The organism is Sphingomonas cynarae (assembly GCF_039537815.1).
Taxonomy (GTDB): domain Bacteria; phylum Pseudomonadota; class Alphaproteobacteria; order Sphingomonadales; family Sphingomonadaceae; genus Sphingomonas; species Sphingomonas cynarae.
Window position 1 is genome coordinate 447,729 of record NZ_BAABBF010000003.1, and the last position, 57,671, is coordinate 505,399.

Here is a 57,671-nt window from a genome sequence, read left to right on the forward strand (position 1 = left end):
TCACCGCGCCCGCGGCGTCGGCAAGGGCGTGGGCGAGTTCGATGTCGGAAGCGGTCACAGGCATGGGGATGGCCTATCGCGCCCGTCCCCGCCGCGCTACATCCTTCGCAACCAGTTGAGAGGATTACCCGTCATGCGTCGTTTCCCCCGTTCCGCCATCCTGATCGCCGCCGCCGCGATCGCCGCGACCCCGGCGGGTGCGGCCCTGAAGCTGGGTGCCAAGGCTCCCGACTTTGCGACGCGTGGCGCGATCGCGGGCAAGGTGATGCCGGTGTCGTTGCGCGAATCGCTCCGCAAGGGACCGGTCGTGCTGTATTTCTTCCCGGCGGCGTTCACCGGCGGCTGCAACGCCGAAGCGCATGCCTTCGCCGAGGCGATCCCGCAGTTCAAGGCGGCGGGCGCGACCGTGATCGGCATGTCCGCCGACGACGTCGACACGCTCGCCCGTTTCTCGGCGGAAAAATGCGCGGGCCAGTTCGCGGTGGCCAGCGCGGGGCCGGCGGTGGTCAAGGGCTATGACGTCGCCCTGCCCCGCGCCGTGCAGGGGCGCAGCGTCACCACCCGGACCAGCTACGTCATCGGGCGCGATGGCCGCATCGCCTATGTCCATGACGACATGAACCCTGCCGACCATGTCGCGCAGACCCTGGCGGCGGTGCGCAAGCTGGCGCGCTGATGCATCGGCGGCCGGCCTGCCGATACCGCGACAGGCCGGCGCGCAGATACATCCATAACGGGTCGATATTCGTGCCGTAACGGGAACAGTCACCGGTCGCTAACGATTTGCCGCTACCCATGACGACTGAATACGGGGAGCATGGCGATGGGAGATGCCAGTATGGTCTGGCGAACGCGCAACGAGGGACTCTTCCTTCGAATCGGCGCGTTCCTGGCGGAAAATCGGTTGGACCCCGATCCGGAACATTACCGGCTGGCTTACGCCATCCTACATGATCCATCAGGTGAGCCGGCACGGGAGGCCGTCCGCCTGACCAAGGACGGGGTGCGCCTTGGCCGCGAGGAACTGGAGGCGTTGGTGGCCAAGGCGATATCCGTCGCCGATGCCACCATGCCTCACTGGCAGGACGGTCAGGCCGATTCCATGTCTGACCATCAGGTGCAGGATCTGGTCGCCGCCACCCAGGCACAGGTCGACGGCGTCGCCGACATCGTGCGCACGATGCGGCGCGACAACAACGGATTCGGTCGCGATCTGGCCAAAAGCGCCGCCGAGATCGATTCGAGCCCGCCGAGCGCGTTCGACCGTCTGTCCAACATCACCGGCGGGATGATCGCCCGTGTCCAGGAAGCCGAACGACGCCTCGCCCGCGCGACCGACGAAACCGAGCAACTCCGCCTGAAACTGTCGGAGGCGCATGCCATCGCGCGGCGTGATCCGTTGACCGGGCTGCCCAACCGCCTTGCCCTGTCCGAAGCCTTTGCCGCCCGGGAAGACGCCGTATATTGCCTGGCGCTGTGCGACGTCGACCGGTTCAAGCGGATCAACGACCAGCATGGCCACGGCGTCGGCGATCGCGTGCTCAGCATGATCGGCCACTCGCTTACCGAACATTGCGCCGGCCATCTCGTCACGCGCTATGGCGGCGAAGAGTTCGCGGTGCTGCTGAAGGGGCTGAACGTCGCGGAAGCGGCACGGCTACTCGACCGGGCACGCGCCTCGATCGCTGCCCGACGCCTGCGTAACCGGGAAACCGACGAACCGATCGGCGCCGTCACCTTCTCGGTCGGCGTCACCACGATCCGCGCCGACGAGACCACCGAGGCAGCTACCGAACGGGCGGACAAGCTGCTTTATACCGCCAAGGCGCAGGGCAGGGACCGGGTCTGCGCGCGCTGAGGCGATCCGGAACGATTTCTGGCGGATTCTACCGGACCAGCTGGTGAAATCCGCCACCGGCTAGAATGGACGCTATCGAAAACGCTGCAATATCAACAATCTGATAAACTGGCACGGCAAATGCAAAGCATGGGATATCGGTGCCGATCGGCGGCACCGGATGTCACGGAGAACCACTATGTCGACCACCATCCAGTCCGCTCGCCAGTTCCTCTGCACTTCGGTCGCCGCGCTGGTCTTCGCGACGATCGCGATCTGCACCGCCGTTCCCGTCCTGCCCATCGCGTGATCGCGACACCCTGCACGACGGAACGCCCAGCCATGAAACAGAGCATTCTTCTCGGCCTGATCGGCTTCATCTCCACCGTGATCGTCATCGCCGGCACCGGCCCGGCGATGATGGCATGACCCGCCCCTGATGTCGGCCAGTTGATCCGGTCAGGCGCGCCTCACGCCACCACGCCTGCAACTCCTACCGGTCCCACCGGCGCTTCCTCCATCCGCGAATAGGTGCCGACCAGCAGGCCGGCGGCCAGCACATGCCCCGTCATCGCCGCGACCAGCGCGCTGCGGCCGGGACTGGCACCGGGATCGGGCGCCGCCCCGTCCAGCGCGAACAACTGGAACGCATAACGGTGCTCGCCATGCCCGCTCGGCGGATCGGGCGGCAGCCAGCCTTCGCGGGCATAGCTGTTACGGCCGACATCGCGAGCGCCGTCACCATCGCCATCCGCCATGATCGCCCCTTCCGCGAGCGACCCCGCCTCGGCCGCCAGCCCCCATATGACGGCATGGACCAACGGTTGCGGCGTCGGCGAATCGGCATCCTCGACGATCAGCGCCAGCCATGCGGTGGCCGCCGGCAGATCGCGCCACAACAGTGGCGGCGACACGCCTTGGCCGTCTGCGGTGAAGCGCTCCGGCAACCGTGCTCCGTCCGCGAAGGCGGGACTGGTCAATGCGATTTCGCCGAAGGGGCCGAGCGACTGCTGCGCGATCGTCAGCTTGTCGGTGCCGGCCCGCACCCCGCGCAGCGCCTTGCCCAGCCATTGCGGTACATGTTCGAGCATCGCCTTCTCCTTTGCTTGGACAAAACGCGTCGGCGCGGCGTTGTTCCGCGATCAGGCTGCGGGGCAGGTACCGGGGCGGCGGGCGGTACCGGCACGCGTGGTCCAGCGGCTGGCGTCACCCATCGCCCGTGTGTCGTGATAACAGAAGGCGGCACCATTGGCATCGCCATTGACGGCGACCAGGATCGTCCAGTTGCGCGCGTCGCACTGTTCCTTCTCGCAACCATGCATCCCGATCTTCGACCCGTCGGCGAAGATTCGCTGCTGCTCGGTATCACGACCGATGATGCGGCGGCGTAGGTCAGCTTCGGGCACCGCCTCGATCAGGGCATTGGCGACCTCGGTACGGTCGAAGAAGGAAACGCCATCGACCGCATCGCGGGGATGATGCCCGACATAGGCGGTCAGCGGCACCGTGTTCGCCTGCCCCGCGACCGGCGCGGGCGCCTGCGTCACCGGCGGCACGAATTCGGGTGGCGCGAGCGTAGCCGGATCATCGTCCCGCTTGCCACAACCGGCAATGGTCAGGGCGATAAACAACAATGCCATGAGCCGACCGCGCATCGACGTTTTCCCTTCACCTTTCCCCACCTTGCGGGGGAACGTCCGACCGCCACGATGGGTTGCCCGTATCGGAGATTGCCGATGATCCACGACCTGTCCCGCTTCATCACCGCGCAAACTGCCAGCTACGAAGCCGCCCTGGCGGAACTGCGCGCCGGCCGAAAACGGAGCCACTGGATGTGGTGGATCTTTCCGCAGTTTGCGGGGCTCGGTCGCAGCGATATCGCCCGCCATTATGCGATCGTCTCGGTGGACGAGGCATCCGCTTATCTGGCGCATCCGCTGCTGGGGCCGCGCCTGCTGGCCTGTACGCAGGCGGTGGCAGCGGCGCCGGGCGATGCCGAGGACATCATGGGCACCGTCGATGCGCTTAAACTCCGATCGTCTATGACGTTGTTTGCCGCGGTGGCCGATGATCCGACACCTTATCAAAAGGTGTTGGAGCGGTTCTTCGACGGCGAACCGGATATGGCGACATTGCGCCTGACGGGACGATCGCCCGCCACCCCATAAGGGCGGCGGGCGATATCCGGTTTACGCCTCGGTCAGTTCCGCGCGGGCATTCAGCTTCGATTCGGCCAGTTTGGTCAGCTTGTCGTCGGTGGCCTTTTCCTCCGCCAGCGTCTCGCTCAACAGGCGGACGCTCTGCGCCTGACCGACCTGTCCGGCCCAGGCGATCAGCGTGCCGTAGCGGGTGATCTCGTAATGCTCGACTGCCTGTGCGGAAGCGGTCAGCGCCGCATCCAGCACTGCCTTGTCGGCGATTTCGCCGGCGACCTCGTTGGCCTCCTTGATGATGCCGTCGATCGCGGGGCATGTGACGCCCTTGGGCTTCAGCCCTTCCAGTTCGAACACCTGCTCCAGCCGCACGATCTGGCCTTCGGTTTCGCGCAGATGCGTTTCGAAGCCCATGCGCAGTTCGGCATCGGTCGCCTTTTCGATCATCTTCGGCAATGCCTTGGTGATCTGCTGCTCGGCATAATAGACGTCCTGAAGCTGGTGGACGTACAGGTCACGCAGCGTCTCGATATCCTTGGTGAACAATCCCATGATAGTGTCCCGTCGCTGATGATGAAGTTGGTCACCACGCGCGTTCGACCGTCGCGTGGTGTGCAGTATCAACGACTTGCCGGCCGCTAGGTTGCGATCGCCATCACGGATCAGCCGATCGTCGCGACGACTCGCCGCAACCGGCAGCCGATCAGAGCCGGAACGATTTTATTTCTTCCCCCGGGCCGTCGTCGACAACGGGAAGCCCACGAAAGAAAAATCGAATTGCCTCCGATAGTCTCGATCGTCGAGAAAAAAGAGACAGTATTGGGTTCGTAAATTTTACTTAAGCACAACGCCGCATTTTCCCTGGGAACCTATCGGGGATTAAAGCGTGCAGGGACGAACAGACAGCAAGAGGAACGTCGCGATGCGACGCTTGCTGTCGGCGCTTGTCCTGCTGGCGGGGATCGGTGGTGGCCTGCCGCTGCCCGCGCAGACCCGCCCGGGCACCGTCATCACCAACACCGCGGCGGTCGCCTTCACGCTTGACGGGGAGGATCGCCGCATCCCGTCGAACAGCGTCACGCTGACCGTCGCCGAACGGCTGGACATCGCCCTGGCATCGGGTGGCGCGACGCCGACGCTGGTGGCGCCATCTACGCCGCTCGCCGTGCAGCTGACCAATAGCGGCACCGGCAGCGAAGCCTTTGCGATCAAGGCGAAGGCGACCGTGGCGGGTGTGACCGTGGCGGGCATTGCGATCGACGTCGATGGCAACGGACGCTTCGATCCCGCGATCGATACCATGCTCGCCGGAACCACGCCGCCGCTGGCGCCGGGCGAGACGCTGCGCCTGCTGGTCCTGATCGCACCGGTGCCGGGTGTCGGCGCGGCGGATGGCGTGGTGACGGTCACCGCCCGCGCCGCCACCGGTTCGGGAACGCCGGCCAATGCGTTCGCCGGCACCGGCGATGCCGGCGGCGATGCGGTGATCGGCGCGACCGGCGCGACCGCCACCATCGACCTGCCCTTCGTCGCGATGTCGCCGGATATGCCGACCGATGACCCGGTCGATGCGCCGACCCTGGTCAAGACGCAGACGGTGCGCGCCACGGACGGATCGGCGCAGGCGACCAGCGGCGCGATCGTCACCTATACGCTGGTCGCCCGCTTCCCCGGCGCGACGCGCGATGCGCGGATCGACGATCCGGTCCCCGCCGGCACCCGCTACGTCCCCGGCAGTCTGACGCTGGACGATGCGGTGCTGACCGATGCCGCAGGCGACGATGCCGGCGGCATGGAGGGGGACACGATCGCCGTGACCCTGGGCGACGTCCCCCCCGCCGCCATCCGTACCGTCCGGTTCCAGGTCCGCCTGCCATGATCCCCCTCACCCCAAGGACTGTCTGCATGATTCCGTTCGTCAGCCTGGCGGCCATCGCCGTGGCCGCCGCGGCCGCCGCGCCGCTTCACCTGGAAACCCGTATCCTCGCCGAACAGCCGGTGGCGACGGCGGGCGCGGCACCGGTGCTGGCGCCTGCACGCCGGACGCTGCCCGGCGATCCGCTGGTCGTGGAGCTGGCCTATCGCAACACCGGCGCGGCGGCGATCACCGGGCTGGTGCTGGCCAATCCGATGCCGCGCGGGCTGGCCTATCGGGGGCCGCAGCCATCCTCCCCCGCCCCCGAACTATCGGTCGACGGCAATCGCTTCGGCACGCTCGGCACGCTGACCGTGGCGCTGCCCGGCGGCGGTACCCGGCCCGCGACCGCCGACGATGTCACCCATGTCCGCTGGCGGCTGTCCGCCGCGCTGCCGGCCGGTGGTGCCGGCCGCCTCGCCTTCCGGGCCGTCGTCCGATGAACCTTTCCACCAAGGCCCATAAGGAGAACTCGATCATGTCCCCCCCCGCCCTGCGATACCTGCTGTCGGGGGGCACCGCGATCGCCGCCCTTGCCGCCGCGACGCCGACCCTTGCCCAGACCGCAGCCGTCACGCCCGCCGGCACCATCGTCAGCAACACGGCACAGGCCACCTACACCGTCAACGGCAACGCCCAGACCACGCCGTCGAACACCGCGACCTTCGTGGTCGACCGGAAGGTGAACCTGGCGGTGGTCGCTGCGCAGAGCGCCACCACCTCGGTCAATTTCGGCGACACCAGCGTCATCACCACCTTCCGCGTCACCAACAATACCAACGCGACGCAGGATTTCCTGCTGACGCTGGCGCAACTGATGCCGGTCGGGCTGCTGACGGGCGCGGACAATTTCGATCTCGACAATGTCCGCATCGTCGTCGACGTCGATGGCGACGGGTTGTACGATCCGGCGGTCGATACCGCGACCTTCATCGACGAACTGGAAACCGACAAGACCCGCGCCGTCTTCGTGATCGGCGACATCCCGTCGAACAATCCCGCCGCCACCGGCGCGCAGATCGGGTTGCAGGCGATCGCCGCCACCGGCGGCGCGCGCGGAACGCAGGGGACGCCACTGATCCCGACCCCGCTCAACACCGTGAACCAGGATGCGGAGATCGACGTGGTCTTCGCCGACAACGACAATGACGGACTGCTCGGCTACGACGCCGCGCGCAACGGCCGCGCCTGGGCCTATGCCAGCTTCGCGGTGACGACCACCAATGTCAGCCTGACGGTGACGAAGTCGGCGTCGGTCGTGTCCGACGGCATCAGCACGCTCAATCCCAAGGCGCTGCCGGGCGCCATCGTGCAATATTGCCTGACCGTGCAGAATGCGACGCCGTCCACCGCCGCCGCCAACGTCAACCTGACCGATATCGTGCCCGCGAATACCACCTACATCCCCGGGTCGCTGTCGGTCGGCGGGATCGGCGCGAACGGGGTGTGCCTGCTGAACGGCGTCAGCATCGCCGACAACGGATCGGGCACGGGCGCCTATCGCGGTTCCTATGATGCGGGCACCCGCACCGTGACCGCGACGATCGCCTCCGTACCGGGTGGAACGTCGGTCGCCGCCAGCTTCCGTGTGACGATCGACTGACCTTTTAAACTCAGACTATTGGAGAATGCCCAGTCCGGCGCGTGCCCCCGCGCGCCGGAACGGCCCCCTGCATGTCCGTCATCCACCGCCTCGTGCGCCTCATCGCGCTGTATATCACCTGCTTCGCCGTCACGGCGGCGGGGCAGACGACGCGCGTGGAGAACACCGCGACGCTGCGTTTCACCGAAAACGACGGCACCACCCGCACGATCGCGTCGAACACCGTCACGCTCGATGCGATCCGCGCGAAGCAGCCCACGACGCTGCGTTTCTACCGACCACCGCCGACCTACGAGATGACCGGCATGGAATGCCGGACGACGCCGAGCCTGTCCTTCACCCCCGCCCCGATCGATCAGACGACGCTCGCCGCGTCGCAGGAGGTGAAGACGCTCGACGTGTACAGCGACATGCTGCTGGTGATCGAGAACCGTGCCGGCAACCACGATGCCGGGCTGCGCGAGACGACGGTCATCACGGCCGGCGTCGGCAATACCGTGATCAAGGTGCCGCTGCGTGAAACCGGCGGCGATACCGGCGTCTTCGCCGGCGGCGTGCCCGCGACGGCGACCGGCAAGCACCCCGAACTGCGCGCCTGCGACGGCCGTGCCCAGCGCGGCGTGCGCATCACCCTGTCGTTCGACGAAGACGCGGAAAGCCTTTCCTCCGCCCAGTCGCTGCTGATCGATCCCGCCGGTTTCGTTTTCGATTCGCGCACCGGCGCACTGATCGACGGGGCCACCGTGTCGCTGGTCGATGCCAATGGCCAGCCAGCGACAGTGTTCGGCGACGACGGGGTCAGCCGCTATCCCTCGACCATGGTCAGCGGCACCGCGATCACCGATGCCGGCGGCACCTTCTATCCCGCCCAGCCTGGGCGTTACCGGTTTCCGCTGACGCTGCCGGGCGTCTATTACCTGCGCATCCAGCCGCCGGGGGATTACACCGCCCCCTCCATCGTGCCGCTCGCGACCCTGCAACGCCTGACCGATCCCGGCGGCCAGCCGTTCATCCTGAACGACGCCAGTTTCGGGCGGGCGCTGACGCTGTCGACCCCCGATCCCTTCTATGCCGATATCCCGCTCGACCGGCCCGACGAGGCGAAACTGTTGCTGACCAAGACCGCCTCGGTTCGCGATGCGGTGCCCGGCGATGTCGTGCAGTATCGCCTGCGGCTGGCCAATCGCGGCGACCGCGTGGCGCAGGCGGTGCGGATCACCGATCACCTGCCGCCCGGCCTGCGCTATCGTCGCGGTTCGACCCGCGGCACTGCGGAGCCGGAGATGGCGGCGGACGGCCGCTCGCTCGTCTTCCCGCTCGCGCCGCTGCGCGCGGGGGCAACCACCGAAATCAGCTATGTCGTCTCGATCGCCCCCGGTGCGCCGATGGGCGAGGCGGTAAACCGCGCGCAGGCGGACGGTGACGGGCTGACCAGCAACGATGCCGCCGCCTCCGTCCGGTTGCAGCCGTTGCCCTTCACCGACGCGCTGACCGTGATCGGCCGCGTGACCGAGGGCGATTGCCGCGATCCGGTCGACAAGCGCAAGGGCATCGCGGGCGTGCGGCTGATGCTGGAGGATGGCAGTTTCGCGGTCACCGATCGCGACGGTCTCTACCATCTCGAAGGCGTGCCGGCGGGACGCCACGTCCTACAGCTCGATACGGCCAGCATCCCCGCCAGCCATGCGGCGGTAGCCTGCGACGCCGATACCCGGCAGGCGGGCAGTGCGATCTCGCGCTTCGTCGAGGGTCAGGGCGGCCTGCTCAAGCGCGTCGATTTCCAGTTGAAGCCGACCGGGCGGAATGCTGCCACCGCCGATGCGCTGCCGATCGTGGCCGAGGGCGATGCCCTCGCCGCCGGCAACCGCGACTGGCTGGCCGGCGCGCAGCCGGGTACCGACTGGCTGTTCCCCGCGATCGGCCACAATCCCCGCTCGCCCGCGCAACGGGTGGTGGTGAAGCACGCCCCCGGCCAGCGCGTCACGCTGACGATCGATGGCGTCGCGGTCGATCCCCTCGCCTTCGACGGCACCGAACAGGGCACCGGCGTCGCCGTGTCCCGCTGGACCGGCATCCCTCTGCACGAGGGCGACAACCGCCTCGTCGCGACGGTGCGGGGGGCGGACGGCGGCGTCGCCACCGTGCTGACGCGCGATGTCCATTATGCCGGCGCCGGCGTGGTCGCGACCTTCGATCCCGCGCACAGCCGGCTGGTCGCGGACGGCCTGTCCCGGCCGTTGCTCGCGGTCCGCGTCGTCGACCGCGACGGTCGCCCGGTCCGCGCCGGCACCCCCGTGCCCTTCCGCGTCGACCAGCCCTATCGCGCCGCGCCGACCGTGACGGGCGAAAGCGCCCGCGCCCGCACCGGCACCGACCGCGCGGAGATGACCGCGCAGGTCGTCGGCGACGACGGCATCGCCTTCCTCACGCTCGCGCCGACGACGCAGGCCGGCGCAGTCCATGCCGTCGTCACGCTGACCGACGACCGCCGCGTCCAGCGCAGCGAGATCCGCACCTGGCTCGCCGCGCCTGCCCGCGACTGGATGGTGGTCGGGTTCGGTGCCGGCTCGCTCGGCTACGATACGTTGCGCACCAGAGCGAGCGCCCTGCCCCGCGGTGCGCGCGGCGCGCTGGTCACCGACGGGCAACTCGCGCTGTATGCCAGCGGCCGCATCCGGGGATCGTGGCTGCTCACCATGGCCTATGACAGCGACCGTCGCGACGATCCGCAGCGCGGTATCGCCGACACGATCGATCCCGATCGCTACTACACCGTCTATGGCGACAGCGCGGCGCAGGGGTATGACGCGGCGAGCCGGCGCAAGCTGTACCTGCGGCTGGAGCGGCGTGAGGCCTATGCCCTGTTCGGCGACATCCGCACCGGCTTCACCGACACGCAGCTGACGCGGTACAGCCGCACGCTGACCGGGGCCAAGGCGGCATATGAAGGCCGTACCCTGCGTGCCACCGGCTTCGCCGCACGGGTCGACACGCGGTATGCCCGCGACGAAATCCAGGGCAACGGCCTGACCGGTCCGTACCGGCTGGCGCAGCGCGGTATCGTGCCCAACACCGATCGCCTGCATCTGGAGGTGCGCGACCGCTTCCACTCCGAACGTATCCTGTCCACCGTGCCGCTGACCCGGCACATCGATTACGAGATCGACATCCGCCTCGGCACCGTTCGCTTCCGCGATCCCGTGCTCAGTCGCGATGCCGGGCTGAACCCGCAGTTCATCGTCGCCGAATATGAAGTGGAGGCGACCCGCGCCAACCGCCGCGCCGCCGGCGGGCGGATCGCCGGCCGCACCGCCGATGGCCGGGTCGAGATCGGCGCCACCCTGATCCGCGACGAGACGGTGGGCAAGGCGACGGTCGGCGGCGCCGATCTGCGCGCGCGCCTCGGCAATGCCACCGAACTGCGCGGCGAATTCGCCGGCGGCGGCCGGCGCGGACTGGCCGATGGCCTGGCCTGGCTGGCCGAGGCGGAGCATCATGGCGCGGGGGTCGACCTGCTCCTCTATGGCCGGCAGCAGGACGTGGCCTTCGGCGTCGGCCAGCAGAATCTGGTCGAGGCGGGGACGCGCAAGCTGGGGATCGACACGCGCCTGCGCCTTGCCCCCCGGCTCGATCTGACCGCGACCGGCTGGTACCAGACGCAGTTGATCGGCACCGGCGAACGGATCGCGGGCGATGCGCGGCTGGAATATCGCCGCGCCGCCGGCACCCTGTTCGCGGGCGCGCAGATCGCGCGCGACCGGGGGCTGGACGGCCGCGACCGCGACAGCCTGCTCCTGACGCTGGGCGGCACGCACGCGATCACCGACCGGCTCACCCTGTCCGGCCAGACCCAGATCGCCCCCGGCGGCCGGAAGGAAAGCGTCGATTTCCCCGCCCGCCAGCAGGTGACCGCATCGTGGCGCGCGACCGACGCGGTGCGCCTGATCGCCGGATACGAGCGGGCGGACGGCGCCGATTTCGCGACCAACACCGTGCAGGCGGGGTTCGACCTGACGCCGTGGCGCGGCGGCAAGCTGACCAGCACGCTGAACGATCAGGCGACCGGGGTCGCCGGGCGCCGCACCTATGCGCAATACGGCCTCGCCCAGTCGGTGCCGCTCGGCGGCGGCTGGAGCGTGGAGGCGACGGTCGATGCCGCCGACACCGTGCGTGGCCGGATACCCGTGGCGGGCGGGATCAATGCCTTCCAGCCGGCGGCGTCGGGTGGCTATCTGTCGGCCACGCAGGTGAACGGCGACTATCGCGCGATGACGCTGGGCGTGGCGTGGCGCGCCGCCCGCTGGGCATGGAACGCCCGCATCGAACAGCGCGACGCGACGGCGGAGGACCGGTTCGGCTTCACCGCCAACCTGCTGCGCACGCTGGGCGGCGGCGGCACGGTCGCGGGCGGGGTGCGGACGTGGCGCGTCACCGACCGGGCCGGCGCCCGCGCGATGCAGTCCGATGCCGACCTCGCGCTCGCGCTGCGCCCGTTCGACAGCCGCTGGTCGATCCTCGAACGGCTGGAACTGCACCGCGAACGCGCCGACGCCGCCTTCACCGGCACGCAGATGACCGACCGGATCGTCAACAACCTCGCGCTCAACTATCGTACCGGGCCGGAAGGCGCGGGGCACGGCATGGAAACGACGCTGCATCACGGTATCCGCTACATTCGCGGAAAGTTCACCGGCGATGCGTATGACGGGCTGATCGACGTGACGGGGTTCGAGCTGCGTCACGATATCGGCCGTCGGTTCGATGTCGGCGTGCAGGCGTCCGTCCAGCACGCCTGGAGCGGACGCGACGCCTGGGCGTGGAGCGGCGGACCATCGGTCGGCGCGTCGCCGGCGGGCAATCTGTGGCTGACCGCCGGCTACAACGTCGCCGGCTACCGCGACCGCGATGCCGGCGCCGATCGCTACACGCGCAAGGGACCCTATGTGACGCTCAGGATCAAGGTGGATCAGAACAGTGCCCGCACCGCCATCGATGCGGCGCGGGCGTTGCTGGGGATCGGGCGATGAAGGCGGCATGGTGGATCGCCGCCCCGTTGCTGGCGGCCACGGCGGCAGGGGCGGCGGACCTGACGATCACCAAGACATCGACGCTGGTGTCCGACGATCTCAGTCTGCTCAATCCGCGCGCGCTGCCCGGCGCGGTGGTGGATTATGCGATCACCGTCCGCAATCCCAACCCGATCACCACCGTCGTGGGCACGGAAGTGATCGCCGACACCATCCCCCCCAACGTCTCGCTACGGGTCGCCGACTATGGCCTCCCCGGCAGCGGCCCGGTGGAGTTCGCGGACGGCAACCTGCTGGGACTGGGGCTGCTCGGTACCGGCCTGTCGATGCGCTGGACGGCGCTGAACAGCACGACCGACGGCATCGAATTCTCGAACGGTACCGGCTGGACCTATGTCCCCGTTCCCGATGCCGCCGGTTACGACCCCCGCGTCCGCGCGATCCGCATCACGCTGACCGGCGCGCATACCACCGGCACCAGTTACCGCCTGCGCTTCCGCACCCGGATCAACTGATAAGATTGCTGTTTTCCGCCATTGCGAGCGCAGCGAAGCAATCCAGCGCCCGGTGCGCGACGCCCTGGATTGCTTCGCTGCGCTCGCAATGGCGGAGTGAGGGCGGCGAATGTTACCCCGATTCATCCCGAATTGCGCAGCGCGGTGGCGATCGCGTTGATCGACAGCAGGATACCCTCGTTGATCCGCGCATCTTCCTCGCCCGCGCGGTGGCGCTTCATCAGTTCGATCTGGAGCAGGTTGAGCGGTTCGATATAGGGCAATCGCAACCGGATCGACTTTTCCAGCGCCGGGCTTTTGTCCAACAATCGGGATTGGTCGGTAACGCGCAATAATCCGTCATGGGTCTGATCCCAACCGGAACGGATGGTGTCGAAGAACGGGCGCAGCGGGTCGTCGACCAGCGCGGCATAGCGCGCGGCGATCGCCATGTCCGATTTCGCCAGCACCATCTCCATGTTCGCCAGCGTCGCGGCGAACAACGGCCAGCCCTCCGCCATCTCGGCGAGCAGGCCCTGATCGGGATACTCGACAATCGCCTGCCCCACCCCGTACCAGCCGGGCAGCATGACCCGTGCCTGTGCCCAGCTGAACACCCACGGGATCGCGCGCAGATCCTCGATCCGGTCGGATTTGGTGCGGCTGGCCGGGCGGCTGCCGATCTTCAGGTTCGCGATTTCCGCGATCGGCGTCATCTGCCGGAAGAAGGTGCGGAACGCATCGTCGCCGTAGACGAGTTCGCGATACTCGCGGAATGCGGTGGCCGACAGCGCGTCCATCGCCGCGCCGAACGCCGCGCTTTCCGTCGCCGACACGCGCGGCGGCTCCAGGCTGGCGAGCACCGTTGCCGCGGCCATCGCCTCCAGATTGGTCGCGGCGCTTTCGCGGGTACCGTATTTGGCGGCGATCATCTCACCCTGTTCGGTGATGCGGATGCGCCCCTGCACCGTGCCCGCCGGCTGCGCGCGGATCGCCGCGAAGGCGGACCCGCCACCGCGCCCCACCGCGCCGCCGCGCCCGTGGAACAACTGCATCCCCACGCCCGCCGTCTCGAACACCGGGGTCAGCGCGGTCGATCCCTTCGACAGTCCCCAGGTCGAGGTCAGGTAGCCGCCGTCCTTGTTGCTGTCGGAATAACCGATCATCACTTCCTGATGGCCGCGCGCCTGTGCGATCACCGCGTTCTCGGGCATCGCCAGCCACTCGCGCATGATCGCGGGCGCGGCATCCAGATCCTCGATCGTCTCGAACAGCGGCACCGCCATGATCGCCGCCTCGGGCGTATCGCCGGGGCGGTACAGGCCGGCTTCCTTCAGCAGCAGGTTCACCTCCAGCAGGTCGGAGACGGACTTGGCCATCGACACGATATAGACGCGGATTGCCGCCGTCCCGAACCGCCGGTGCGCCGCCGCCGCCGCCTCGACGATCGCCAGTTCGGACGCGGTCTCGTCCGAATAGGGCTGGAACCGGCTGGTCAGCGGCCGGGCATTCGCCAGTTCGGCACGGAGCAGCGCGACGCGCGCCGCCTCGTCGAGCGACAGGTAATCGTCCTCGACCCCGGCGACCTTCAGCAGTTCGGCGACGACGCGTTCATGAACGGCGGAGTTCTGCCGCAAATCGAGCGTGGCGAGATGGAAGCCGAAGATGTCGACCGCCCGGATCAGCCGCGCCAGCGCCCCGCTCGACGCCAGCGCGCCGCCCCCGGCCCCGGCGGTCGCCGCCAGTCCGCGCGCGATCGTGACCAGATCGGCGCGGAACGCCGCCGGATCGGCATAGGGTTCGCCGTGCAGCCGTCCGGGGCGCGGCGCCGGCTTGCCGCTGAGGGCCAGATGCGTCGCGGCGAGCCGGGCGTAGATACCGGACAGGGCACGACGGAACGGCTCGTCGCGGCGACTGCCGGCCGCGTCCCCGCTCGCGTCGGCCAGCGCCTCGACCGTGTCACTCACCGCCGCACGGTGCGACGAGATCGACAGTTCGGCACCCAGCGCATGGACGGTATCCAGATAATGGCCGATTACCGCCTCCGCCGCCCGGCCCAGCGCCAGCGTCAGCGAGGCGGCGGTGACGTTGGGGTTGCCGTCGCGGTCGCCGCCGATCCAGCTACCCGGCCGCAGGAACCCTGGACAACGCCGGCCCAGCACCCGGTCCCAGCGCTGGTATAGCGCGGGGATGGTCGGCAGGAACACGTCGCGCAGGTACGACAGCGCCGTCTCCACCTCGTCCGCCACGCCCAGCCGGTCGCGGCGCAGCGCCCGCGTCTGCCACAGCAGCGCGATCTGGCGGCGGATCGCCTCCTCGACCGCATCCCCATCCGGCGTTTCCGCCAGCCCGGCATCGCGCATCGCCATCAGTTCGGCGATGCGGTTGCGATGGTCGATCATGCTTTTCCGGCGCACCTCGGTCGGATGCGCGGTCAGCACCGGCGCGACGAGGCCCTGTTCCAGCAGCGCGACGACCCGGTCGCGGTCGATCCCCCCGTCCGCCAGCCGTTCCAGCACCGCGGCCATGTCCGCGCCTTCCTCGACCGCGATCCCCTGCCGGTCCTCCGCCAGGTTGGCGAGCATCGAGAACAGCATGAAGCCGCGCACGAATTCCAGCGTATCGTCCAGATCGAGCCGTTCGAGTTGCAGGTCGATCGCGGTCTCGTCCGCCAGCCCGCGATGCCGTTCCACGGAGGCGCGCCGGATCGTTTCGGTCGCGGCGAACAGCGTCTCCCCGCCATAATCGCGAATCACGTCGCCCAGCAGCGTACCGAGGAAGCGGATGTCGGGATCGTTCGCGATCGGGGGAAGTCTGGTCATGCCGTATTGCTGCGCTGCGGCAGGTTGGAGGTCAAGCCGGGACGACAGGTAATCCGATCGCGCACGCCTGCCTTTGCCTGCGCCCTATTGCTCGCGCCCTATTGCTCGCGCTTGTACGGCTCCGTCTTGTCGATCGCCGCGGATGCGTCGGGGTCGTTGCGCGCGGCCTCGCGCTCGTCGGAGGTGATCGTGCCGTCGTGATTGGCATCGACCCGGTCGAACCAGCCGAGCATTCCTTCCGAAAATTCGATCGCGGAGATGCGGCCGTCCTTGTCGCGGTCCAGCCGGCTCAGGCGGGAATTGCGGCTGGGCAGTTCGGTCTTGTCGATGAATTCGTCGGCGTCGCGATCCAGCGCGCGGAACCGGCGTGTCATCGCGCTGCCGAAATCGAGGCGGGAGGTGACGGAGGGGGGCGTGAACGACGCCGCCTTCGCATCCGCCGCCGCCCTCTTTTCGTCATCGCTCGGTCCGCAGCCGGCCACCGCCAGCCCCGCCGCGACGGCCCCCGCCGCCATCCATCCCGCACCCGTCAATCGCATCATGATCCCCTGTCGGCCAGATACCGGCCACCCGTCGGTTCAGGGGGGTACCGGTCGTTACGCATCCAGCTCAACGTCCCAATACAGCCAGTCGTGCCATGTCTGGTGCAGGTAATTCGGCGGAAACGACCGGCCATGCTCCTGCAGGTGCCAGTTGGTCGGCCGGATCGGCTCGACGTGCAGCGGCATCGACGCCTGTCGCGGGGTGCGCCCGCCCTTCTTCAGGTTGCACGGCGCGCAGGCGGTGACGACATTCTCCCACGTCGTCCGTCCGCCCTGCGCGCGCGGCACGACATGGTCGAACGTCAGATCGCGGCCATGCCCGCAATACTGGCAGGCGAACCGGTCGCGCAGGAACAGGTTGAACCGGGTGAAGGCGGGGAATTGCGACGGCCGCACGAACTGTTTCAGCGCGATCACCGAGGGCAGCTTCAGCGACAGGCTGGCGCTATGTACCTCGCGCTCGTAATGAGCCACCACATCGACGCGGTCGAGGAACATCGCCTTGACCGCGGTCTGCCACGGCCACAGGCTGAGCGGATAGTAGGACAGCGGCGTATAGTCCGCATTCAGCACCAACGTCGGGCAACTGTCCGGATGTCGGATCAGGTCGGGATGAAACACGAGCCCTCCCAAGCAATACCAATCAAGTCCGGGGGCGCTGTCGCCGACGGGCGTGACAGGGGTATGACAGCACGCCGACCGATTCCGGGTCAAGGGGTTCGTGATGAACCGCCCCCGACATCCGCCCCGCTCCCCGTCCGCCCCCCCGGCTGCGTCACCCGTTTCGCGCCCAGCCCGACCGGGCGACTCCATCTCGGCCATGCCGTCTCCGCAATCCGCGCGCACGATATGGCGGTGGCGCGGGGTGGCCGTTTCCTGCTGCGGATCGAGGATATCGATGGCACCCGCAGCCGGGCCGAGCATGTCGGGGCGATCCTCGCTGATCTCGCATGGCTGGGCCTCGCCTGGGAGGGACCGGTATTCCAGTCGCAGCGGCTGGCCCTGTACGACGATGCGCTGGCGACGCTGACGGCGCGGGGGCTGCTCTACCCCTGTTTCTGCACGCGCGCCGATATCGCCGCGGCCACCCTGTCAGCCCCGCACGACACCACCCCGCCTTATCCTGGTACCTGCCGCCACCTGCCCGCCGCCGAGGTCGCGGCGCGGCTCGACCGGCCGCATTGCTGGCGGCTCGACATGGCCGCCGCCGTCGCTGTCGCCGGTCCGCTCGAGTGGCACGATGTCAGCGCGGGCCGCGTCGCCGCCGATCCGCTGTCCCATGGCGACGTGATCCTCGCGCGCAAGGATGCGCCGGCCAGCTATCACTTGGCCGTCACGGTCGACGATGCCGCGCAGGGCGTGACCGATATCGTGCGGGGCGCCGACCTGTTCGACGCGACGCATGTCCACCGTCTGCTCCAGGCGCTGCTGGCCCTGCCCACCCCCGCCTATCACCACCACCCCCTGCTGATGGGCCCGGACGGTCGCCGCCTTGCCAAGCGCGATGGTGCGCCGACGCTGGCCGCCATGCGCGAAGATGGCAAAGATGGCCGCGCGCTGGCCGATCGGCTGCGCCGGGACATCCTGTCCTATGGCTTTTCGGATGCGAACACCTAGATTGACGTGATGAATACGTTCCTCGTCATTCTGCTGATCGCCGCGATGATCGCGACGGTCGTGGCACTGGTCCGCGGGATCATCGCCTTCCTTCAGGAATCGAGCGCAGCGGTGAAAGGCGGCGGCCCCAGCCAGGCGTCGCTCAAATCGAACCGGATGATGCAGCAGCGTATCTTCTTTCAGGCCGGCGCGATCCTGATCGTCGTGCTGATCCTGTTCGCCGCCGGCCGGACCTGATCCGAACCTTGGTCAAGCTCAACAAGATCTACACCCGCACCGGCGACGACGGCTCCACCGGGCTGGTCGACGGGTCGCGGATCGCCAAGTCCGATCCCCTGATCGCCGCGATCGGTGACGTGGACGAAGCGAACAGCGCGATCGGCGTCGCGCTCGTGACGGTACCGGCAGGGGCGGTGCGCGACGAACTTGGCCGTATCCAGAATGACCTGTTCGATCTTGGTGCCGATCTCGCTACGCCGCTGTCGATCGCAGGGGCCTTGCGGATCGTGCCAGAACAGACCGCACGGCTGGAAGCGGCGATCGATACGCTGACCCATGCGATCCCGCCGCTCACCAGCTTCATCCTGCCCGGCGGCAGTCCGGGTGCGGCAGGCGTGCATCTGGCACGGGCGATCGTGCGCCGTGCCGAGCGCTCGGTCGCGGCGGTGCCCGCGGTCAGCCCGGTGGCGGCAACGTATATCAATCGGCTGTCGGATTACCTGTTCGTCGCGGCGCGGGCGCTGAACCAAAACGGGGCCGACGACGTTCTGTGGATCCCGGGAGGAACGCGCTGAGCCGATCGGCCGGTGCCGGAACGAGGCATAGGCATGGCGACGGCGGCAAGAGCATTCGACACATCGGCATTGGCCGATCGATACCGCGCGGTTCGGGCGCTCAGCATAGCCTTGGTCGAACCACTGTCCGATGCCGATGCGACCGTGCAGTCGATGCCCGACGCATCACCTGCCAAATGGCATCTGGCGCATACGACGTGGTTCTTCGAAACCTTCGTGTTGCGCGATCATCTCCCCGACTATGCCCTGCATGATCCGCGCTGGCCCTTCCTGTTCAACAGCTATTACGAGGCCGAGGGCCGCCGTCATGCTCGCGACCGCCGCGGCATGATTACCCGTCCGACGCTGGACGAGGTGCGGGCTTACCGTGCGCATGTCGATGCCGCACTGACGGCTGCTTTGCCTTCGCTGCCCGTCGCCGCGCAGGAACTGGTGGCATTGGGATGCCATCACGAAGAACAGCATCAGGAACTGCTTATTACCGACGTGTTGCATCTGCTGTCGGAAAATCCGCTGGAACCCGCGCTGTGGCCGGCGGCACGCAAGGTACCGGTGGCGATGCCAAACCCGATTCGCTGGGTCGAAGGGTCGAACGGAATCGTACAGATCGGCCACGATGGCACCGGTTTCGCGTTCGATTGCGAGGGCCCCCGCCACCCGGCGTTGCTTACCCCCCATGCCTTGGCCGACCGCACCGTGACCAATGGCGAATGGGCATCGTTCATCGCGGATGGCGGCTATCGCGAGGCGCGTTGGTGGCTGGCGGATGGCTGGAACTGGGTGAAGACGAACGCGATCGCCGCTCCGCTTTATTGGGAGGAAACCGATGCCGGCTGGACCCGGTTCGGCCTCGACGGGCGACGTCCGGTCGATCCCGCTGCCCCGGTCACGCATGTCAGCTTCTACGAGGCGGACGCCTATGCCACTTGGGCGGGGGCACGCCTGCCGACCGAAATGGAATGGGAAGCCGCCGCCGCGATGCACGATGCCACCGGCGGCAACCAGATGGATACCGCCGGTCCGGTAGAACCACGCCCCGCCACCGACGACGCCGGCGGCCTGTTCGGCGATGTCTGGGAATGGACCGGCAGCGCCTACCGCCCCTATCCCGGCTTCCAGACGGCGGAAGGTGCGGTCGGCGAATATAACGGCAAGTTCATGAGCGGGCAGTTCGTGCTGCGTGGTGGAAGTTGCGCGACCCCGCGCGGCCATGCGCGCGCGAGCTACCGCAACTTCTTCTATCCGCATCAGCGCTGGCAGTTCACCGGCGTCCGCCTCGCAAAGGACCTGCCCGCATGTTGAAGCCGGAAGCCGAGGACGGCCAACGCAGCCTTGCCGACCCTGCCTTTCGCGCCGATGTCCTGGCCGGTCTCGCCCGCCGCCCCCGCGCGATCCCCGCACGCTGGTTCTATGATCGGCAAGGGTCGGAACTGTTCGAGCAGATCACCGACCTGCCGGAATATTATCCGACGCGGACCGAGATCGGCATTCTCGAAAAGCTGTGCCCTACCTTGTGCGAGCATGTCGGGCAGGGGCGCGCGGTAGTCGAGTTCGGTTCCGGCTCTTCGGCCAAGACACCGATCCTGCTCCGCTCCGTCGTACCATCCGCCTATGTGCCGATCGATATCTCGGGGGATTTCCTGCGGGCATCCTCGAAGACATTGTCGGCGGCCTTTCCCGATCTGCTGGTGCTGCCGTTCGAGGCGGATTTCATGCGCCCGCTCACGCTTCCCCGAACGATCGCCGATGCCCCCAAGCTGGGCTTCTTTCCCGGCTCCACGATCGGCAACATGACGCCGCTGATGGCGACGGACCTGTTGCGAGCGATGCGCGCGTCGCTGGGTGAGGGCGCGATGCTGCTGATCGGGATGGACCGGATCAAGGGCGCAGATATCCTCGTCCCCGCCTATGACGATGCCGCCGGAGTGACGGCGGCGTTCAACATGAACCTGCTGGCACGGATCAATCGCGAACTGGACGCGGCGATCCCGCTCGACGCGTTCCGCCATGTCGCGCGTTGGAACGACGACCGCGCCCGGATCGAGATGCATCTGGAAGCGGTGCGCGACATCAAGTTCACGATCGATGGCCAAACCTTTGCGATGACCGCAGGCGAGACGATTCATACCGAAAACAGTCATAAGTACGGCGCCCGCGATGCCCGTATCCTGCTGCGCGCCGGCGGCTGGACGCCGGTGGCAGAATGGACCGATCCCGACGGCCTGTTCGCGGTGTATCTGGCGGAGGCGCAGGCCGAGCGACCGGCCCCATAGTAGCCGTTATTTCCCTTGCGAACGCCAGCGCCTGATCGTCCGCGTGATGATGGCGTCCTCGCCGCCGACATCGCGCCAAAGGGCCGAAAAGACCGGATCGTCGGAGGCGGGTCGCTTGCCCTCCTCCAGCGCATCGAACGCGACGCGGATCGGGACTGCCACGCCCTCGCCACACACAATCGCCTCGCGATTGCGTAACGCCGGGATCGTATCGAGAAACCCGCGCGCACCTTCAGGCATCGCCGCGCGTACGAAGGCCTGATCGCGATCGTTGTTGAGCCGCATCGCGATGATCGTGCCGCATTGCGATAGTACGCCCTCCGCCAGATCGGAGGGCCGCTGCGTGACAAGGCCCAGCGAGACGCCATATTTGCGCCCTTCCTTGGCGATCCGCCCCAGGATGCGGCCGACGGCGCTGTCCGTCTCGCGCCCCGCCGGAATGTACCGGTGCGCCTCCTCACAGACCAGCAGGATCGGCCGTTGCGCCTCACCCCGTGCCCAGATTGCATAATCGAACGTCATTCGGCTGAGCACCGCCACCACCACGGCGGTGATGTCCGATGGTACGCCCGATACGTCGACAATCGAGATCGGCTTGCCCTCCCCCGGCATCCGGAACACCCGCCGCAGGAATTCCGCCATCGTATCGGCGACCAGCATCCCGGAGAACATGAAACCGTAGCGCGGATCGGCCCTGATCTCGTCGATCTTCGTCCGCAGCCGCAGATAGGGCCCGGTATCGCCCGCCCGGTCCATCTTGCCCATTTCCAGCCCGATCAGGTTGGTCAGGTCCGACAGCAGGTACGGCACGGGTGCATCCACCGTCAGCCGTGTGATCTCCTGCCCCAGCCGGCTCTTGGCCTTGGCGGCGAGCAGGCATTTGGCGAGGATGTCTGCATCGATCTGCCGCGCCGAGCCGGAAGTCGTCAGGAACACCTCGCAATGCTCCTCGAAATTCATCAGCCAGTAAGGCATCTGCAGGTTCGACACGTCGAACACCGCGCCGGTGCCCGCAAAGGCGGCACCATATTCGCCGTGCGGATCGATCATGACGATATGCCCCTGCGGCGCGAGGGCGCAGATGCGGTGCAGGATCAGGGCAGTCGCGGTCGACTTGCCGGTACCGGTCGATCCCACCAGCGCGAAATGCTTACCCAGCATCGCATCGACATACAGGGCGGCGCGCACATCGGCGGTGGGATGGACGGTGCCGATGCCGATCGTGGCGCGATCGTCGGCAGCATAGATTTGCGCCAGGTCCGCGGTCGTGACTGGATAGGCCACGCATCCCGGCATCGGATAACGGGTCACGCCCCGACGAAAGCGTTGGAGCAGGCCGGTTGCCGGTTCCCCGTCGCCCTCGCCCAAGAAATCGATCTCCGCCATGATGGCGTCATCGCCGGATGCCAGCGACCGGATATTGGCGATCAGCCATTGGCCGCCGACCCGCAGCTTGATCTGGCTACCTACCTGCCCGGCCGCCGCCGCGACGGGATCGGAGGACAGCGCCGCCGCCGCTACCGCCGCCCGTTCCAGCATTACCCGGCTGCCTGCGCCCGCCACCGCAGTGATGTGGCCGATCGGTGCGGCATCGGTCGGTATCGCGCGGAGAAACTCGTCGACCCGGGGCAGTTCTGACATGGGATGATCTCATCGATACGCCGTTGGCCACCGCCATAGCCGACAAGGCGTAAACAACGGATGATGGTAGGTAGTTCTGCGTCTTATACACGGCGCGCGACCCAGCCGGCGAACCAGCCCAGCGATACCGACAGCAACACCGCCGTCAGTCCGTACAGTATCGACGATCGCTCCGCCGCCCGCGCCACGAACCGTTCGAACCCAGACTTGCGGATATCGATGTCGCGCACCGCCGCCGCCAGCACGCGGCCGTCGCGGATCAGAAACGTCTCCGCCGTGAAGCGGCCCACCGGCACGCGTGCGGGGATCGTGACGCGGGCACGGTAGAGGACGCCATCGGTGATCTCCACCGCGCGTGGCGTCTCGATATACAGGCCGCTGCGGGCCTTCAGCTCCACCAACCCGCGACCGAACCTTGCCTGCTCCTCTGCCGGCGCGGTCGACACCGGCGACAGTTGCAGGCTGTCGAGCCCCAGTTCGTAGATCGCGCGCGTCCGTTCATCGACCAGTTCGCCGATTGGGCGAGACGAGGCGATGGCATAGAAGGACGGCGCCGACCGGTATCGTGTGCGCGCGGCGTTGACCCAGATGCCGGCGACCTTTTCCTTCTCCCGCACCAGGATCGACTGGGTCGGCCCCTTCACCACGACGACGATGTCTGCGGGTCGCTCCCCCGCGGGCACCCGCCCGCCGGGATAGAGGATCGCGCCGAACAGCAACAGATCGGCACCCGTGAAGCTGTAGACGATCTCGATCGACCGTTGTGACACGTCCGGCACCAGCACCGGCTTGGCCTGCGCCAGCAGCAGCGGGGCCATCAGGACGAGGGACAGCGCGGGTGCGGTGGCCGCCCTCACGATATCGTCACCGTGAAGATTTCCTCGGGCCGCCATACCAGCCCCAGCAGGATGCGGACTCCCACCGCCAGCACCATCAATGCGAGCGCAAGGCGAAGATATTCAGGCTTCACCTTGGTCGCCAGCCGTGCCCCCACCTGCGCACCGACCACCGATCCGATCAGCAACAGCCCCGCCAGCACGATATCGACCGCACGGGTGGTGGTGGCATGGACCATTGTGGCGACGGCGGTGACGAACAGGGTCTGGAACAGACTGGTTCCCACCACCACGCCGGTTGCCATCCCGATCAGATAGATCATCGCCGGCACGAGGATGAAGCCGCCACCGATGCCCAGCAGGATCGTCAGCATCCCGGTCACGAACCCCAGCAGCAATGGGGCCAGCGGCGAGATGTACAAACCCGATCCATAGAAACGGGTCCGGAACGGCAAAGCCGCGACCAGCGGATGGTGCCGTCGCTTGGCGGCGCGTGGCGGCTGGCCGCGCCGCGCCAGTCCGATCGCGACCAGCGACTCCTTTGCCATCAGGCCGCCAATCGATCCCAGCATCAGGACATAGATGATCGCGATGACGGTATCGATCTGCCCCAGTTGCTGAAGCCACCGGAATATCCATGCCCCCGCAAAGGTGCCGAGCACCCCGCCCGCGACGAGCACCCCGCCCATCTTGAAATCGACCCCGCCACGCCGGACATGCGCGAAGACGCCGGATACGCTGGCGCCGGTCACCTGACTGGCGGAGGAAGCGGCGGCAACCGTGGGCGGGATGCCGTAGACGATCAGCAGCGGCGTCGTGAGGAAGCCCCCCCCGACCCCGAACATTCCCGACAGCAATCCGACCCCGCCGCCCAGCAGCACGATCACCAGCGCATTGACCGACAGGTTGGCGACGGGAAGATACAGATCCACAACAGCGGCTTCTAGGTCGGATCGGCGGGCAAGAGAAGGTGCGGCTTGCTCCTACCGCGAGCCCGTAACATAAAGGTGATAGCGAAAGCGCCGTCTTCCTCGGTGATGTCGCCATGAAGCACCATGTCGTTCGCAGGGGCGAAAGCCTGTCCGCCACGGGATGCGCCGGCAGGACCGTGCCCGTTCCCACCGTAAGACCCGCTGCCTCCGCCTCCGCCCCGTCCGCTCCATCAGGCGGCCCCGGCGATGCCGTCGCCGGCGAAGTGACCGAGGCGCAGCTGCGGGCGATCATGCCGGAGGCGGGCGGGCAGATCGGGCGGTTCATCTGGCCGCTGAACACCGCGATGCGCGTGCATGGCATCAACACCAACGAACGCCGTGCCGCCTTCCTGGCGCAGATCAGCGTGGAAAGCGGCCAACTGCGCAACGTCGAAGAAAATCTGAACTATTCACCGCCGCGCCTGCGCGTCGTGTGGCCACGACGGTTCCCCACCGCCGAGGCGGCGGCACCTTATGCCCGCAATCCGGAGGCGCTGGGCGATCATGTCTATGCCGACCGGCTGGGCAATGGCGACGAACGCAGCGGCAACGGCTATCGCTATCGCTATCGCTATCGCGGTCGTGGCCTGCTGCAGACGACGGGCCGCTACAATTACCGCGTCGCCCGGTTCGAGAACGATCCCAATGCGCTGGCCCGACCGGTGACCGCCGACAGCGCCGACCTGTTCTGGACGACCACCGATCTCAACTGGCGGACGGCAACCGTCCTCGATTGAGAGGAGTTCAACACGGTGTCCCGTACGGTCAATGGCGGCAACCACGGAAGCGGGGAACGATGGCAGGCATATCGACGGGCGTTGCGGGCATTGCAGCCGGCATCGGAGGACTGATAGCCTTGGCCGCGGCCGGTACGGCGATGCCATCCGCCCAGCGGCCCCGCGCCGTGACGCAACCCGTTGCCTTGTGCCAGCCGGGCGAAACACCGCTGTTCGCGTGCGCGATCGGACCGAAGCAGGTCGCGGTGTGCGGGCGGAACGCCACTGCGGTCTATCGCTTCGGCCGGCCCGGTCGGGTCGAACTGACCTCCGCGGCGCTGACGATGGCGATGCGCGGGTTCGCAGGCGGCGGCGAGACGCAGATCACCGCCGTCAACAAGGATTACCGTTACACCGTCTTCGATCGGACCAGCCGGACCGGGTTCGGCGAGGGGGGCCGCCACGATACCGCGATGAGCAGCGGATTGCTGATCCAGCGCGCCGGCCGGACCGTCGCCGCCAAGGCGTGCAGCCGCGACGCGACGGTTTCCGCGAAGGCGCAGGCCATCATCAAGCCGGGACCCTATGTGCCGCATTGAAGCACCGGTCGCGGCCTAGAAATCGCTGCCGATCGACAGCGCCGGTCCCGATCCCGGTGCGGCACGGCCGGCGATGCGGTATCGCCAGTCGAGCGTCAGGCGCATGGTGCGATCCGATACGGGGATCGCCACCGCCAATGTCGGCCCGATATCTAGCCGGGCGGCTCCGCGCTGCGCCCCGCCCCAGGTGCCGGCACCCAGATCAATCCGCATGCGCCCGATGGTCGCGGCAGGACGGGTGACGCGGAGCGCCCCATCCGCGAAGGGTTCGATACGGTCGCGGCGGATCGCACCGGCCTGCGCATAGGCTTCGAGACGGAAATGCCCACCGATTGCAACGGGATCGATCCCGCCCACCAGCAGCACGGCCGGGCCGCCCCGCCCGCCGTCCAGCGCGATGCGATGTTCGGCGATCAGGTGGACGGGGCCCCCCCCCCGGTTGCCAGTCGATGCCGAGCGCCAGTTCGGCCCCCGGCCCGGCCGCTGGTGTCGTTACCCGCGCCGCCAGCGCCACCCGCCGCTCTTCGCCCAGTGCATAGGTGAGGCGTACGCCTCCTTGCGAACCGCCAATCTGCCCGCCGGGCTGAACCCCGGTGCCGCCGCTGCGCGCAATGCCCCAGACGCTGCCAGCCCATCGTGACGGCGCGGCCGCCAGCGGCGGCGGTGCGAGCGGCGGCGACTGGACGGGATCGATCGGACGCGACGGTGGCGGTGCCGTCGATGGAATGATCACGGGCAGCGGCGTGGTTGGCGTCACAGACGGCGGCGCGGGTCGGGCTGGCATGGCCCGTTGGGCCGTGGCCACCTTGGTCGTGCGAGCGGGCACCTGCGCGAAAAACGCCTGCGCCTGCGCACGCGGCACCACCGCGTCGATCAACGTCGGCACCGAGTCGATCGTCGGCCACAACAGCGCGATGCGCAGCGTCGTCCATCCTCCCAGCGTAACCGCCAGGAACCGTAGCGGCCGGCCACCCTTCACGGTACAGCGGCGTCCGCGTCCGGGAAATGGTGCGCGGTCTTGTCCCAGGTTAGCGCAGTTCCGCGCAGCATTCCCGCATAGCGCCACATCGCCCGCGCGGCGGCGAGCAACAGCACGACGTTGCCGACCACGATCCGCGGTACCGACCACAGTGCCTGTCGCCAACCCGCGGCCTGCCCCGTGAAAGCCGCACGCATCCCCATCCGCCATGCCAGCAGCGCGGCATTAACTGGCAGCAGCATCCGCACCGGATCGGCCAGTGCCGTAGCGGTCGCCTCCCCCGTCCAGCCGTGCAACGTCGCCGACGCCAGCCACGCAAAGATCGCACCATAGGCGCTCAATAGCACCAGCACCGCAATCGGGGCACGCCGATCCCGTGCGCGCATCCAGTGGTCGATCACCGCCAGCGGTCGCGCCCAGCCGGTGCGGTCCCAGCCAGCGAGCGCGATGCCGGTGATCCACCGTGCCTTTTGTCGCACTGCTGCTGTCAACGTTGCGGGGAAATAGGCACGCACCGCGACGGGCTGGTCGTGATCGTCCATCACCCGTGCAAAGACGCCACGCCCGCCCAGTTCGGCAATGCGCAGACCGAGTTCGTAATCCTCGACCAGACTGGCCGGATCGAACGGGTCGCCGCCCCGCATCGCCGCCAGCCGTGCAACGATCCATGGCGCCACCGCGCAACCGGTGCCCGCCAGCGGCATCCCCGCCCCGACAAAGGTACGGACCGGCAGCTGCTTTTGATGGGCCTCCGCGAACTCATCAAGATAATGGCCGGATATGAACGGCGATCCTGGCTTCACCAGCGGCATCACCGGTAGCTGCACCACCGCATGATCGCCGATCAGCGCGTCGAAGACGGTCAGTTCGTCGGGGTGGACCATATCCTCGGCATCGTGCAGCGCGATCGCACGGGTCGACGCCACCGCGCTGGTTGCCACCAGATCATGCCACAATGTGTTCAGGCATGCCGCCTTGGTCGTCGGCCCCGGCGTATCGCCGATCACCGCCCGCACTCTACTATCGCGCGATGCGACCGCCATCACCGCCGCGATCGTACCCGGATCGTTGGGATAGAGCCCGACATGGATGCGATAATCGGGATGACGATAACGGTCGAGCGCACGGACAAGCATCGGGCCGATCACCGCCTGCTCGTCCCACGCCGGCACGAACACCACGATCCGCCCCGCACGTTCCGGTCGCAGCATGGTGACCGTCCACCCCGGTTCGCGGCGATGCCAAAGCTTGCGCACGACAAACAACAGGTCGACCAGCAGATCGTCCAGACCACCGATCAGCAGCCCGATCGCGGCGAACAGCATCGCCTCGCGCAGCACCGCATCGATCGCCGTCTGTACCGCCCCCATCACCGCAACCCCCGATTCGGCAATACACCCGAAATGGATGTTTACCGAACCGGAAGCAATCAGCCGGGGTTCAGGACGTCGTCCCGAAGTGAAGCAGGTGGGATGTCAGAACCAGGTGCGGACACCCAGAACCCCGGCGATCCCCCCCGTCGTCGAAGCGCCGCCGGCACGGGTATAACGGGCGGTGGCACCATAGCGGCGTTCCCACGAGAAACCGACATAGGGGGCAAATTCGCGTCTGATCTCGTAACGCAGGCGCAGGCCGATTTCAGCGCTCGACAACCCGGCGCCGATCCCGCTGGCAGGCACGTCCTGTGCGGCAAGGTTCATTTCGACGCGGGGCTGCAGGATCGCGCGCTGGGTCAGGCGTTGGTCGTACCAGGCCTCCACGCGCGCCAGCACGTCGCCCCGGTTCGAGACGAACACTGCCCCCTCGACGTCGAACCAATAGGGCGCGAGCCCTTCGATGCCGATCGTCGCATAGGTGCGCCGCGCGCCGGCACCGATATCCTGCCGGACCCCCGCCTGCAGGTTCCAATAGGGGTCGATCGCGCGAGCATATAGCGCCTGCACCTCCGCCGCCTCGACCCGGCGGCCGAACCCGCCTTCACCCTCGGTCTTCACCACCAGCCGATCGATATCGCCGCCGAACCAGCCTTCGCCATCCCAGCGATAGCCGTCGCGACCGTTTCGCACTTGCACCTCGGCAAGGTTGAAGATGATCTGGCCGAACCGCATGCCACCATGCTCCTGCCGCATCGCGCGGTTCGCCGCGTCCATCGCTGCGGGGGCGTGGAAGCGCGAAGCTGCCAGATCGACAGGCGGCGCGGGCGGGGGAGCATCACCGGCGAGTTGATCGGTGCCAGCTGGCATACCGTTCTTCGCGGCAGGTGCGGCGGGGATACAGTGGCCCATCGCGGCATGCTCCGGCGGACACGGATCGACTGACGCGGGTATCGCGATACCCGACATGGCGGCATGATCGGGCACCACCCCGGCCGACGGTGCAGGCGTCGGCGACGCGAGGGTGCAGTGCCCCATAGCCGCATGTTCGGGCGAACATGCCTCCGCCGCGGGCGTCGCCATCATCATACCGGACTTAGTGGGGACCACGGGTTTCGTCCGGCGCGGCGTGGTCGGAGCCTTCTTCACGGCCCGTCGGACAGGCTTCTTCGGCTGGGGCGCACGGATGGGCATCGTCATTCCCGGCATCGCCATGCCGTGCATGTCGTGCATCTGCGCGGCGGCGGGCGTCGCCAGCGCGATCGAGAGAATTAACGCTTTCATGCTTCCGCCCCCTCTTCGCTATCGGGGCGAACGGTGACGACCTGCATCATCCCGGCATGCATGTGATAGAGCAGATGACAATGGAACGCCCAGTCGCCGACCGCATCGGCGGTCAAATCGAAGGTCGCAGTGCCGCCAGGGGCGACGTTGATCGTATGCTTGCGGGGGGAGTGATCGCCATGCCCCGTCACCAGTTCGAAGAAATGGCCGTGGAGATGGATCGGGTGCGCCATCATCGTGTCGTTGACCAGCGTCACGCGTACCCGCTCGCCCTGCCGGAACGGAATCGGCGCGGTCACCTCGTTCAGCTTCACGCCGTCGAACGCCCACATATAGCGTTCCATGTTGCCGGTCAGGTGGATGCGTAGCTGGCGGTACGGCGCGCGCAAATCCGGGTTGCGATCGAGCGCCACCAGATCGCGATAGACCAGCACCCGGTGCCCGGCATCGGCAAGCCCCTGCGGCGCCTCTCCCGTCCGATCGACCGGCATGGGCGCGACCGTTTGCACCGTCGGTGTTCTGGGCAGGCCGGGGGCATTGGCGAAGTCGCGCATCGAATGATTCATGCCCGCAGCCATCGGCGGACCGCCGGGGGTACAATGTCCCATTGCGGCGTGTTCGGGCGGACAGTCGGTAGCGGCGGCCGTACCGTGATCCATACCCACCATACCGCCCATGCCCATGTCCTTCATGGTCGCGAGCGGGCGGCGGCGCAGCGCAGGCACCGACGCCACCATCCCGATTCGTGGCGCCAGCGTCGCCCTCGTCAGTCCCGATCGGTCCCATGCCTCCGCCACCAGCGTATAGGCATCGGGGCCGGTGGGTTCGACCAGCACGTCATAGGTTTCGGCGACCGCGATCTGGAATTCGTCGACCGCGACGGGCCTCACATTCTGGCCGTCGGCCTGCACGATCGTGAGTTTCAGCCCCGGAATACGGACATTGAAGATCGTCATCGCCGAAGCATTCACGATCCGCAGTCGTACCCGCTCACCCGGCGTGAACAATGCGGTCCAGTTGTCGGTGGGGCCGTGCCCGTTGACCAGATAGGTGTAGGTCGCGCCGGTCACGTCGGACACGTCGGTCGGGTCCATCCGCATCCCGCCCCACATCCGGCGTTCTCCCGCCGACTGGCCCCTGCCTGCCAGTAACCCGCCCAGCGTCTGCTTCTGGTAGTTGAAGTAGCCGCCCTGCAATTTGAGCTTGCGGAAGATGGCATGGGGATGAAGCGGGCTGTGGTCCGACAGCACGATCACATGCTCCCGGTCCGACTCCACCGGATCGGGGCCAGCGGGATCGATCACGATAGGGCCGTAATGCCCCATCTGCTCCTGCAGGCCCGAATGACTGTGATACCAGTATGTCCCCGCCTGGATCACCGGAAATTCGTAGGTAAAGGTCGTACGCGCGGGGATACCCGGAAAGCTGATTCCCGGCACACCGTCCATCTGGAACGGCACCAGCAAGCCATGCCAGTGGATCGATGTTTCCTCATCGAGGGTGTTGGTCACCGCCAGCCGGACATTCTGGCCCTGTTTCAGCCGGATCAGCGGGCCGGGCACGGTGCCGTTGATCCCGATCGCGTGCTGCTGTCGACCATCGATCGTCATCATCCGATGCCCGACCGTCAGCGCGATATCGGTGCCCGATACGGTCGGGAGCGGTACCGCCAGCCCGACGGATACCGGCTGTGCCCAGGCCGGCAGCCACGGCAGCGCCAGCGCGCCACCACCCAGCGTAGCGTCGCGCAGGAAACGGCGTCGGGTCGGTCTGGTCATGCAGGTCCTTGGGCCAAGCGGGGCGATGTCAGTTAGTCATACGCGACGGGAGTGGCGCCCCCTCATGCCCGTCCTTCATCGGTTGCCAGCACAGCGCGGGCACGACGGATGCGCAGTTCGACCGCCTTGGTCGTGATACCCAGCGCGTCGGCCGCCTCGGCATGGCTCAGATCGTCGACCCCGCACAATAGCAGCGGCTCACGCAACGCGGCGGGCAGCCGTGCGATACCGGCGAGCGTCCTGGCCAGATCGTCGCGGTTGATCGCCCGCGATTCCGCATCGGCGGCGGGATCGACGACGCGCTCGGCCGCCTCGATCGGCAGCACCCGTGTCAGGAAGCGACGCACCTGCCGCCGCCGGTGCCAGTCCCGACATTTGTTGATCGCGATCCGCGCCAGCCAGGCGCGCAGCGAACGAGCCGGATCGTACCGGGCCAGCGCGGCATGGGCTGACACGAAACTTTCCTGCACCAGATCGAGCGCCTCGTCGGGTTCGCCGGTCTGCGCGACGATCAGCCGGTACAGCCATCGCTTGTGCCGCCGCATCAGGGTGGCGAACGCAGGCTGCCGCGCGGTAGGAGCCCCCCTCAGGTGCAGCGCGACCAGTGCGGCGTCATCCAGCGCATCGGAGTCAAGCGCGTCCGGATCAACGTTCACGGCGCCGGGGTCAGCGCCCACACCACGACCCGGTCGAACGCCGCCGTCTGGTCGGGACGCATCAGCCGACGCATGGCGAAGACATGCGCCAGCGTCGCTTTCTGCAACGCGCCCATCGTGCGATGCGATCGATCGACCGCCGCGGCGACGGCGGGGCCATTGTCATGCTCCCGCTCGATCGCAGCGGCGAGGCGGGCATTGTCGGCGCGCAACTGCGCCTCCAGCGTCGCCCGCTGCACCGCAAAGCGCGCCTCCAGCCCGTTGATCGCGGCTTCCTGCTTGGCGTCGAACATGATGTCCTGGTGAAGCAGCATGTGGAGTTCGGTGCCGTGATGCGGCGATCGCGACAACATCCGGCCACCCACCATCACCCCCGCGACCGCCGCCAGGAACGCAAGTACGACCGTCAGCGCGTTGCGGCGAAATGCCGGTGTCATTGCCCGAGCAGCAGCGTCGACGGTGCCAGCGCATCGTCGATGCCGATCGGCCCCGCCGCTCGCGCCATACCCCCACCCAGACCGGTGCCACCAATCAACCCCAGCGCCAGCGCCGCCCCCACCGACCACAGGCCGATCGTCCGGCTGGAAGCCCGGTGGCGGGCATCGTCGTCGATCGCAGCGAAGACATTCGCTTCGAGGCGATCGAGCGCAGGCGGCACCGCCATTATTGCCAGCCGGGCCAGTCCGTCTTCGACGGGATCATCCATGGTGACACAACCTCCTGATCGTCATACGCATCAGCGGCCGCGATCCCTCCGCCATCCGCAGTCAGGCGGCCACGCGCAGCGTGTTACGACCGCCATGCTTGGCCGCATAAAGCGCATCGTCGGCCGCCTGCATCAGTCCGCGGGCATTGGCCCCGGGGTGGAACGTCGCGACCCCCAGACTGGCGGTGATGGTGCGGACGCCCGGTGCCACCGGATCGGCGGTGGCGATCGCATGACGTACCCGTTCGGCCGTGACCATCGCCCCCTCCGGCGTCACTCCATCGATGACGAGCATGAATTCCTCGCCACCGATCCGGCCGACGAGGTCGGTTTCGCGCAGCGCCAGGCGGCACAATTCTGCCACGCGTACCAGCACGGCATCGCCCATCGCATGGCCATAATCGTCGTTGATCGACTTGAAATGATCGATGTCGAGCATCGCGATCGCAACCGGTTGACCGCCCGTAGATGCGCGGATGATACGCTCATTCAGCACCGCCAGCGCCTTGCGGCGGTTGGCGATGCCGGTCAGCTGATCGGTTTCCGACAGGGTGACCGCGCGGCGCGCCTCATGCTCGGCAGCGTCGCGGGCGGCGTGGAGCGCCCGCACCGATTCGACCCGCGCGGTCACGTCCTGCATCATACCGAACACCGCCACCGTCTGGTCATGACGATCGCGTTCCGCCTCACCGCGAACATGGACGTCGCGGACCGTGCCGTCCCGGCGCATGATGCGGGCGTCGAGGTCGAACGGCTCACCCGTCGTCATCAACTGGTTGACCGCGTTCGACATGCACGGTTGATCGTCCGGATGGAACAGGCGCAGCGTGTCCTGATACGACGGTGCTTCGCCGTCTTCATCCAGCCCATGCATCCGGAACACCTCCGCCGACCAGAGCATCGATCCGTCGCCCGCTGCGAACCGCCAGTGGCCAACATGCGCCGCGCGCTCGGCCATTTCCAGCAATCGCTTGTCGCGACCGATGCGGGCCATCATCCGCTCCCGCGTGGCCAGCAGCGCCGCCAGCGGCAACGCGGAACCGAGCAGGGTCAGCAGATAGAACTGGAAGAACAGCACCGCGCGCTCGACCCCGTCGACGAACGTAACCGGCCCCAGGCCATAACCGGTGGCGACCGATCCGATGATCGCGATCAGCAGCACGCTGACGGTCGCGCCATGCGGCCCCAGCCGATAGGTCGCGGCCAGCACCCCCAGCATCGGCAGCGTCAGCAGCGGATAGGTCGATTGCGCGAACACCCCGATGCTGAGCACCGCGACGCCAGTCAGGATAAGGCCGCCCTCGATCATCATCCGCATCGGCGGCGTCGCCGGGCGATGCATGACGATGTTCGCGCCCGTCAGCACCACGGGTGTCACGATCATCATGCCCAGCGCCACCGTCGTCAGCCACGACAGGAATATCGTGCCCGACGGGGCCGGCGACACCATACTGGCCAAGGTGGCGCTCACCGTGCTGGCGATTATCGTCGCCAGGCAAAACCGCCCGACACTCGACGGATCGGCGAAGGACAGGTCGATCGGGCGTTGCCGCCGCAACAGATACGTCGCCAGCACCGATTCGCTGACATTGACGATCGAGAAGCCGAGCGCGCGAGGCCAGGCGGCGCCGGCATCCATATTGGCGGTGAAGCTGGCGACGCCCGCCGCGACCATGAAGGCCGGCCAGCGTTTCGGCGGAGACAGCAGCAGCGCCGACAACAGGATACCACTGGCGGGCCAGATCGTCGCGATACCATCGACCCCGCGAGTGAGATGGAGCGACAGCGAGGCGAAACAGAAATAGGCCAGTCCCAAAAGAACCGGCCACAGCACGATATGGTCAATGCGGGTCGAGCGGGCGGCCATCACCGCCTGCTTACGATAACCAAGATTAACGTACCACCGCCAAGCATCTGATTGGGGTCAACGCATACAAGTTTGTGGTGAAACGATTTTCAGATTGGTCGAACCGGGCGGACGACAACGTGGCCGCCCGCCCTGCCCGATCAGAACTTCACCCGCACGCCGCCATAGACGCGCCGGCCATAGGTCTCGATGATGTTGCGACGATAGATGCTCGCTGCGTTCTCGGTGCGCTGCGCATTGAACACGTTCACGCCTTCGAGAAACACCGACACGTTGTCGGTCAACGTGGCGCTGGCCGATGCGTCCCACTGGCCGAACGGCTCGCCCACCGCCGGGTTGTTACCCCGGTCGAGCGCCGCGATCACGAAGCGTGACCGCCAGTTGTACGACAGCCGGGCCGAGATCGTCCCGTCGTCATAATAGCCCGACAGGTTGTAGCTGTGCTTCGACAGGCCGGGGAAGGTCAGCAAATCGCCAGTGAAATAATCTCGCTGGTTATATCCCTTGTCATCCGAATAGGTGTAGTTCGCAGTCACGCCAAAGCTGTCGAACGGCTTGGGCAGGAAGTCGAAGGCGAACTGGCCGCCCAGTTCGGCACCGTTGATCTGTACCTTCGACGTGCCGTTGACCGGCAGGCCGATGGTGTAATTGACGCCGTCGATCACCTCCTGCTGCGTGGTGCGGTCAACGAACGAGCTGATGTCCTTGCGGAACAGCGTGGCAGAGACGAAGTTGACGCGGCTGATGTACCATTCCACGCCAAAATCATATTGCTTGGCGCGATAGGGCTGGAGCCCAGGGTTACCGCGCGATCCGGTCAGCCCGAGGATGTCGAGCGTGAAACGCGGCGCCAGATCGGCGGGCGACGGCCGGGCGATCACTTCCGTCGCGGTGGCGCGCAACTGGAGCTTGTTGGGGATCAGCTCCATCTTCAGGTTCAGGCTGGGCAGGAACTCGGTATATTCGCCCTTCGACGTGAAGGGCGTGACCAAACCCGCCGGCCGCGCCGGCGTGGGGGCGATCACCACCGATCCGCGCGTGTCCGTCTTCGTATTGATGACGCGCGCGCCGATCACGCCGGTCAGCCGCTTGCCGAACGGTTCGACCTCGAACGCTGCGGATACATAGGCCGCCAGATTCTTGTCAGTGACGCCCCATGTATCGGCTGGCACCGGATTGACAAAGGGATCGGGAATGCCCGCCGCATTGGCGACATCCATGCCCAGGTTCAGCCAGCGCTTGATGCCGTTAAAGCCCAGATCGCCGGTGTTGAAGAAGTCGTGATCGCCCAGCGTCGCGTTGGGACCAATGATGCTCTGAATCTGGTTCAGGATTGCGGCATTGGTGCCGGTCGACTGCACCACCGTCTGCGCCGATCCGGTGACAAAGCTGTTCTGGGTGATGTTGCCAAAGCCGGGCGTACCGGCGACATAGCCATTATAGGTCCTGTTCGCATCGAACAGACGGCTCGTCACCTTCAGGTCACGCTTCTGCACGCCGATCTTCAGCGAGGTCAACCACGTCTCCGGCTTGTATTCGCCGTCCAGCTTGAAATCGATCTCACGCTGGTTGTTGTAACGTGGGCGGCGCAGCACGGTGAACTGGGTGATGCCCTGCGTCGTCGTCGGATCGATCGGCAGGATGATGTTGGGCGCCTGCTGATCGCCGGTGTAATCGATCGTGATCTCCCGCAACCCCTGCGCGGTCGCGGTCGCGTTGATCTCGTTATTGTACGCCTTTGCCTTGGCATAGCTGGCGCGGCCGGTGACCTTGAACTGGTCGGTCACGTCCCAGTCGGCGCCGACTTGTCCGTTGAACTGTTGCCGGTCGATCACGCCCAGGATGTTGCGATAGGCGGCGTTGAGCCCGGCGGCCCCGCCAGTCGGGCCGACGAAGGTCACCTTGTCGACCGTCTGGTCCTGACCCAGCGTCGTGCGAGTCAGATCGACACCGCCGTTTTCGGTCAAGAAACCGGCGGTTTGCCCCGTACTGAGTTGCAGGAACTGCGAGTCGATCTTTTGCTTGCCGCGGGTATAGGTTCCCTCGACGAAGGCGCGCACATCGTCGCTCGGCCGCCATTCGACGATGCCGTTGAACGCGTAACGCTCGGTCAGTTCGCGGTTGATGACGTAGCGTGGCACGTCCGGGAAGAAGTCACCAAAGCCGTTATTGTCGATATCGACGCAGCGCGCCTGATTGCGGCCGGTGAGGCAATTCGGGTTGGCCGCGCTGTTCGGTGTAGTGGGAAAACGCTCGATCTGGCGCCAACCGGTGGTGCGCGCCTGATCGTACCACAGGCTGCGCTTTTCATAAGTGGCAGAGCCGAGGATGCCGATCGTGTCGTTGGCGAACAGCTTGCTGCCGATGAGCGCGAACTTCGGGTCGACGCGGTCGGCGAGGTCGCCATATACCGCCTGTGCGGAACCGGACAGGAACCCGTCCTTGGCATCGAACGGCCGGCGCGTGATGATCCGCACCGTGCCGCCCAAACCGCCTTCGGTCATGTCGGCAGTCGCGGACTTCACCACTTCGAGGCGCGAGACGAACTCAGCAGGAATATCGCGAAATTCGACCTGCCGAGTGGCAACGCCAGCACCGGTCGACAACGCGGTCTGCCCATTGATCTCGACCCGATTCAAATCCGGGGAAGCACCGCGGATCGACACACCGGAGCCCTCGCCGCCCGCGCGCGTGATCTGCACACCGGTGACGCGCTGAAGCGCTTCGCCGACGTTCTTGTCAGGGAACTTGCCGATATCCTCTGCCGAGATCGCATCGAGCACCTGCGCCGAATCGCGCTTGGCGCTGAGCGCATTGGCCAGGCTGGCGCGGATGCCCGTCACGACGATGTCGGGGCCGCTGGCGTCGTCCGCGACCGGTGCCGGCTGGGTCGGCTGCTCGGTGGTGGACTGGACAGGCGCCGGTATCGGGGCCGGCGCGCCCTGCGGCGTGGTGGTGATTGGCGCGGTCTGGGCCACGGCACCGGATGCGGCGGCCAGCAGCAGGGCGGCGCCGAGCGCCACGCGCGAGGTGCCGTTAAGTACGGCGGTAGTCGAACGTGTCATCGATCCCCTCCATCACATGGGAGTGTAAGCACCCGCATAGGGGCATTTTACCGACGGTTTCCCATTATATGGCACTGGGTCTCGTTTCTTGGATTTGCCCTACGCCCGTTGAGATGGTGGCGTCAAGCGAACGTGATCTCCCCTCCTATCGCGCCCGTCGCTTGATTGTGGTTTTCCGCTGGATTGGTGCCAATGCCGGATGAGCCGTCACTTGCCGTTACGCCCATGGCCATCGCGACGACGAATGGCCTATGGCCCGCGAACGGCATGGGGGTGTTGCATGGAACCGGAAATTGGCCTGACGATCCTGCTGATGGCAGTGGCCTTCGTCGCCGGCATGATTGATGCGGTAGCGGGCGGCGGCGGCCTCATCACGATTCCGGCGCTGCTGGCGGCGGGGATCCCGCCGATCCAGGCATTGGCGACCAACAAGCTGCAAAGCTCGTTCGGCACCGCCGGGGCGGTCATCGCCTATACCCGCCGGGGTCATATCGATCTGCGGCGGTCCATGCTTCCTGCACTAGGGGCCTTCATGGGGGCGGGGCTGGGAGCATATCTGCTGACGCTGATCGATCCGGGCTTCCTCGCCGGCTTCCTGCCCGTACTGCTGATCGCGATGATGTTCTATTTCCTTCTCGCACCCCGGATGGGCGACGAGGATCGTCATGCCCGCCTCGGACCGGCGATGCTGGTCGCGGTGGCGTTCGGTATCGGCTGCTATGACGGGTTCTTCGGGCCCGGGACGGGATCGTTCTTCACGACCGCACTGGTCGCGCTGTTCGGGCTGGGCATGATCCGCGCCGTGGCGGGGGCCAAGCTGCTCAATCTGGCGAGCAACCTTGCAGGTCTGGCCGTGCTGATGGTCGGCGGCCATGTGCTGTGGGTGACGGGGCTGGCGATGGCGGTTGCCAGCGTCGCGGGCGGACAGGTAGGTGCCTATGCGACGATGCGGTTCGGCTCGGGCGTGGCGCGACCGCTGTTGATCGTCATGTCGCTGGCGCTGACCGCCAAGCTGCTCGCGGACCCCGCCAATCCATTGACCCGCACCGTGCTGGGCTGGTTCGCCTGACGTCGCCGTAAGACCGGACCATCCTCGACCGCGACGAAGTCTACGGGGTTGATATCGTTCCAACGCTGACTGACGTTGGACAGCACCGGGTCCGCGCCTAACCGCACGTTGCCGCTGGCCGCCCGCCGGGATGCGTCGGCAACTCCCCGGGGGCGGGGGCCAGGCTTTTCATATGGTCGGCGCGAACGAGAAGAGTTGCGTCCTGATCGAGGCCGGCGCTCCCGGCTTGAACCAGTTGGTATCCTGGATATGGCTGGCGGTCACATACAGGCGACCATCGGGGCCTTCGGAAAAGGTATCCGGCCAACGCAGTCGCGGATCGCTCAACACCCGCTCGACCCGGTCGCCAACCAGTCGCGAAATCGCATTGTCGGTCGGCGAGGTCAGGTAGAGTATTCCTGCCCTGCTCATCCACAATCCATCGGCGACATGCGTCTGCGCGACGGTCGTCACCCCGGCGGCACGTTGGCGTTCGTCGACGTCTGGACGGAGCAGCTGCGTATCGATGCTGTACAGCGTCTTGCCGGTCAGCGCCTGATAGTAAAGCGTGCCGCCATCGTTGGAGATCGCGATGCCGTCGGCGGCGAACGCCGGCTGACGGCCATCGGGCCGGACCAGCGGCCTGCCATCGGTCATCACCGTCACGGTCGGGTCGATTTGGGTGGAGGGATGCCCATCGAGGGCACGGAACGCCGTGCCGCTTTCGAGGTCGATCACGATGATCGCGCCGCGCGTGCCGCTGTCGGTGATGTACCCCGTCCGGCCATCGGGCGAGAAGCGGATATCGTTGAGGTAGGTGCCCTGCAAGGCCACATCGCCCGCCACCTTGATGACCTTCGTCACGCGATCGGTCGCGAGGTCGATCTTCACCAGCTTGGGCGCACCTTCGAGGATTTTCTCGTTGCCCGGTGCGCCAGGGTCGAGCACCCAGAGATTGCCCTGCCGATCCGGCACGATCGACTGGACGCAGACGAAATAGTCGCCGACCGGCAGTTCGTTGGCACGCGCGTTGCGCCAGCTGTTCCACTTGGCATCTGGATAGGGTTTGAGCGAGCCGTCCTCCAGAACCTCCGCAACCGAGATTGGCGCATCGTCGGTCCAGCGCGGGAAGTTGACGAAGCGGCGGCCATCGGCCGTCATCGCGACGCCGGTGACCTGATGATCGAACTCTGCGACCAGCGTCAGCGGGCCGGCCATGCGTTGCGCCTGCGCCTGCGCCTGCGCGACACCGATCGCGGCGGCGGCGATCACGCCCAGCGCCGCGGCCCCGGCCAGGTAGGACTTGCTCTTGTGCATGTAGAGGCTTCGGTCGGTGGTGTCGGCGAGGTCGACGGGATTGCCGGTAAAGAATGCCAGCAGATGCCGCGACACGGCCTGCGGATTTTCCCGCTGCGGGAAATGGCCGACGCCGGCGAGGGTGACGACGGCGAACGGTCCGTCGAACCTAGCCGGCACACCCTTGCCGGCGGATGGCGGATTGACGCCATCGACCGCGCCCTGAACATACAAGGCCGGCAGCGACAACGTCTGCGTCTCCCTGACCTTGTCGTCCAGCCAGCGGCTGCGGGGATCGGGCGACGCCTCGTCCCACCGGGCGCGGTAGCTGTGCAGCGTGACATCGGCCCAGTCGGGATTGTCGAACGAGCGGGCGACCCGGTCGAACGTCTCCTCGTCGAACCAGCCGGACGGCGACCAGTTGAGCCAGTGGACATGGGCAAAACCCTTACGGTCGTCCCGCACCGCCTGCGCGCCACGCCCGGTCGCCATGAACCAGTGATACCATTGCCGCTGTGCCTGTTCGAACGGCGGGGTCGGTATCCCGCCCAGCCGGGGCGGGGTCGACAGCATCGCCAGCCGCTCGACACGGTCCGGCCAGCCGACCGCCAGTGCCTCCGCGGCATTGGCGCCCCAATCATGGCCGGCGACCATGAACCGACCGATCCCCAGCGCATCCATCAGCGCGATCGCATCGAGCGCCAGCACTGCGCTGTCACCGGTACGCGCGGCATCCCCGATGAAGGTCGTTGCCCCGAATCCACGCAGGCTCGGCACGATCACCCGCAGGCCGGCAGCGGTCAGGGCCGGCACGACCGCGTCCCAAGTCGACGCATCATCGGGCCAGCCGTGCAGTAGCAGGACCGGCGTTCCCGCCGGATCGCCATGATCGGCATAATCGATGTGCAGATGCTCGGTGATGATGGTCGGCATGGGTAACGATGCTCCTGTCGTTCCCGGCAGAACCCGATCCGTGCTGCCTGCGTTCCCGGAAAATATGCCTGATCTGCGTCGGTTACATCGGATCGCGGCAGGTGTTCGCACCATCCGCTGCAAGAGCCGATGTAGCCATGCCCCCGGATCATCCGTTGAGCGGCCATGACGTCCGACCTTTACCCCGACACCTATATCCTCGTCATGACCGGCGCGGGGCTGCTGATCGCGCTGGTGGCGTGGTTGCCGCTCGCGTTGAAACGGCTACCGTTGTCGCTGCCGATCGTGTGCATTGCGATCGGCGCCGTGCTGTTCCTGCTGCCGCAGGTGACGCTGCGGCCGCTGCCGATCCGGTATCCGGAGGTGACCGAACGGTTCGCCGAATTCGTCGTCATCATCGCCTTGATGGGCGCGGGCCTGAAGATCGACCGGGTGTTCGGATGGCGGCAATGGTCGATCACCTGGCGATTGCTGGCGATCACCATGCCGCTGGGAATCGCGGCGATCACCCTGCTCGGCATGACCGCGCTCGGCCTGCCGCTGGCGGTCGCGCTGCTACTGGCGGCCAGCCTCGCCCCCACCGATCCGGTGCTGGCCGCCGACGTGCAGGTCGGGCCGCCCAAGACCGGCGACGAGGACGAGGTGCGGTTCGGCCTGACGTCGGAAGCGGGGCTGAACGACGGCGCGGCCTTTCCCTTCGTCCACCTCGCGATCATGCTGGCCGCCGCGCTACCGATCGGCAAACCGTGGTTGGCGGAATGGCTGACCTACCGGGTGTTGTGGGAGATTGTGGGCGGGGTCGCCGGTGGCTGGCTGGTGGGACGCGTCTTCGGCTGGCTGACCTTTCACATTCCCGCCGAGACGAAGCTGGCGCGGACGGGGGACGGGCTGATCGCACTGTCAGCCACGTTCGTATCCTATGGCCTGACCGAGATCGTCCATGTCTATGGCTTCCTCGCGGTGTTCGTGACCGCGCTGACATTCCGCAGCACGCACCGCGACCACAAATTCCAGCGTGAAATGCACGCGATCACCGAACAGATCGAACGGCTGGCGATGATGGTGCTGTTGATCCTGTTCGGGGGAGCGCTCGTCAGCGGGCTGCTCGCCTCCGTCACCTGGGTCGATGGCGCGGTGGCTTTGGCGATCCTGCTGGTGGTGCGGCCGTTGACGGGGCGGATCGGGCTGATCGGCCACCCCGCCGATCGCGGCGAGAAACGGACCCTCGCCTTCTTCGGCATCCGCGGCGTCGGATCGATCTATTATCTGGCCTATGGCATCAACCACATGGCGGTGCCCGATGCGACGCATCTATGGGGCATCGTCGGGCTGATCATACTGTTGTCCGTCCTGTTCCATGGTTTGACCGTGACGCCGATCATGCGCTCGCTCGACCAGCGGCGCGGCGTCGACCCCGAAGCAGAAGGTGTGCCCCCGCCGGGCCTGCAGGGGCCGGCGGCCTAACTGGTCGTCAATGGTCGGCGCGCAACCGGTAGCCGACGCCCAGTTCGTTGGCGATGACGCTGCCGACCGGGCCCGGCGCCTCCAACTTCTGACGAAGGTTGCGCACGACGATCCGCAGATATTCGACCCTCGGATCCTCATCGCCGGTCCAGGCCGCCGCCAGGATGCGATCATGGGTCACGACCCGGCCGGCATGGTGTGTGAGCATCGCCAGCACGCCATATTCCTTGCGGGTCAGGTGCATTTCCTCCCCCGCACGGCAGACGATCCGTCGGTCGAGGTCGATGACCAGATCGCCATGACGCACGATCTTTGCCGCCACTCCGCCGCGATGGCGCAGCGCGACACGCAGGCGGGCGAGCAGTTCCTCGGTATCGAACGGCTTGGATACGAAATCATGCGCGCCGAGATCGAGCGCTGCGACTTTTTCCTCCGTGGCGTCGCGGGCGGAGACGATCAGGATGGCGGGATCGGCATCCTTCAGCAGCAACGGGATCAGCCCCAGCCCGTCCCGATCCGGTAGACCGAGATCGAGCAGGATCGCGTCGGGATGGTCGGATGCCGCCCGCAACAGCGCCGTGCGGGCGTCCGCCGCCTCAAACACGGCATGGCCCGCGCGTTCCAGCGTGTTGCGCAGCAGCCGCCGGATCGAGGATTCGTCGTCGACGACCAGTATCGTGGCAGGCATCAGATGTGACCTTCTGGAGCGTGGCGGACGATCAGCCCGGCCGGAAAGATCAGGGTAAAGACGGCCCCGGGTTCGTCGTCGCGGCTACCTGCTTCCACCGTCATCCCCATCGCCTCGGCGAACGCCTTGACGATCGCGAGACCCAGGCCGGTCCCACCGACCGCGCGATCGGAGCCTTCGAGGCGGTGGAACGTCTCGAACACTTCCGCCTCACGCCCCGGCGGCAGGCCCGGTCCATGATCGCGCACCGCCAGCCTGATCTCGCCGTAGCAATGGGTCGCCGCAACGACGATCTCTGTACCGGGATCGCCATAACGGCCCGCGTTATCGAGCAGGTTGAGCAGGCAATGGTGCAGCAGTTGCGGATCGATCCGGACCAGCGGCAGCGACGGCGGCACATTGAGGCGCACGTCATGGCCCTGTAGCGCGCGGCGGGCATCATGTGCTGCACCCGCCACCGCGTCGCTCAGGTCGGTCGCCTCGATCGCGAGTTTCAGCGCGCCCGCCTCGACGCGAGCCATGTCGAGCAGGTTGGCGACGAACCGGTTGAGCCGGGCGGACTCACTTCGGATGGTCGCGACCAGCTCCGGGGTTGCACCGTGATCGAGCTGGTCCGCGGCGACGATCACGGCGGTCAGCGGCGTGCGCAGATCGTGGCTGACCGACGACAGCAGCGCCGTGCGCAGCCGGTCGCGGGTGCGCACGGCCTCGACATCGCGCATCTCGCTTTCCAGTCGAAGTCGTTCGAGTACCAGCGCCGCCTGATCGATCAACCCGCTGAGCAGGGGCAACCGGTCCGCCCGTACCGGATCACCGCCGCTTTCCCGGGCCACCCCGATCACCGCCAATACTCGGTCGCCGGCCGTCAAGGGCTGGAACAGCCATTCCGATGCGGCGAGCGTCCCCGATCCCTTGCCGGCAGCGGTGCCGTTGTCGAACGCCCAGTTCGCCGCCGCCATGTCCATCGTATCGAGCCGATAGTCGGTGGTGCTCGCCGCCTGCACCCCCAGCCCGGTCCCGCCGGAAGGGGCCAGCACCACCGTTTCCACGTCGAACAGCCCGGCGACGTCGTCACAGATCATCCGCGATGCGATCGCGGGATCGTTGACCGCGCTCAACCGGCGCAGGAAGCCCGCCAGCGTGGCGTTGGTGCGGGCGCTGGCCGCCGCCATGTCCGCCTGCGTCCGCACGCGCGCCGTCAGCTGGCTGGTCGCGATCGCCACGCCGAGCAGGACGAAGACCGACACCAGATTCTCGGGGTTGCTGACGCTCAACGTCCCCACCGGCGGCAGGAAGAAGAAATTGTAGGCAAGGCTGGAGGCGATCCCGGCGAACAGGCCGGTCCGCAGCCCGAACAGGCTGGCCGCCGCCATCACCGGCAGCAGATACAGTAACGCGACGTTGCCGAGTTCCAGGATATGGAACAGTGCACTGGCCAGCGCCGTGACCAGCGCCACCAGCACCAGCGCGATCGCGTAACCCGCCTTCGGCTCCCGGACCGGTTCCGACCGGCCGGCAGGAGACGGCGGGGCATAATCCTCCAGCGGGAGGACATGGATCGTCACCCCCGGCGTTTCGCGGACGAGACGATCGACGATCGATCCGTGGAGGAACTCGAACCAGCGCGACCGCCGTGACTTGCCGACGACCAACTGGGTCGCGCGGGCATCGGTCAGGAAACTACGAATGCCCTCTACTACTGACGGCGCCGGCACGGTAGCGACCGCCGCCCCCAGCTGCGTCGCCAGCGTCATCACTGCGGCAACCCGCTGGTGCTGCGCCTCGCCGAACTGCGCGGTCCGGGGGGTTTCGACGAACAGCGCGGTCCAGGGGCCATGCAGCCCGTCCGCCACCCGCTTGGCCGCCCGCACCAGTCCATCCGCGCCAGGCAGCTCGTTGATCGCAACGACGATGCGCTCGCTGCCCGCCCATGTTCCGCCCACGCCCAGGGCGCGAACATGCTCCAGCATCTGCGCATCGACCGCCTGCGCCGCGCGGCGCAAGGCGAGTTCACGCAGGGCCGACAGGTTGGATCGCGAGAAGAAATGGCCCAGCGCGCGGGTTGCCTCGTGCGGCAGATAGACCTTGCCCGCCTTCAGCCGCTCGATCAGTTCGTCCGGTGGGATGTCGACGACCTCGATCTCCGCCATCTCCAGGATACGGTCGGGCACTGTCTCTCGCACCCGGACGCGAGTGAAGCCCGCGACGATGTCGTTGAGGCTTTCGACATGCTGGATGTTGACGGTCGAATAGACGTCGATCCCGGCGGCCAGCAATTCCTCGACATCCTGATAGCGTTTGGGATGGCGACTGCCGGGGGCGTTGCTGTGTGCCAGTTCGTCGACCAGCACCAGCCGGGGTGCTCGCGCCAGGACGGCGTCCATATCTATCTCACCGAGCGTATGCCCTTCATAGGCGACCGCGCGCCGGGGCACGATCTCATGACCACGGGTCAGCGCCTGGGTTTCGACGCGCCCGTGCGTCTCGACCACACCGATGACGACGTCGACGCCGTCACGGCGGCGGCTCGTCCCCTCGGACAGCATCTCGAAGGTCTTGCCGACACCCGGGGCGGCGCCGAGAAAAATCTTCAGCCGTCCCCGCCCCTCCTGTACGGCGGCGCGCAGCAGGGCATCCGGATCGGGTCGGTCGGCGCCGCCGGCCGTCATCAGCGCGGCGTGGCGTCCAGCGCGCGGTTCAGCCCGAGAACGTTGACGTGCGCCTCGCCGAAGGGCGACCGCTCGGTCGCCGCAATGACGATCCCGCGCACGGTCGCGTCGGGCAACCCGCGAACCCGGGCAATCCGCGGCACCTGCACCAGCGCTGCCGCGGGCGACAGATCGGGATCGAGGCCGGAGCCGCTGGCCGTGACGAGGTCGGCGGGCAACGGCCCCTTTACCCCCTCGGCGCGCTGGCGGGCAATGTCGGGCCTCACCCGGTCGACCAATGCCCGGCTGGCGGGGCCGAGGTTCGATCCCGACGAGGCGAGCCCGTCATAGCCCTTGCCCGCCGCCGACGGCCGGGTCCGGAAATAGCGATCGGTGGTGAAAGCCTGGCCCACTACCGTCGATCCGATCACCCGGCCGGCGGCGTTGCGCACCAGACTGCCATTGGCCTGCCCCGGAAAGATCGTCTGCCCTATGCCGGTCATCGCCAGCGGATACACGATGCCGAGCAAGGCTGCGAACAGGATCGTCATGACGATCGCGGGCCGCAAGGCGGATGAGAAGTCGTTGCCCATGATGGTCTTCCTTATGCGAGGCCGATGCCGCCGACGAGCAGGTCGATGGCCTTGATGCCGACGAAGGGGGCCAGCAGGCCGCCCAGCCCGTAGATGGCGAGATTACGGGCGAGAAGCGGCCCGGCCGCCATCGGCCGATAGGTCACGCCGCGCAGTGCCAGCGGCACCAGCATCGGGATGATGACCGCGTTGAAAATGATCGCCGACAGTATCGCACTCTGCGGGCTGCCCAGCGCCATGACGTTGAGCACGCCGAGATCGGGATAGAGCGCCACGAACATCGCCGGAATGATCGCGAAATATTTGGCGACATCGTTCGCGACCGAAAAGGTGGTGAGCGCACCGCGCGTCATTAGCAGTTGCTTGCCGAGCCCGACGACCTCGATCAGCTTGGTCGGATCGCTGTCGAGATCGACCATGTTGCCCGCCTCGCGCGCGGCCTGTGTGCCGGTGTTCATCGCGACGCCGACATCCGCCTGCGCCAACGCGGGCGCATCGTTGGTGCCGTCACCGCACATCGCGACCAGCCGGCCACCCTGCTGCTCCTTGCGGATCAGCGCCAGCTTGTCCTCCGGGCTGGCCTGAGCCAGAAAATCGTCGACACCGGCCTCCGCGGCGATCGCCGCGGCGGTAAGCGGGTTGTCGCCGGTAATCATCACCGTGCGGATACCCATCTGCCGCAATTCGCCGAACCGTTCGCGGATACCGGCCTTGACCACATCCCTCAGGAAGATCGCGCCGAGCAGGCGGCCGTCACGTGCGACCGCCAGCGGCGTGCCGCCTGCGCGGGCGATCTCGTCGGTGATCCGGCGCAGTTCGGTCGCGGCGGCGGTTTCACCGACCCCCGGATTGGCCTTCAGAATCGAGTCGACGGCCCCCTTCTGCACCAGCATGTCGGGCGTCCGCACGCCGGAAATGCGGGTCTGCGCCGTGAACGGGATCACCTCCGCCCCCCGCGGCAGATTGGTGGTGCGCACCCCGAACCGGTCACGCGCCAGCACGACGATCGAGCGGCCCTCCGGCGTCTCGTCGGCCAGGCTGGCGATCAGAGCCGCCTCCGCCAGTTCCGCATTGGTCGCGCCGCCGACGCTGCGGAACGCGCTGGCCTGACGATCGCCGATCGTGATCGTGCCGGTCTTGTCGAGCAGCAGCACGTCGATATCGCCCGCCGCCTCCACCGCGCGCCCCGACTTGGCAAGCACGTTGAAGCGGACCAGCCGGTCCATGCCCGCGATCCCGATCGCCGACAGCAGTGCTGCAATCGTGGTCGGGATCAGCGTGATGAGCAACGCCGCCAACATTGCGACGGGGATCGATCCGCCAGCGTAGCTGGCGAAGCCGGGGATGGTGCCGACCGCGATCAGGAAGATGATGGTCAGCCCGACCAGCAACAACGTCAGCGCGATCTCGTTGGGCGTCTTCCGGCGCTCCGCCCCCTCGACCAGCGCGATCATGCGGTCGAGAAAACCCTGGCCCGGCATCACCGTCACGCGCACGCGGATCTCGTCGGAGATGACGCGCGTGCCCGCGGTGACGGCAGAGCGGTCGCCGCCCGCCTCGCGGATCACGGGCGCGCTCTCGCCGGTGATCGCGGCCTCGTTGACCGAAGCGACGCCGGATACGACATCGCCGTCCGACGGGATCAGGTCGTTCGTCTCGACGAGTACGATGTCGCCGACCTTCAACTGGCTGGCGGGCACGTCGTCATACTGGCGGCCATCGCCGCGCAGCCGCTTGGCGGTCAGTTCCGCCTTGGTGGCGCGCAGGGAAGCGGCCTGCGCCTTGCCGCGCCCCTCCGCCAGTGCTTCGGCAAAGGTGCCGAACAATACGGTCAGCCACAGCCAGACGACGAGTTGCAGCTTGAAGCCGATGGTCAGCTCGTCATCGCCGATGACGAGCAGGACCGTCATCAGGAGGGCGACGACAGCGGTGACGAACATCACCGGGTTGCGGATCAGTTCCGCAGGCCTGAGTTTGACGAACGCAGCCTTGATCGCGGGCACGACCAGGTCGGCGGTGAACAAGCTCTTGCTGGAGGTCTTTGCCATGTCGGGCCCGCCTTTCAGGACAAGGTGCCGTGGATCATCGCGAGATGATCGGCGATGGGGCCGAGCGCGAGGCTCGGCAGGAAGGTGAGGCCGCCCAGGATCAGTACGATCCCGACGAGCAGACCTACCCACAGGCCGCCAGTGGTCGGGAACGATCCGGCGCTTTCCGGTGTGTGCTTCCTGGCGGCAAGGCTGCCGGCAATGGCGAGCATCGGCACGATGATGAAGAACCGCCCGATCCACATCGCGACGCCAAGCAGCCCATTGTACCAGGGCGTGTTGGCGGTGAGACCGGCAAAGGCGGAGCCGTTGTTACCGACCGCGCTGGTGAAAGCGTAGAGAATCTCGCTGAACCCGTGCGGCCCCTTGTTGAGCGGCCCGGCCAGCCCCTGTGCCACCACCGACGACAAGGCGGTCAGCCCAAGGATCGTCAGCGGCAGCACCGCGATCGCCAGCACCGCCAGCTTCACCTCGCGCGCCTCGATCTTCTTGCCGGCATATTCGGGGGTCCGCCCCACCATCAGCCCGGCGACGAACACCGCCAGGATCGCGAACAGCAGGAACCCGTAGATGCCGGCGCCGACGCCCCCGATCACCACCTCGCCCAATTGGATGTTAAACAGCGGGATCATCCCGCCCAGCGCGGTGAAACTGTCGTGCATCGCGTTCACCGCGCCGCATGACGCGGCGGTGGTCACCACCGCGAACAGGGCCGAGGCGGCGATGCCGAACCGGGCCTCTTTGCCCTCCATGTTGCCGCCCGCGATACCTAGCTGGTGCAGCACCGGATTGCCCGCCGCCTCCTGCGCATAGGTGACGGTGGCCCCGGCGAGAAACAGGATCACCATCGCCGACAGGATCGCCCACCCCTGCCGCGTGTCGCCCACCGCGCGGCCGAACGTCCAGGTCAGCCCGAAGCCGATCAGGAAGATCGACAGCATCTGGATCAGGTTGGTCAGCGCGGTCGGATTCTCGAACGGGTGAGCGCTGTTGGCATTGAAGAAGCCGCCACCATTGGTGCCGAGCATCTTGATCGCTTCCTGGCTGGCGACCGGCCCCAGCAGCAGCGACTGTTTCGCACCCTCCAGCGTGGTGACGTCGACCACCCCCGCCAACGTCTGCGGCACGCCGCTGGCGATCAGGAACGTCGCATAGACGATGCTGATCGGGAGCAGCAGGTACAGCGTGACCCGCGTCACGTCCGCCCAGAAATTGCCGATAGCCCCCGCTTCGCGTCGCGCGAATCCGCGGAACAGGGCGAAGGCGAGCGAGATGCCCGTCGCCGCCGACAGGAAGTTGTGGATCGTCAGCCCAAGCATCTGGCTGAGGTTCGACATCGTCGTCTCGCCGCCATAGCTCTGCCAGTTGGTGTTGGTCGCGAAGCTGACCGCGGTGTTGAACGCCAGCGGCGGCGACAGCCCTGCCAGCCCCTGCGGATTGCCCGGCAGCACGCCCTGCAATCGCAGCACCGCATAGGTAAACCCCATCAGGACGACATTGAAGACGATCATATGGACGGCGTAACGGCGCCATCCCTGCTCCTGACCGGGGTCGATGCGGGCCAGCCGGTAGAAGCCCGCCTCGACAGGGCCCAGAACGAGGTGGAGCGGCGTGCGGCGGCCTTCGTACAGCGCGAACAGCCACGCACCGACCGGCTTGGCGAGCGCGAGCAGCACGGCGACGAAGCCGAGGATCAGGAACCAGCCCTGGATAGTCATGCGTCCGCTCCCTTCAGAAGCGTTCGGGGCGGATCAGCACCGCCACCAGATATAACAGAAGGCCGAGCGCGGTCAGTGCCGCCAGCCATAGATCGAGGGTCATCGCGTCACCTCAGGCCCGGGTTGAAGCCGGGGTTGAGCCCGGAACTAGGCATTGTTGCACAGGCGGACATAGGCGAGCGTCATCGCCACCAATCCGGCCATGATGGCGGTCCAGAGCAGGTCTTCCATTGCCGGTGCTGCTCAAAACGCCGCGGTCAGCGACGCGACGACAGTGCTGCCGGCGATAGTGCCGGTACCGTCCTGCCCCTTGCTGAAGCTGGGTCGCAGATAGGTCGCCTCGCGCCGCGAAATGTCGGTATCGATGTACGACATGCCGACCGTCAGCTTCTGCCAGACCGCGTCCATGCCGAGCGACCAGTCCCAATATCCGCCCGTCGGCGCGATCGCGGTGGCGTTCGGGCCAAGCCCGTCCTGACCCCGACTGTGGCCGATGTGCGCCTTGCCGGTGAACGGCGTGCCCGCGACCGCCACGGCACCGTCACCCCACAGATACAGGTTGTCGCCCCTGCCGCCCGGATGGTTGTACAGGCCGGCCACCGCGTCGGCGCCGGTGTCGTACCATTTGCCGATCGCCTGCTGTTTCGGTGCATAGGCGACACCGGCGGTCAGGGTCGCAGGGCCCGCAGTACCGGTAAGCTTGGCATAGGGTTCGGCGAAGTCGGTCTTGTCCGCGCCGCCCGGATACATGTACCAGGTCAGCCCGATGTCCAGCGTCGCGTTGCCGGCCAGCGCCGCCTTGTAGCCGCCGATCAGGTCGAGCTCCATATTGGCACCGCCGAAGGTACCCCAGCCCGCAAGGCTGGAAGCCCAGCCACCGACGTACAAGCCGCTGTCGTGTGCGATGGTGATGCCGCCCTGCACGGTCATGTTCCGATCGGATTGCGACACGCCGCGAAAGCGGTAGTCGGACGCGATCGATGTCGATCCGCTGACGGTGATCGCGGGCGGTGGCATGGTCCCGTTCGCGACCTTGTCTCCGGGTGTCGACTGCGCCAGCGCAGCGGCGGGCATCCCGACAAGCGTGACGATCAATGATGATATAAGCTTCATTCTTGCCCCCGACGGAACCGGCCGCCGCTGGGTGCGGATGCGGCCTTAAGGACAGGGGATTAGGCGCATGTCGCGTAGCAATTCGAGATCGATTCCGGGAAAGGGCATATAGCGCGCATATAGCCGCCGCATTTTCCGGCGGCGGTCGCGGCACGAAGACCCCGCCGGGCAACCTATGTATCCCATCGTCGAGTTTTACCCCGTTCTATTAACCACATAGTTGGACATTGCGTCCCGGTTGGCTAGCCAGCCCGTCCAAACTTGAAGGACGAACCTATGGGCGAACGGGTCGGAATCGCAGTGATCGGGCTGAACGGGGCGGTGGCCACCACCGCTGCGGCGGGGATCGCGATGATACGGGCGGGATCGAACGATCTGTCCGGATTGCCACTGGCGGCGCGCGACGTCGACGGGATGGCGGCGTATCGCGACCTGTATTTCGGCGGCTGGGACCTCAGCCATGACGATCTCGCCACCGCCGCGATGCGCCATGGCGTGATCGGCGAAAAGGAGCTCGCCAATGGCGCGTCCAGCCTGTCGGCGATGCGGCCATGGCCGGCGGTCGGCTCGACCGATTTCTGTGCGAACATCGACGGCGCGAACAAGATCGCCGCCCCCGGCCACCGTGCTGCGGTCGAGCGCATCCAGCAGGATCTCGCGACGTTCAAGGCCGACCAGAATCTCGACCGGGTGGTGATGGTCAACCTGGCCTCGACCGAGCGCAAGGCCGATCTGGGCGCCGCAGCGCTTACCAGCGTCGAAGGGTTCGAACGTGGGCTGGACGAGGACGATGCGGCGATCAGCCCGGCGATGCTCTACGCCTATGCCGCGATCGCCAGCGACACGCCCTACGCCAATTTCACCCCCTCGGTCGCGGCGGATGTCGCGCCGCTCGCCGAACTGGCGCAGCGGCGCGGCGTGCCGGTGGCGGGCAAGGACGGCAAGACCGGGCAGACGCTGATGAAGACGGTGATCGCACCGGCGCTGCGCGACCGCGCGCTGCATGTCGATGGCTGGTTTTCGACCAACATCCTCGGCAATTCCGACGGGCTCGCGCTTGATGATCCCAAGAGCCTTGCCTCCAAGGTGGACACCAAGAAATCGGTGCTCGACCAGATTCTCGGTTATCCGGTCGAAGATCACATCATCATGATCCATTATTACAAGCCACGCGGCGACAATAAGGAAGCGTGGGACAATATCGACCTGACCGGCTTCCTCGGCCAGAAGATGCAGCTGAAGCTGAACTTCCTGTGCAAGGACTCGGTGCTGGCCGCGCCGCTCGCGATCGAGATCGTTCGCTGCCTCGCGCTGGCGCAGCGGCGCGGCGATGGCGGCGTGCAGGAGCAAATGGGTATCTTCTTCAAGATGCCGCAAACCGCCGGCGGCAACGAGGCGATCCATGCATTCGGCGAACAGCAACTGATCCTCGACCGCTGGCTCGACACGCAGTGAGCGAACGGACGTGAGGTTCGATGCATCGGCGCTGCCGCTGCTGCGCGAACTGGGCGATCTGAAGCGTATCAGCTCGGCAGAGCGGGACGGGTCGATCGCCGAGCGGCTGTTCCTGCGCGGCTGGGCGGCGCTGGCGGCGGGCAATCCGCCTGTGTCGGTGATGAGGCGGATCGTCGCCGCCGCGCTGGCCGCCGCTAGGCTCGGCGATCTGGATCGCGCGACGCTGGCCGATCTCGGCCTGTCGGATGCGGAGGCGCTCGCAGTGCTGGAACGCGGGTTCGACGAGGTGGCGGCGGGGCTGGAACCAGCGCTCGCGCTCGAACTGCGCGGCGCGCTGGCAGACGGAGCGCCGCCGGCCGGGCCGGTGCCGCATTTTGCGGTGCAGCAGGCGGGCCAGCCCCGCGCGGGGGTCACCTGCCCCGGCCGGCCGCGCCTGTTGCTCCAGCCGCCTGAAAACCATGCCGAACATTGCCTGATGGTGGCGGTGTACGGCGTCATCGCCGCACCGGGATACGGTGCCGATGCCACCGAAGTGTTTCTGGCGGGGATGGCGCATCATTTCCACAACGCGGCGATGCCCGATGCGGGCTTCACCGGCGAAGTGCTGCTCGGCGATCTGCTCGACCGCGTGATCGCACAGGCGCGCGAGCGGGCGATGGCGATGCTCGATCCGGCGGTGGCCGCGCCGGTGCGCGCCGCACTCGTCCCGATCGGCGGCAACGAAACCCCGGCGGCGCGCGCCTTCCACGCCGCCGACGTGATCGACCGCGTGCTGGAGATCGAACAGCATCTGCGTGCCGCCTCGGCGACGATGGATACGGTACTGCACACCTATGAACTGGTCCATGCCGGCCCGGTCAAGACGTTCCATGACGGGGTGCTGGCGGAGGTCGGGCTGCTGTGACGTCGCCGGCCGCGATCTGGCGCTCGCCCGTTACCGGCCGGGTATTGAGCGCCGATACCCCGCATTCGCTGGCGGCGCCGGGCGAGCGGTGGCCGGTGGTCGACGGCATTCCCTACCTGCGCACCGACAGCGAAGGGCTGGTCGCATTGGCGCTCGACCATCTCGACGCGGGTTGCCCGGACGATGCGCTGGTCGCCCTGCTGACCGATCAGGACGCGTGGTGGACCGGACCGGCGACCGATCTGCGCGAGTTGAAGCGACTGGTGCGCGAACGCGACACGCTGTCGCTGCGTGAAGCGATGGCCCTGCTGCGGATGGGCCCGGTCGCGGATTATTTTGCGCATCGCTGGTCCGATCCGACCTATCTGGCGGGGCTGGCGCTGGTCGAGGCGCATTGGCAATCGCCCGCCACCGCGTTCGAACTCGCCTGCGGGATCGGCCATTACCTGCGCGACCTGACCGCGCGCGGTGTCGCCTGTCTGGGCGCAGACGTGGTGTTCGCGAAATGCTGGCTGGCGAAACACTGGGTCGCGCCGCTGGCCGATTATGTCGTGTTCGATGCCGCCGCGTGCTGGCCAGTGGCGGGGCAGCGGTTCGATCTGGTCCAGTGCCACGATGCTTTCTATTTCCTGCCCGACCAGCCCCGCGTCGCGGCGCGGCTGCGCGAGGCGGTAGCGCCCGGCGGGGTGCTGGCGGTCGGCCATCTCCACAACGCGGCGGTCGCCGGCGGGGCGAAGGGACCGGCGCAGCGGGCGGCGGATTGGGGGGCGCTGTTCCCCGAAAGCACGGTTTATGACGAACGCGAGTTGCGCCGGGCCCTGCTGGCGGGCGACGTACCCGTATCGACCGGGTGGTCAGATGATGACGGGATCGAGGCGTGGTCGCTGGTCGAGGGACCGGCCAGGGCGGTGCGACCGCTGACGGGCGGACTGGCAATGCCGGTGGCAGAGGCCGGGTTGCGCCCCAATCCGCTGCTGGCGGACGGCATCCCGCACTGGCCGTCGGACCGTTACCGGGACGAATATGGCGACGCCTGCACGTGGTTGACGGCGGCGGGCGATCCCGCGCGTACCCGCCGCCTCGTCGATCTGCCGGTGCGATGGTGAGCGTGCGTTGGGGCATCGCCGGCTTCGGCTGGGTCGCGCGCGATTACATGGCGCCGGGGATCGAGGCGGCGGGCGGCACGCTGGTCGCGATCGCGGATCCGTCGCCGCTGGCGCAGGCGAGCGCCGGGTCTGCCGGACTGCTGACCTTCGACGATACCACGACGATGCTGGCGGATGGCGGGGTCGATTGCCTCTACGTCGCCACCCCCAACCATCGCCACGCCGATCCGGTGCGGGCCGCGATGGCGGCGGGTGTGCCGGTGCTGTGCGAGAAACCGATCGCCGCCACGCTGGCGGATGCCGAGGCGATTGGCGCGGCGGTGGGCGACCGCCTGTACGGCACCGCGTTCGACCAGCGCCATCACCCCGCCCACCGCGCGATGGCCGCCGCGATCCGCGACGGTGCGATCGGCCGGCCGATCGCGGTCCGCATCGTCTATGCCTGCTGGGTCGATCCAGCATGGTCCCCGGACGGCAGTGAGGGGGGAGCGTGCAACTGGCGCGCCGATCCGGCGGCGGCGGGGGGCGGCGCGGTAATCGACCTCGCGCTGCACGGCCTCGATCTGGCGGAACTGTTGCTGGGTGAACCGCTGGCGCGGCTGCACATCGACCTGCAACGCCGCATCCATGATTACCCGGTCGACGATGGCGGCATCCTGTCGGGCCGGACCGGCGGCGGCATCCTGTTCCAGAGCCATGTCGCCTATAACTGCGCCGAGGTGCTGCCGCGCCGCCGGCTGGAGGTGCTGGGCGAACACGGCCTGCTGGTCGCCACCGACACGATGGGCCAGACCGCCGGCGGCACCGTGACGCTGAGCTGCGGCCGGACGGGGGCGGAAAGCGCCCTAGCCTTCGATGCCGCAATGTCCCCCTTCGCGGCACAGGCCGCCGCCTTCGCCGCCGCGACGCGCGGCGGACCGCATGATTTCTCCATTGACCGGGATCTGTCGCTAATGCGCCTGTTCGACGCCGCCTATGCACGGGCATTGTCATGCCTTTGAGTTGGTATGCCTGCGCGCATTGCGGATTCTGGCAGCGCCATTTCGCACCCGCCGACTGCCCGGTCTGTACCGATACCCGCAACGACCTGCCGGAGGATGGCTGGCATTTCCTGCCCGAGGCGGAGGTGGCGGCAACGCATGACGGCGGTTGGCGGCAAGTCGCGGACGATCTCTGGGCGTTCACCACTACGCCCCATCTGGGGCTGGGCGGCACCGGCTGGCTGATCGTGCGCGACGGCGGCAACATCGCGTTCGAGGCGGCGCCCTATTACTCGCCCGCGATGCTCGACCAGATCGCCGCGCTCGGTGGCATCCGCTTCCTCGCCGCCAGCCACGCGCACGGCTATGGCGCGCTGTTCCAGTTGCAGCGGGATTGCGGGCCGGAAATGCTGGCGATTCACAGGGACGACTTGGCGATGACCAAGGCGTTCCGCGTCACCACCCCGTATGACGACGTGCTGGAACTGGCGCCCGGCTACACGCTCCATCACGTCGGCGGCCATTACGAGGGGCAGGCCGCATTGCACGACGCGCCCGGCCGCCGGCTGTTCTGTGGTGACATGTTCAAGGTGGATCAGGATGCGGCCGGTGTCAGCCACGCCATCTCCAGCCACAAGGCGTTCCACAAGGACATCCCCCTGACCCATGGCGAGATCCGCCAGTACCGCGACGTGATCGCGCCGCTGGCGTTCGACGCCGTGCTGACCCCGTTCGAATACGCACCCGAGGTCGATCGCGACATCGCGGTCGCGGTGCTGGACGAGGCCCTGACCCGCGCCCCCGGCGTCAAGAGGATACCATTATGACCACATCCCGGATCACCGGCCTGCCGGGTGACCTCGGTCCCGCCTGCCGCACCTATCTCGACGCGTTTCCGGCGGGCGACATCGTCGCCTTTCCGATCGATCCGATCGACCGGATCGGGATTCCTGTCTGGGTGGTGGCGCTGTTCCCCGACACGCCCGCGCTGGACGGCATCATGCCCTATGGCGTCGGCTACGGTGCGGATGCGGAGTCCGCGATCCTCGGTGCGCTCGGCGAAATCGCCGAGATGGTGTGGCCGACGCTGACCCTGTCGGCCCGCACGAAGATACAGGGCAGCTATGCAGAACTACGTGACAAGGTTGGTGCAAGCGGTATCGCCGATCCGTTGACGCTGTGCCTGCCCGCGGGATCGCCGGTCGGGCACGATACGGTGCTCGACTGGGTGGAGGCGCGGCGCTGGGCGGACGGATCGGCGGTGCTGGTGCCGATCGACCTCGCCGCCTATTCCTCGTGCGAACTGACGCCCGGTTACGTGCCGTTCACGACGATCATCTCCAACGGCATGGGCGCGGGACCGGACCTCGACTGGGCGATCGGGCATGGCTTGTGCGAAATCCTGCAACGCGACGGTAACGGGCTGCTGTTCCGCGCGCTGGACCGGGGCGTCGCAATCGACCTGGCTGAAGAGCCGCCGGCGGCGATCGCCGAACTGATCGAGCGGTTCGCGGCGGCAGGCGTGCGCGTCGTACCAAAATTCGCGACCGACGAATTCGGACTCGCCAACGTCTATTGTGTCGGCGTCGACGAGGGTGCGGAACCGGCGGTACCGATCATGGCGACCGCTTGCGGCGAGGCGGCGCATCCCGACCGGACGCTGGCGCTGGCCAAGGCGTTTGCGGAATATGCCGCCAGCCGCGCGCGCAAGGCGTTCGCCCACGGCCCGATGGCGCTGGCGGAGGCGATCGCGCCACCGGGTTATATCGCGCGCTTCATGGAGCGATCCGGCGGTGCCGCCAAATCCAGCGACGGCCGCGCCTTTGTCGAGATGCAGCGCTGGACCCGGACCGATGCCGCGACGCTGCGCGACTGGCTGGCGGAGACGATGCTGGCCGAACGCACCCGCATCGATGTCGCTACGCTGCCGGACGCGTCCGTGCCCAATGCGCGTACGCGTGGGCAACTGGCACGGGCGGCGGTGGAGGCGGCCGGGTTCGACATCCTCTATGTCGACATGTCCCCCGCCGATGGCGCGGTCGCGGTGGTCAAGGTGATCGTGCCGGGCATGGAGGTGGAGACGATGAGCTATTATCGGATCGGCGAGCGCAACGTCGCCAAGCTGGTGG

At 67.2% G+C, this 57,671-nt stretch carries 50 protein-coding genes and 1 pseudogene (2 of these 51 cut by a window edge); 24 read left to right on the forward strand and 27 right to left on the reverse strand.

Going from position 1 to position 57,671, the window contains the following annotated elements; genetic code table 11:
- A protein-coding gene (locus ABD719_RS08850) for an inositol monophosphatase family protein (protein ID WP_344692979.1) crosses the window boundary here: on the reverse strand, positions 1-64 show its beginning. 743 nt of this gene lie to the left of the window's left edge; only the first 64 of its 807 coding nucleotides appear in the window; the start codon lies at positions 62-64; its stop codon lies beyond the left edge, outside the window.
- A 69-nt stretch (positions 65-133) separates the two neighbouring features.
- Between ABD719_RS08850 and ABD719_RS08855 the strand changes: the two genes are divergently transcribed.
- From ABD719_RS08855 to ABD719_RS08865, 3 genes are all read left to right on the forward strand, one after another.
- A complete protein-coding gene (locus ABD719_RS08855; protein WP_344692980.1) occupies positions 134-676 on the forward strand; it encodes a peroxiredoxin in 543 nt (180 codons plus the stop codon).
- A gap of 147 nt (positions 677-823) precedes the next feature.
- Entirely contained in the window at positions 824-1,858 is a 1,035-nt protein-coding gene (locus tag ABD719_RS08860; protein ID WP_344692981.1) for a GGDEF domain-containing protein, read from the forward strand.
- Positions 1,859-2,143: 285 nt separating this feature from the next.
- On the forward strand, positions 2,144-2,266 hold the full coding sequence (locus ABD719_RS08865; RefSeq protein ID WP_344692982.1) for a hypothetical protein: 123 nt from the start codon (positions 2,144-2,146) through the stop codon (positions 2,264-2,266).
- Positions 2,267-2,307: 41 nt separating this feature from the next.
- Here ABD719_RS08865 and ABD719_RS08870 read toward each other — a convergent pair whose 3' ends face one another.
- Together ABD719_RS08870 and ABD719_RS08875 are read right to left on the reverse strand one after the other, a co-directional pair.
- Complete coding sequence (locus ABD719_RS08870; RefSeq protein ID WP_344692983.1) at positions 2,308-2,928, reverse strand: YbhB/YbcL family Raf kinase inhibitor-like protein; 621 nt, start codon at positions 2,926-2,928, stop codon at positions 2,308-2,310.
- Between the two features lie 51 nt (positions 2,929-2,979).
- A complete protein-coding gene (locus ABD719_RS08875; protein WP_344692984.1) occupies positions 2,980-3,492 on the reverse strand; it encodes a hypothetical protein in 513 nt (170 codons plus the stop codon).
- A gap of 81 nt (positions 3,493-3,573) precedes the next feature.
- On the opposite strand from ABD719_RS08875, the gene ABD719_RS08880 reads away from it, so the two are divergent.
- Complete coding sequence (locus ABD719_RS08880; RefSeq protein WP_344692985.1) at positions 3,574-4,005, forward strand: DUF1810 domain-containing protein; 432 nt, start codon at positions 3,574-3,576, stop codon at positions 4,003-4,005.
- Between the two features lie 21 nt (positions 4,006-4,026).
- Here ABD719_RS08880 and ABD719_RS08885 read toward each other — a convergent pair whose 3' ends face one another.
- Entirely contained in the window at positions 4,027-4,542 is a 516-nt protein-coding gene (locus ABD719_RS08885) for a YciE/YciF ferroxidase family protein (protein ID WP_344692986.1), read from the reverse strand.
- Between the two features lie 370 nt (positions 4,543-4,912).
- On the opposite strand from ABD719_RS08885, the gene ABD719_RS08890 reads away from it, so the two are divergent.
- The 5 genes from ABD719_RS08890 to ABD719_RS08910 all read left to right on the forward strand — a co-directional run bounded on the left by ABD719_RS08890 (position 4,913) and on the right by ABD719_RS08910 (position 13,050).
- Complete coding sequence (locus ABD719_RS08890; RefSeq protein WP_344692987.1) at positions 4,913-5,869, forward strand: hypothetical protein; 957 nt, start codon at positions 4,913-4,915, stop codon at positions 5,867-5,869.
- Positions 5,870-5,895: 26 nt separating this feature from the next.
- Positions 5,896-6,348, forward strand: a complete 453-nt coding sequence (locus ABD719_RS08895) for a hypothetical protein (protein ID WP_344692988.1) — start codon at positions 5,896-5,898, stop codon at positions 6,346-6,348.
- Positions 6,349-6,383: 35 nt separating this feature from the next.
- Complete coding sequence (locus ABD719_RS08900; protein ID WP_344692990.1) at positions 6,384-7,508, forward strand: hypothetical protein; 1,125 nt, start codon at positions 6,384-6,386, stop codon at positions 7,506-7,508.
- Between the two features lie 71 nt (positions 7,509-7,579).
- A complete protein-coding gene (locus ABD719_RS08905) occupies positions 7,580-12,535 on the forward strand; it encodes a hypothetical protein (protein ID WP_344692992.1) in 4,956 nt (1,651 codons plus the stop codon).
- Positions 12,532-13,050 (forward strand): hypothetical protein, encoded by a 519-nt coding sequence (locus tag ABD719_RS08910; protein ID WP_344692994.1) that lies wholly within the window; start codon positions 12,532-12,534, stop codon positions 13,048-13,050. Before ABD719_RS08905 ends, ABD719_RS08910 begins: the two co-directional genes overlap by 4 nt.
- Before the next feature lie 122 nt (positions 13,051-13,172).
- Here ABD719_RS08910 and ppc read toward each other — a convergent pair whose 3' ends face one another.
- The 3 genes from ppc to ABD719_RS08925 all read right to left on the reverse strand — a co-directional run bounded on the left by ppc (position 13,173) and on the right by ABD719_RS08925 (position 17,014).
- Positions 13,173-15,851, reverse strand: coding sequence for a phosphoenolpyruvate carboxylase (ppc, locus tag ABD719_RS08915; RefSeq protein ID WP_344692995.1), 2,679 nt, complete (start codon positions 15,849-15,851; stop codon positions 13,173-13,175).
- 98 nt (positions 15,852-15,949) lie between these two features.
- Positions 15,950-16,390: an EF-hand domain-containing protein gene (locus ABD719_RS08920; RefSeq protein WP_344692996.1), complete on the reverse strand. Its 441-nt coding sequence runs from the start codon at positions 16,388-16,390 to the stop codon at positions 15,950-15,952.
- Positions 16,391-16,447: 57 nt separating this feature from the next.
- Positions 16,448-17,014: an HNH endonuclease gene (locus ABD719_RS08925; protein ID WP_192128002.1), complete on the reverse strand. Its 567-nt coding sequence runs from the start codon at positions 17,012-17,014 to the stop codon at positions 16,448-16,450.
- Positions 17,015-17,167: 153 nt separating this feature from the next.
- Here ABD719_RS08925 and gluQRS point away from each other — a divergent pair.
- The 5 genes and pseudogenes from gluQRS to egtD form a co-directional block, all read left to right on the forward strand.
- Positions 17,168-18,010, forward strand: a pseudogene (gene gluQRS, locus ABD719_RS08930) (tRNA glutamyl-Q(34) synthetase GluQRS); the annotation flags it as partial.
- A 9-nt stretch (positions 18,011-18,019) separates the two neighbouring features.
- Entirely contained in the window at positions 18,020-18,247 is a 228-nt protein-coding gene (locus tag ABD719_RS08935) for a twin transmembrane helix small protein (RefSeq protein WP_192128006.1), read from the forward strand.
- An 8-nt stretch (positions 18,248-18,255) separates the two neighbouring features.
- Positions 18,256-18,804: a cob(I)yrinic acid a,c-diamide adenosyltransferase gene (locus tag ABD719_RS08940; RefSeq protein ID WP_344692997.1), complete on the forward strand. Its 549-nt coding sequence runs from the start codon at positions 18,256-18,258 to the stop codon at positions 18,802-18,804.
- 33 nt (positions 18,805-18,837) lie between these two features.
- Complete coding sequence (gene egtB, locus ABD719_RS08945; RefSeq protein ID WP_344692999.1) at positions 18,838-20,106, forward strand: ergothioneine biosynthesis protein EgtB; 1,269 nt, start codon at positions 18,838-18,840, stop codon at positions 20,104-20,106.
- Positions 20,100-21,077 carry an L-histidine N(alpha)-methyltransferase gene (gene egtD, locus ABD719_RS08950; protein WP_344693000.1) on the forward strand — a complete coding sequence of 326 codons (978 nt, stop codon included), beginning with the start codon at positions 20,100-20,102 and terminating at the stop codon, positions 21,075-21,077. Before egtB ends, egtD begins: the two co-directional genes overlap by 7 nt.
- A gap of 6 nt (positions 21,078-21,083) precedes the next feature.
- Here the strand turns inward: egtD and ABD719_RS08955 are convergent, their stop codons facing one another.
- The 3 genes from ABD719_RS08955 to ABD719_RS08965 all read right to left on the reverse strand — a co-directional run bounded on the left by ABD719_RS08955 (position 21,084) and on the right by ABD719_RS08965 (position 24,486).
- Complete coding sequence (locus tag ABD719_RS08955; RefSeq protein ID WP_344693001.1) at positions 21,084-22,718, reverse strand: ATP-binding protein; 1,635 nt, start codon at positions 22,716-22,718, stop codon at positions 21,084-21,086.
- An 83-nt stretch (positions 22,719-22,801) separates the two neighbouring features.
- Positions 22,802-23,536, reverse strand: coding sequence for a TIGR02186 family protein (locus tag ABD719_RS08960; RefSeq protein WP_344693096.1), 735 nt, complete (start codon positions 23,534-23,536; stop codon positions 22,802-22,804).
- Between the two features lie 35 nt (positions 23,537-23,571).
- The gene (locus ABD719_RS08965; RefSeq protein ID WP_344693002.1) at positions 23,572-24,486 is read right to left on the reverse strand and encodes a sulfite exporter TauE/SafE family protein; all 915 of its coding nucleotides are present in this window, start codon (positions 24,484-24,486) and stop codon (positions 23,572-23,574) included.
- A 176-nt stretch (positions 24,487-24,662) separates the two neighbouring features.
- On the opposite strand from ABD719_RS08965, the gene ABD719_RS08970 reads away from it, so the two are divergent.
- Together ABD719_RS08970 and ABD719_RS08975 are read left to right on the forward strand one after the other, a co-directional pair.
- Positions 24,663-25,262, forward strand: a complete 600-nt coding sequence (locus ABD719_RS08970; protein WP_344693003.1) for a hypothetical protein — start codon at positions 24,663-24,665, stop codon at positions 25,260-25,262.
- A gap of 167 nt (positions 25,263-25,429) precedes the next feature.
- Entirely contained in the window at positions 25,430-25,840 is a 411-nt protein-coding gene (locus ABD719_RS08975) for a hypothetical protein (RefSeq protein WP_344693004.1), read from the forward strand.
- A 15-nt stretch (positions 25,841-25,855) separates the two neighbouring features.
- Here ABD719_RS08975 and ABD719_RS08980 read toward each other — a convergent pair whose 3' ends face one another.
- The 9 genes from ABD719_RS08980 to ABD719_RS09020 all read right to left on the reverse strand — a co-directional run bounded on the left by ABD719_RS08980 (position 25,856) and on the right by ABD719_RS09020 (position 37,548).
- On the reverse strand, positions 25,856-26,206 hold the full coding sequence (locus ABD719_RS08980; RefSeq protein ID WP_344693005.1) for a hypothetical protein: 351 nt from the start codon (positions 26,204-26,206) through the stop codon (positions 25,856-25,858).
- A gap of 609 nt (positions 26,207-26,815) precedes the next feature.
- Entirely contained in the window at positions 26,816-28,189 is a 1,374-nt protein-coding gene (locus ABD719_RS08985; protein ID WP_344693097.1) for a glycosyl transferase family protein, read from the reverse strand.
- A 105-nt stretch (positions 28,190-28,294) separates the two neighbouring features.
- The gene (locus ABD719_RS08990; RefSeq protein WP_344693007.1) at positions 28,295-29,476 is read right to left on the reverse strand and encodes a copper resistance protein B; all 1,182 of its coding nucleotides are present in this window, start codon (positions 29,474-29,476) and stop codon (positions 28,295-28,297) included.
- Complete coding sequence (locus tag ABD719_RS08995; protein WP_344693009.1) at positions 29,473-31,254, reverse strand: copper resistance system multicopper oxidase; 1,782 nt, start codon at positions 31,252-31,254, stop codon at positions 29,473-29,475. Before ABD719_RS08995 ends, ABD719_RS08990 begins: the two co-directional genes overlap by 4 nt.
- A gap of 62 nt (positions 31,255-31,316) precedes the next feature.
- Complete coding sequence (locus ABD719_RS09000; RefSeq protein ID WP_344693010.1) at positions 31,317-31,910, reverse strand: RNA polymerase sigma factor; 594 nt, start codon at positions 31,908-31,910, stop codon at positions 31,317-31,319.
- Positions 31,907-32,347, reverse strand: a complete 441-nt coding sequence (locus ABD719_RS09005; RefSeq protein WP_344693011.1) for a periplasmic heavy metal sensor — start codon at positions 32,345-32,347, stop codon at positions 31,907-31,909. The genes ABD719_RS09000 and ABD719_RS09005 overlap by 4 nt, the downstream gene beginning before the upstream one ends.
- Complete coding sequence (locus tag ABD719_RS09010) at positions 32,344-32,616, reverse strand: hypothetical protein (RefSeq protein WP_344693012.1); 273 nt, start codon at positions 32,614-32,616, stop codon at positions 32,344-32,346. Before ABD719_RS09010 ends, ABD719_RS09005 begins: the two co-directional genes overlap by 4 nt.
- A 61-nt stretch (positions 32,617-32,677) precedes the next feature.
- Complete coding sequence (locus ABD719_RS09015) at positions 32,678-34,483, reverse strand: sensor domain-containing diguanylate cyclase (protein ID WP_344693013.1); 1,806 nt, start codon at positions 34,481-34,483, stop codon at positions 32,678-32,680.
- Positions 34,484-34,623: 140 nt separating this feature from the next.
- A complete protein-coding gene (locus ABD719_RS09020) occupies positions 34,624-37,548 on the reverse strand; it encodes a TonB-dependent receptor (RefSeq protein WP_344693014.1) in 2,925 nt (974 codons plus the stop codon).
- A gap of 280 nt (positions 37,549-37,828) precedes the next feature.
- Between ABD719_RS09020 and ABD719_RS09025 the strand changes: the two genes are divergently transcribed.
- Positions 37,829-38,617 (forward strand): TSUP family transporter, encoded by a 789-nt coding sequence (locus tag ABD719_RS09025; protein WP_344693015.1) that lies wholly within the window; start codon positions 37,829-37,831, stop codon positions 38,615-38,617.
- Positions 38,618-38,785: 168 nt separating this feature from the next.
- On the opposite strand, the gene ABD719_RS09030 is transcribed toward ABD719_RS09025, so the two are convergent.
- Positions 38,786-40,825: an L-dopachrome tautomerase-related protein gene (locus tag ABD719_RS09030; RefSeq protein ID WP_344693016.1), complete on the reverse strand. Its 2,040-nt coding sequence runs from the start codon at positions 40,823-40,825 to the stop codon at positions 38,786-38,788.
- 165 nt (positions 40,826-40,990) lie between these two features.
- On the opposite strand from ABD719_RS09030, the gene ABD719_RS09035 reads away from it, so the two are divergent.
- Entirely contained in the window at positions 40,991-42,289 is a 1,299-nt protein-coding gene (locus ABD719_RS09035; protein ID WP_344693017.1) for a cation:proton antiporter, read from the forward strand.
- A gap of 7 nt (positions 42,290-42,296) precedes the next feature.
- Here ABD719_RS09035 and ABD719_RS09040 read toward each other — a convergent pair whose 3' ends face one another.
- From ABD719_RS09040 to ABD719_RS09070, 7 genes are all read right to left on the reverse strand, one after another.
- Complete coding sequence (locus ABD719_RS09040) at positions 42,297-42,977, reverse strand: response regulator transcription factor (RefSeq protein WP_344693018.1); 681 nt, start codon at positions 42,975-42,977, stop codon at positions 42,297-42,299.
- Positions 42,977-45,646, reverse strand: coding sequence for a DUF4118 domain-containing protein (locus tag ABD719_RS09045; protein WP_344693019.1), 2,670 nt, complete (start codon positions 45,644-45,646; stop codon positions 42,977-42,979). The genes ABD719_RS09040 and ABD719_RS09045 overlap by 1 nt, the downstream gene beginning before the upstream one ends.
- Positions 45,646-46,218 carry a potassium-transporting ATPase subunit KdpC gene (gene kdpC, locus ABD719_RS09050; RefSeq protein ID WP_344693020.1) on the reverse strand — a complete coding sequence of 191 codons (573 nt, stop codon included), beginning with the start codon at positions 46,216-46,218 and terminating at the stop codon, positions 45,646-45,648. Before kdpC ends, ABD719_RS09045 begins: the two co-directional genes overlap by 1 nt.
- Before the next feature lie 11 nt (positions 46,219-46,229).
- Entirely contained in the window at positions 46,230-48,266 is a 2,037-nt protein-coding gene (gene kdpB / locus ABD719_RS09055; RefSeq protein WP_344693022.1) for a potassium-transporting ATPase subunit KdpB, read from the reverse strand.
- 14 nt (positions 48,267-48,280) lie between these two features.
- On the reverse strand, positions 48,281-49,984 hold the full coding sequence (kdpA, locus tag ABD719_RS09060) for a potassium-transporting ATPase subunit KdpA (RefSeq protein ID WP_344693023.1): 1,704 nt from the start codon (positions 49,982-49,984) through the stop codon (positions 48,281-48,283).
- A 13-nt stretch (positions 49,985-49,997) separates the two neighbouring features.
- Complete coding sequence (gene kdpF, locus ABD719_RS09065; RefSeq protein WP_038665721.1) at positions 49,998-50,087, reverse strand: K(+)-transporting ATPase subunit F; 90 nt, start codon at positions 50,085-50,087, stop codon at positions 49,998-50,000.
- 140 nt (positions 50,088-50,227) lie between these two features.
- Complete coding sequence (locus ABD719_RS09070; protein ID WP_344693025.1) at positions 50,228-51,097, reverse strand: TorF family putative porin; 870 nt, start codon at positions 51,095-51,097, stop codon at positions 50,228-50,230.
- A gap of 276 nt (positions 51,098-51,373) precedes the next feature.
- On the opposite strand from ABD719_RS09070, the gene ABD719_RS09075 reads away from it, so the two are divergent.
- The 6 genes in view from ABD719_RS09075 to ABD719_RS09100 are tightly spaced (at most 10 nt apart) and all read left to right on the forward strand, a layout consistent with a single transcriptional unit that may run on beyond the window.
- A complete protein-coding gene (locus tag ABD719_RS09075) occupies positions 51,374-52,552 on the forward strand; it encodes an inositol-3-phosphate synthase (protein WP_344693026.1) in 1,179 nt (392 codons plus the stop codon).
- A gap of 10 nt (positions 52,553-52,562) precedes the next feature.
- A complete protein-coding gene (locus ABD719_RS09080; protein WP_344693027.1) occupies positions 52,563-53,456 on the forward strand; it encodes a hypothetical protein in 894 nt (297 codons plus the stop codon).
- The gene (locus tag ABD719_RS09085) at positions 53,453-54,562 is read left to right on the forward strand and encodes a class I SAM-dependent methyltransferase (protein WP_344693029.1); all 1,110 of its coding nucleotides are present in this window, start codon (positions 53,453-53,455) and stop codon (positions 54,560-54,562) included. Before ABD719_RS09080 ends, ABD719_RS09085 begins: the two co-directional genes overlap by 4 nt.
- Entirely contained in the window at positions 54,559-55,563 is a 1,005-nt protein-coding gene (locus tag ABD719_RS09090) for a Gfo/Idh/MocA family protein (protein ID WP_344693030.1), read from the forward strand. Before ABD719_RS09085 ends, ABD719_RS09090 begins: the two co-directional genes overlap by 4 nt.
- Positions 55,554-56,369, forward strand: coding sequence for an MBL fold metallo-hydrolase (locus ABD719_RS09095; RefSeq protein WP_344693031.1), 816 nt, complete (start codon positions 55,554-55,556; stop codon positions 56,367-56,369). Before ABD719_RS09090 ends, ABD719_RS09095 begins: the two co-directional genes overlap by 10 nt.
- On the forward strand, positions 56,366-57,671 hold the 5' portion of the coding sequence (locus tag ABD719_RS09100; protein ID WP_344693032.1) for a YcaO-like family protein. 203 nt of this gene lie beyond the right edge of the window; 1,306 of the gene's 1,509 nt are visible here — the first part of the coding sequence; its start codon is at positions 56,366-56,368; its stop codon lies off the right edge, out of view. Before ABD719_RS09095 ends, ABD719_RS09100 begins: the two co-directional genes overlap by 4 nt.

Coding starts and splice junctions, on each gene's coding strand:
- ABD719_RS08855 (WP_344692980.1), top strand. CDS start 134: ATGCGTCGTTTCCCCCGTTCCGCCATCCTGATCGCCGCCGCCGCGATC.
- ABD719_RS08860 (WP_344692981.1), top strand. CDS start 824: ATGGGAGATGCCAGTATGGTCTGGCGAACGCGCAACGAGGGACTCTTC.
- ABD719_RS08870 (WP_344692983.1), bottom strand. CDS start 2,928: ATGCTCGAACATGTACCGCAATGGCTGGGCAAGGCGCTGCGCGGGGTG.
- ABD719_RS08875 (WP_344692984.1), bottom strand. CDS start 3,492: ATGCGCGGTCGGCTCATGGCATTGTTGTTTATCGCCCTGACCATTGCC.
- ABD719_RS08880 (WP_344692985.1), top strand. CDS start 3,574: ATGATCCACGACCTGTCCCGCTTCATCACCGCGCAAACTGCCAGCTAC.
- ABD719_RS08885 (WP_344692986.1), bottom strand. CDS start 4,542: ATGGGATTGTTCACCAAGGATATCGAGACGCTGCGTGACCTGTACGTC.
- ABD719_RS08890 (WP_344692987.1), top strand. CDS start 4,913: ATGCGACGCTTGCTGTCGGCGCTTGTCCTGCTGGCGGGGATCGGTGGT.
- ABD719_RS08895 (WP_344692988.1), top strand. CDS start 5,896: ATGATTCCGTTCGTCAGCCTGGCGGCCATCGCCGTGGCCGCCGCGGCC.
- ABD719_RS08900 (WP_344692990.1), top strand. CDS start 6,384: ATGTCCCCCCCCGCCCTGCGATACCTGCTGTCGGGGGGCACCGCGATC.
- ABD719_RS08905 (WP_344692992.1), top strand. CDS start 7,580: ATGTCCGTCATCCACCGCCTCGTGCGCCTCATCGCGCTGTATATCACC.
- ABD719_RS08910 (WP_344692994.1), top strand. CDS start 12,532: ATGAAGGCGGCATGGTGGATCGCCGCCCCGTTGCTGGCGGCCACGGCG.
- ppc (WP_344692995.1), bottom strand. CDS start 15,851: ATGACCAGACTTCCCCCGATCGCGAACGATCCCGACATCCGCTTCCTC.
- ABD719_RS08920 (WP_344692996.1), bottom strand. CDS start 16,390: ATGCGATTGACGGGTGCGGGATGGATGGCGGCGGGGGCCGTCGCGGCG.
- ABD719_RS08935 (WP_192128006.1), top strand. CDS start 18,020: ATGAATACGTTCCTCGTCATTCTGCTGATCGCCGCGATGATCGCGACG.
- egtB (WP_344692999.1), top strand. CDS start 18,838: ATGGCGACGGCGGCAAGAGCATTCGACACATCGGCATTGGCCGATCGA.
- egtD (WP_344693000.1), top strand. CDS start 20,100: ATGTTGAAGCCGGAAGCCGAGGACGGCCAACGCAGCCTTGCCGACCCT.
- ABD719_RS08955 (WP_344693001.1), bottom strand. CDS start 22,718: ATGTCAGAACTGCCCCGGGTCGACGAGTTTCTCCGCGCGATACCGACC.
- ABD719_RS08960 (WP_344693096.1), bottom strand. CDS start 23,536: ATGGCCCCGCTGCTGCTGGCGCAGGCCAAGCCGGTGCTGGTGCCGGAC.
- ABD719_RS08985 (WP_344693097.1), bottom strand. CDS start 28,189: ATGGGGGCGGTACAGACGGCGATCGATGCGGTGCTGCGCGAGGCGATG.
- ABD719_RS08990 (WP_344693007.1), bottom strand. CDS start 29,476: ATGAAAGCGTTAATTCTCTCGATCGCGCTGGCGACGCCCGCCGCCGCG.
- ABD719_RS08995 (WP_344693009.1), bottom strand. CDS start 31,254: ATGACCAGACCGACCCGACGCCGTTTCCTGCGCGACGCTACGCTGGGT.
- ABD719_RS09005 (WP_344693011.1), bottom strand. CDS start 32,347: ATGACACCGGCATTTCGCCGCAACGCGCTGACGGTCGTACTTGCGTTC.
- ABD719_RS09010 (WP_344693012.1), bottom strand. CDS start 32,616: ATGGATGATCCCGTCGAAGACGGACTGGCCCGGCTGGCAATAATGGCG.
- ABD719_RS09015 (WP_344693013.1), bottom strand. CDS start 34,483: ATGGCCGCCCGCTCGACCCGCATTGACCATATCGTGCTGTGGCCGGTT.
- ABD719_RS09020 (WP_344693014.1), bottom strand. CDS start 37,548: ATGACACGTTCGACTACCGCCGTACTTAACGGCACCTCGCGCGTGGCG.
- ABD719_RS09025 (WP_344693015.1), top strand. CDS start 37,829: ATGGAACCGGAAATTGGCCTGACGATCCTGCTGATGGCAGTGGCCTTC.
- ABD719_RS09030 (WP_344693016.1), bottom strand. CDS start 40,825: ATGCCGACCATCATCACCGAGCATCTGCACATCGATTATGCCGATCAT.
- ABD719_RS09035 (WP_344693017.1), top strand. CDS start 40,991: ATGACGTCCGACCTTTACCCCGACACCTATATCCTCGTCATGACCGGC.
- ABD719_RS09040 (WP_344693018.1), bottom strand. CDS start 42,977: ATGCCTGCCACGATACTGGTCGTCGACGACGAATCCTCGATCCGGCGG.
- ABD719_RS09045 (WP_344693019.1), bottom strand. CDS start 45,646: ATGACGGCCGGCGGCGCCGACCGACCCGATCCGGATGCCCTGCTGCGC.
- kdpC (WP_344693020.1), bottom strand. CDS start 46,218: ATGGGCAACGACTTCTCATCCGCCTTGCGGCCCGCGATCGTCATGACG.
- kdpB (WP_344693022.1), bottom strand. CDS start 48,266: ATGGCAAAGACCTCCAGCAAGAGCTTGTTCACCGCCGACCTGGTCGTG.
- kdpA (WP_344693023.1), bottom strand. CDS start 49,984: ATGACTATCCAGGGCTGGTTCCTGATCCTCGGCTTCGTCGCCGTGCTG.
- kdpF (WP_038665721.1), bottom strand. CDS start 50,087: ATGACCCTCGATCTATGGCTGGCGGCACTGACCGCGCTCGGCCTTCTG.
- ABD719_RS09070 (WP_344693025.1), bottom strand. CDS start 51,097: ATGAAGCTTATATCATCATTGATCGTCACGCTTGTCGGGATGCCCGCC.
- ABD719_RS09075 (WP_344693026.1), top strand. CDS start 51,374: ATGGGCGAACGGGTCGGAATCGCAGTGATCGGGCTGAACGGGGCGGTG.
- ABD719_RS09095 (WP_344693031.1), top strand. CDS start 55,554: ATGCCTTTGAGTTGGTATGCCTGCGCGCATTGCGGATTCTGGCAGCGC.